The following is a 54,549-nucleotide window of genomic DNA, read 5'->3' as shown; positions in this document are numbered from 1 at the left end:
GTTGGCCAGGTTGATCACCGCATCGCCGAACGCCTGGTTGGAATTCGCACGCGCGGTATTGCCGCTGCTGCCGCCCGTCGGATTCTTGTAGTAGGTGAACCGGCCATCCGGCAGCACGCCGGTGGGTGCGCCGATATTGAGGTTCTGGTACCAGATCGCGTTGCGGTTCTTGATGTGCTCGTAATCCGCGGTGAACACCAGGCCCCACCACGGCAGCTCGCGATCGAAGCCGAGCGACATTTTCCAAACGCTCGGAAGCTGGAAGTTGTCGCTGACCGTGCTGACCGCCATCTGCGCGCCCTTGGCGCCGGGAACCGGCGCCGAGCCGCCATTCTGCCCGTTCGGGTTGGCGCTGAACGGCGGCAGGCCGGTCGCGGTATTGCACGCGCTCTGCGTCGGACCGCAGTTGTACTGCACCTGGGTCACGCCGGAGTTCTGGTAGATGTTGCCCAGCCACACGCTCGGCGGGTTGGAGATGAACAGGCCGGCACCGCCGCGCAGTTGGGTCAGGCGCTCGGTGTCGAAGGTGTAGTTGAACGACATCCGCGGCTGTACCTGGCGGTTGCCATTGATCGTGCTGGTATTGGTACGACCGAAACCACCCTTGGCCGAAACGCAGTTGGCCGCCACCACGGCTACCCCGGGAGCAGCCGCATAGCACGGGTTGTACAGCGGCCGGTCACTAGTCAGCGGAATATCGACGCGGAAACCGTACTGCACCGACAGGTTGTGGTTCACCTGCCAGGTGTCCTGCAGGAAGATGCCGTATTCCTTCAACTCGAAGTTGGCGGCGACGTCGCTCAGGCCGAGGCCTGCGGCCGGTGCGTTGTAACGGTACTGGTAATACTTGCCGGCATTGAAATCGGCCAGCGTGTTGAACTGGTAGCTGCCGAACGCGTTCTGCAGGAACAGGTTGTAGTACTGGCCGCGCTGGAAATCGAAACCACCCTTGACCGTGTGGTCGCCCAGATAGAGCGTGCCGGCCCACGCCGCATTCAGCGTCTTCACGTGCAGCACGTTGGCCTGGCTGGAGTATTCGGTACCGAACTCCACGCCCGGCGAGCTGCTGGAGCTGTAGCAACCGTTGACGCTGTTCAGGCACACCGAGACGTCCGGCTGGGCGACGCCGTTGTACGGGCCGCGGTTCTGCTGGAAGTCGGCGTAGGAAAGAGTGGTGTCGGTGGAGAAGACATCCGACCAGTCGTCATAGAAGTGCAGCGCGTAGCTCTTGTTGTCGACGTTGGTCTTGTACCAGCCGCTGGACAGCACCAGGATGTTGTTGTTGCCGGTGATGATCGGCTTGTTTTCCTTGGTCTGGCTGTAGGTGAAGCTGGCGCGGTGGTTGTTGGTGATGTTCCAGTCGATCTTGGCCAGGTAACGCTTGTCCTGCAGATCGGTGTTGCCGCCGCCGAGACCACCGACGTCAAAGCCCTTGGCCTTGGCTGCAGCGGTGATGGCGTCGACGTTCTGCTGGGTCAGGCCGCGGATCTCGGTGGTCGCGCCGGAGCCCTGCACGCCGTACTGGGAGGACGGGCCGATCTGCTTGCTCTTCTCGTACGAGGCAAAGAAGAACAGCTTGTCCTTGATGATCGGGCCGCCGACGGTGCCGCCGGCGGTCCAGGTGCGGCGGAAGCCGCCATACGGCTTGTCGTTATAGTCGGCGATCATCTTGTCGCGATTCTGGAACGCGTAGTACGCCGAACCATGGAAATCGTTGGTACCGCTCTTGGTCACTGCGTTGACGATCGCGCCGACGCCGCGACGCGTGGCCACGTCGTAGTTGGCGGTCGAGATGTTGTATTCCTGGATCGTGTCCTGCGAAATCGGCGTGCCCAGCGTCGGCAGGCCGTTCGCGTTCAGCCCGAACGGATCATTGGCGCTGACCGAATCCACCGTGATGTTGTTGTAGCGGCTGTTCTGGCCGATCGCGGAGATCTCGCCGCGGTCGCGGTCGGAGATCACGATGCGCGGATCGAGGCGCACGATATTCTGGATCGAGCGGCCCGGGGTCGGCGTCGCCTCGATTTCACGCTGCGAGATGTTGGTCGAGATGCCCTTGTTGTCCGGGGTAAAGGTTTGTGCCAATGCGTTGGCCGAGACGATGACTCCGGCAAGGTTCTGGACCTGCTTGGCCTGTCCCGCACCCATGGTCAGGTTGACCGGGGTTTCCTGGGCCAGCTGCAGGTACACCTGCCCATGCTCCGCCTGCGCCAGGCCGGCCTTGGATGCCGTGACGTCGAACGGACCGCCCACGCGCAGACCCTGTGCGGCATAACGGCCGCTGGCATCGGTGGTGGTGATCTTGGTGGTGCCCGACGGCTCGTGCACGATCTGCACGGTGGCGCCCGCCACCGGCTGGCCGCTCGCGTCCAGCACGCGGCCGCTGATCGAAGAGGAGGTGTCCTGCGCGATGGCAGGCACCGACGACGCCAGCAGCGAAGCGATGGCAAACGGCAGGAGTTTGGCGCGAATTCGGCTATTCATTCTGTCGACTCTCAGGCTCGAAACGAAAGTATTTGCGTCTCGGGATGCAAACGGTGCCTGGCCCGGAGCATGCCAAGCGCACTATTGACCCGTGTTTGTTTGATACCCTGGTATGGCAGGCCCCCGATGCACCAACAGAGTGGATTCGGGACGCTTCGGCCAGCAAGATTTTGCGTCGGCCGGTTGTTTAAGCGAACTTTAACGGCATTGTATGACACTTTTGTAACATTTACACGTCACCCGCCATACACGGCCAGATTGCACAAAACTTGTTTGTTACTTTTAAATCAAGCATATGCATCAATCGCAGTCATCATGTGACGCGGCGGCGGCGGCGGGGCAACATCGACTCAACCTGCCTTGCCGAGATAGCGCGCACGCTTGGCGGGTTTCAGGTTCGCCAGGTCGAGCATCACCAGGCCATCCACGCAGCCGGAGAAATCCGGATCCTCGCCGAAACCCAGGAACTGCACGCCGGCGGGCTCGACCAGGTCCACATACTGGCGGTACAGCACCGGAATGCTGACGCCCAGTGCATCCAGGTGGTGCTTGAGCTTGCCCAGCCCGGCGACGGCATCCAGGCCCTCCAGTGCCGCATGCACGCCCTGCACCACTTCGGGCGAGACCACGAACGGCTGCCGCGCCGCGGCCAGGCCCGGTGCACCGAAATAATATTGATGCGCGGCGGCGATCCATTCGCGCGCCTCGCGCGGCAGGCTCACCGACATGCTGACCGGTCCGAACAGGTAGCGCAGCTCGGGATGCCGCTGCAGGTACAGGCCGATGCCCTGCCACAGCTGGTCCAGCGCGCGCGAACGCCAGTAGGCCGGCGCGATGAAGCTGCGGCCCAGTTCCAGTCCCTGCGCCAGCCGCGATTCCAGCGCCGGTGAATAGGAGAACAGGCTGGAGGTGTACAGGCCGGCCATGCCGCGTTCGGCAAGCAACCGGCTGCCATGGCCGAAGCGGTAGGCGCCGACGATGCGCGATGCCTGCGGGTCCCACAGCACCAGATGCTCGTAGTGGGGGTCGTAGGCGTCCAGGTCGCATCGCGTACCGGTGCCTTCGCCCACCTTGCGGAAGGTCAGTTCGCGCAGCCGGCCGATCTCGCGCATCACCGCGCCGCCTGCAGCGCCCATGTACAACCAGGCCTGCTTGCCGTCGGCAAGATCGGCCAGTTTCTCACCGCGCGCCAGTTCCGCCGCCACCTGCGCCGCCGGTTCCGGCAACGCCAGCGGCGCCTGGCCACCGAAGATCAGGCCCCGATGCTGGCCGACCCGGTAGACGTGCCGACGCATCAGTTTCGCCACCCGCCCCGGTGAACCGCCGCTGCGCCGGGCAAGCTCCTCGGCATCGATCAGCGCGCCGATGCTGAAGCCGATCCTGCGCTTGCCGGGCGCCACCGCCTCGCGCGGCAGCATCGCCGTGCTCAACGGCTTGGCGAGCATCGACAGGCCGTAGAACATCGCCGAATTGCGCGCCGAAATGTGCACGGGCAACACCGGCACCTTGCTGCGCAGCGACAGCCGCGCGAACCCCTCCGACCAGCGGCCGTCGCGCACGCCGCCGGCGCGCACACGCGAGACCTCGCCGGCAGGGAACACGATCAGCGCCTCGCCCCGCTCCAGCGCGCGGTAGATACCACGCAAGCGGGAGGCAGCTCCTTTGCCGAACACGTCCACCGGCAGCAGCAGCTTGCCCAGTTGCGGCACGGTCGCCAGCCAGTCATTGCCCAGGATGCGCACGTCGCGGCGTACCGAACCGATCAGCTGCAGCATCGCCAGTGCGTCCTGCATGCCCAGCGGGTGATTGGCCACCACCAGGAGGGGGCCCTCGGCCGGAATGTTCTCGAGATCGCCGGGATTGACGTGATGGCTGGTGCCGAGCACCTCCAGCACGCGATCGACGAAATCGAAACCCTCGGCGCTGCCGGCCCGATCCAGCACGCGGTTGAAGCCGTCCTCGTCGGCCAGGCGTCCCAGCATGCCGGCCACGGGTCGGCGGAGGCGCGGGAACTGCGCCAGCCAAGGCAATCGTTCGGTCAGGGACTGTTCGATACTCAGCATGTCTGCGTCCTCGGATTCCCCCTCCATCCTGGCGCCCGATTATGACAGCAGCACGATGACCCGAAGCGATGCCTGCGACATGACGGCAAGCTCGCCGTTTCAAACGTTCATGTGCAGGAACGCCGCCACGCCGGCCATGAACATCTGTACCGACAACGCGATCAGCAGCATGCCCATCACGCGCTCCAACGCGGTCAGCACGCTCTCGCCCAGCCAGCGGAAAAGATAGGTGGCGCTGAGCAGGATCAGCGAGCTGGCCAGCCACGCCAGCAGCAGCGCGATCGTCCAGTCGGCGGTGCGGCCGGGCTGGGTATTGGTCAGCAGCAGCAACGCCGCCATCGCCGAGGGGCCGGCCACGCCGGGAATCGCCATCGGCACGATGAACGGCTCGCCGCCGCCGGACTTGCCGAAGATGCCGCCGCCGTCGGCTGGCGGGAATACCATGCGGATGCCGATCAGGAACAGCACGATGCCGCCGGCGATACTGATCGACTCCTGCTTCAGCTGCAGCAGCTTGAGGATGTGCTGGCCGCCGAACAGGAACACCAGCAGCACGCCCAGCGCGATCAGCAACTCGCGCACCATGACATGGCGCCGGCGCTTCGGCGGCACGTTCTTCAGCAGGCTCAGGAACAGCGGGATGTTGCCCAGCGGGTCCATGATCAGGAACAGCAGGATGCCCGCCGACAATGTGGTCATCTGCGTTTCCATCTCGACTCCATCCTCGTTGGGCGGCACGCCATCATGCCGCGGAGTGACAACCGGTCAGTCGTTCCGCAGGTCCAGCATCGTGCCGCGCGCTGCCGCGCCCTGCGCGCCAAGCAGATACACCGCCGCCGCGGCCGCGACATCCGGCAGCGGGCGTTGCAGGATGTCCTCGCCGAAATAGGCCAGCTGCCGCAATGCCGTGCGCATCGGCGCCGGCAGCATGGCATGGACGCGCAACGGGCCGCTGTCGTTTTCCTCGTGCAGGATCGCCACGAAGCGCTCCAGCGCCGCCTTCGACACGCCGTAGCCGCCCCAGTGCGCGCGCTGCAGCAGCTCGGGGTCGTCCAGCACGAACACTACGGCGCTGTCCTGGGCCTGCGTCAGCAGCGGCAGGCAGGCCTGGGTCAGTGCGAACGGGGCGTTGACGTTGACGTGCATCGCACGCAGCCAGGCATCCGGCTTGTGCATGGCGATCGGGGTAAGCCCGCCGAAGCTGGCGGCCGCATGCACGATGCCGTCGAGCCGGCCGAAGTCGCGCTCCAGGCCTTCGGCCAGGGCAGCGTATTCGCGCGGCGTGGCCACCTCCATGTCCAGCGGATGGATCACCGGCTCGGCCAGGCCCTCGGCCAGCATGGCGTCGTACAGTTGCTCCAGCTGTCGCTTGCGCCTGCCGGTGATCACCACCGTGGCCCCGGCGCGCGACGCTGCGCGCGCCACCGCGCCGCCGAGCCCGCCGTAGGCCCCGGTCACCAGCACCACGCGATCGGCCAGGGTGTCGGCGGCCGGTTGCCAGCCGGCCGGCAACCGGGCAACCGGCAGCGCCGTCAAGGCGCCACCCCGGCCACGTCGCTGGCCATGCGGGACAATTCGCCGGAGGACTTCAGGTCCTCGATGATGTCGCAGCCGCCGATCAGCTCGCCCTGGATGAACAGCTGCGGGAACGTGGGCCAGTTGGAAAAGTGCGGCAACGCCGCGCGGATCTGCGGATCGGCCAGCACGTTCACCGCGTGGAACGCGGCACCGGCGTCGGCCAGTGCTTGCGCGGCCCGGCTGGAGAACCCGCACATCGGGAACTCCGGCGTGCCCTTCATGAAAAGCACGATGGGATGCTCGGCCAGCGTCGCCCTGATTTGCTCGTTGATATCCATGGCTCGGTGTTTCATCTTTACAATGCAGGCAGACCGGTATTGTATCAGTCACCCGTCGGCTGCCGTCCGCTGCGCCGATCTTTTCTCCCCCAGCCACATCTCAAGGAGCCTCATCATGGCGATCGAACTTCCTCCGCTGCCGTACGAAAAGAACGCACTGGAGCCGCACATCTCCGCCGAAACGCTGGAATACCACTACGGCAAGCACCACCAGGCCTACGTGACCAACCTCAACAAGCTGATCGATGGCACCGAGTTCGCCAGCGCCCCGCTCGAGGAGATCATCCGGAAATCCTCCGGCGGCGTGTTCAACAACGCCGCGCAGATCTGGAACCACACGTTCTACTGGAATTCGATGAGCCCGAAGGGCGGCGGCGCCCCGACCGGCAAGCTGGGCGACGCGATCAACAAGGCGTTCGGCTCGTTCGACAAGTTCAAGGAGGAGTTCAGCAAGTCCGCCGCCGGCAACTTCGGCTCCGGCTGGACCTGGCTGGTGCAGCGCCCGGACGGTTCGCTCGGCATCGTCAACACCTCCAACGCCGCCACTCCGATCACCGGCAGCGACAAGCCGCTGTTCACCACCGACGTGTGGGAGCATGCGTACTACATCGACTACCGCAACGCCCGCCCGAAGTACGTGGAGGCGTTCTGGAACCTGGTGAACTGGGAATTCGCGGCCGGCAACCTGGCCTGATTCCCCGACACCCATGCGATAAAAAAACGGAGCCGGCGACGGCTCCGTTTTTTATCGGGCAACCCCATCCACGATGTAAAGCCCGTAGGAGCGCACCCTGTGCGCGATGCTCTGCTTCTGGCGTGGCTCGAGGCGAAGAGCATCGCGCACGACCGAAGGAAGTCCCTTGTGGACAGGGTGCGCTCCTACGGCCGATCCAGCACCTGCAGCACCGGCGCCACCTGTGCCTCGCGCCCGAGCGCCGCGGCAATCCCGCCCAGCCGCGCGGCCAGTTGCCCCGCATCCGGCGCGCACACCGTGGCATGGCCCACCTTGCGGCCGGGCCGGGCCTGCTTGCCGTAGTCGTGCCAGTGCGCGTCGACGACCCGCAGCACCGCGGACGCATCGGGCAGCTCGCCGATCCAGTTGAACATCGCCGACGGGCCGCGCGCGCCGGTGTCGCCCAGCGGCAGGCCGAGCACCGCACGCACGTGGTTCTCGAACTGGCTGGCGTGCGCGCCCTCGATGGTCCAGTGGCCGGAGTTGTGCACCCGCGGCGCCATCTCGTTGCCGAGCAGGTCGCCGTCCTTGACGAACAGTTCCAGCGCGAACACGCCTACGTAGTCCAGCCGCTCGGCCAGCGTCCGCGCCAGCGTGGTGGCGCGCTGCTGCAGCCGCTCGATGTCCGGCGCCGGCGCCAGGCTCATCGACAGCACGCCATCGACGTGCCAGTTGCGGGTCAGCGGCCAGGTGCGGAAGTCGCCGTCGCGGCCGCGCACGGCGACCACCGACAACTCGCGCTCGAACGGCACGAACGCCTCCAGGATCAGGCCATGCCGCGACGCCTGCGCGCCGAGCGCAGCCCATGCCGCATCGGCATCGGCCAGGTCGCGCAGCCGGAACTGGCCCTTGCCGTCATAGCCGAGCCGGCGCGTCTTCAGGATGGCCGGCGCACCGACCGCGGCCAGCGCCTGGTCCAGCTGTTCGCGGGTATCCACCGTCATGAAATCAGGCGTGGACAGGCCGCACTCGCGGAACAGCGTCTTCTCGGCCAGCCGGTCCTGCGCCACCGCCAGTGCCTGCGGCGCGGGGAAGACCGTCACCCGTTCGGCCAGCCAGCGAGCCGTCTCGGCCGGCACATTCTCGAAATCGAAAGTGACCACGTCGACCCCGCCCGCAAACGCCTCCAGGGCGGCGTAGTCGGTCCAGTCGGCCACCACCAGTGGCGCGACCTGGCCGGCGCAGGCGTCGGCCGCGCTGTCCACCACCAGGGTGTTCACGCCCAGCGGCGCCCCCGCCAGCGCCAGCATGCGCGCCAGCTGGCCGCCACCGAGTACGCCCAGTACGGGCTGCCGCCGTTCGCTCATTGACGCGGGTCCGGCTGCTCGATCACGGCCTGGGTCTGCCGCGCGCGCCAGTGATCCAGCGCCGTGGCCAATGCCGGATCGTGCAATGCCAGCACCGCCACGGCCAGCAGGCCGGCATTCACCGCACCGGCGCGGCCGATCGCCAGGGTACCGACCGGAATGCCGGCCGGCATCTGCGCGATCGACAGCAGCGAGTCCATCCCGTTCAGCGCCTTCGACTGCACCGGCACGCCGAACACCGGCAGGCGGGTCTTGGCCGCCAGCATGCCGGGCAGATGGGCAGCGCCGCCGGCGCCGGCGACGATCACCTGGATGCCGCGTGCATGGGCCTGTTCGGCGTAGCTGAACAGCAGGTCCGGCGTACGGTGCGCGGACACCACCCTCACCTCGTGAGCCACGCCCAGTTCGGTCAGCACGTTCGCCGCGTGCTGCATGGTTTCCCAATCCGACCGCGAACCCATCACGACGCCAACGCGCGGCAGTCTGCTTGTTCCTGTCATGGCCGGGCCATCCAAAAGCGGTTATTGTACGGGCTTTCACCAGCCCGGCACACCCAAGCGATCCACCATGGACAAGCGCCTGCTCGACATCCTGTGCTGCCCCGTCAGCAAAATGCCGTTGCGCCCGCTGGGCAAGCGCGAGCTCGATGCGCTGAACGACGCGATCGCCACCGGCAAGGTCGACACCGTCGCGGGCGCACCGGTGCGCGAGCGGGTCGGCGAGGCCCTGATCACCACCGATCGCAAGGTGATCTACCGGGTCGAGGACGGCATCCCGGTGATGCTGCCCGAGGAAGGCATCGGCACCCTCCAACTGAGCGGATTCCCCGCGGCGTAGCGTCGCGCCGACGGCCGCCGGGGAATGACACGCATACCCGCTTTGGCTTATCGTCGGTACCTGCCCAGCCCGTGCCGGATTCGGCTGTGCACCGCAATGTTTCAGGGGGTTGGCGATGAACGAAGCCAGTGATCCATCCAAAGTCATCAACTTGAGCCAGCGCCTGGACCCCGCCAGCGAACGCGTCGGCGAGTTGCTCAACGCCGTGCGCAACATCGCCGGCAAGCGGCTGCAGCAGTGGATCGGCAATGCCTTCGAGCACGTCGACGACGCACTGTTCGACCTGGCCGAGAAGGCCGAGAACAACGCCGCGCAGATGCACTACTTCGACGGCATGCGCGAAGTGCGCAAGCGTCGCTCCGCGGTGGAGCGCAGCTTCCTGGGCCGGGTCAACCGCGACCTCGGCGAGCTGGCGCATCCGCAACAGCGCCCGTTCGGCGCAGGCATGTCGACATCGTCGGGCACGGTCGAACTGACGCTGGTGGCCGACAACGAGCTGGAGGAATCGCTGGCGATCACCAGCATGACCAGCAAGCACGAGTCGCGGCTGTCGCGCGACCTGTTCGCGGTCAACCAGCGGCTATCGGTGATCTGCGGCGGCCACAAGATCGAGGATTCCGGCAACCCGGTGGCACCGGCGGGGCTGACCCAGGCTTTCCGCCACGCGCTGCACGAACTCAGCGCGGACATGCGGGTCAAGCTGATCATCTACAAACTGTTCGACCGTTACGTGCTGTCGTCGCTGGAAGACCTCTACCAGGACATCAACACCGAACTGGCGCGCGCCGGCGTGTTGCCGCAGCTGCGTCAGGAGGCCTCGCGCAGCAACGCAAAGGCCGCCGCCGGCACCGATCCGGCCCACGCCGCAGCCGGCGAAGAGGCCAACGAGATCCCCAGCGACCTGCTGCAGACCCTGCACGCGCTGTTCAGCGCGCGCCGCGGCCCCGCGGCCGCCGGCGTGCACTCGATACCGACCGGCCCGCTGCCCTCGGCAAACGAATTGCTCGGCGCCCTCAGCGTGCTGCAGAGCCAGATCGCCAGCGCCGGTCCGCTGCCCTACGCGGAACCCGGCGACGCTGCCGAGCTGAGCCGCGAGGTGATGCAGCTGAAGGGCCAACTGCTGGCCCAGATCGGCGCGCTGCGCGGCGAGAAGCCCGGCCACGTCGCCAGCATCGACGAGGACACCATCGACCTGGTCGGCATGCTGTTCGAGTTCATTCTGGAGGACCGCAACCTGCCCGTCGCCATGCAGGTCATGCTGGCGCGGCTGCAGATCCCCTACCTCAAGGCCGCGATCCTCGACCGCAAGCTGTTCGCGCACCGCCAGCACCCGGCCCGCCGGTTGCTGGACGGCCTGGCCGAGCAGGCCAAGGGCTGGTCCGAGGAGTCCGATCGCGACCGCCGCCTGCACGAGAAGGTCAAGTCGATCGTCGACCAGCTGCTGCACGAATTCGACGATGACATGGGCATCTTCGAGCGCCTGCTGGTCGACCTGCAGCAGTTCCAGGACCTCAACAAGCGCCGCTCCGAACTGGCCGAGCAGCGCGTCGCCGAATCCACCCGCGGCCGCGAGAAACTGGAACAGGCGCGCCGCCGGGCCGCCCGCGAGATCCTCGACCGCATCGGCGGGCACAAGCTGCCGCCACTGCTGCACGGCGTGCTGGCACGGGCCTGGGCCAACCACCTGGTGCTGACCCTGCTGCGCCAGGGCGAGGGCTCGCCCGAGTTCAGGGGCGCGCTGCGCTTCGTCGACGAATTCATCGCCAGCACCCGGCCTGCAACCACCCAGGAAAGCCGGCAGGCGCTGCGGCAGATGCTGCCCGGGATCGAGCGCGCGCTGCGCCACGGCCTGGCCAACGTAGCCTTCCAGGAACAGGACATCGAGCGCCTGCTCGGCCAGCTGCACGCGTACTACCGCCAGCAGCTCGGCGAGGCGCCGGCGACGATCGAGGCAACCTATGCCGAAGATGCCGGCGCCATGCTGTCCATCCCCGACAGCATCCAGCCGGTCATCAGCCAGGATGCCCCGGCGGACGACGCTATCGACGAGGAAGTCGTCGAGGTGCCGCTGGACAGCCCCGAGTGGCACCAGGTACAGGCGTTGCAACCGGGCTCCTGGCTGGAATTCTGCATGCCCGACGAGGCGATGACCCGGGCCAAGCTGTCGTGGATCAGCCCGATGAGCGGTCGCTACCTGTTCGTCAACCGGCGCGGCCTGAAGGTGGCCGACCACTCGCCGCGGGAACTGACCGTGCTGCTCACCGACGGCCGCGCCCGCGTACTCGCCGGCAATGCCCTGTTCGACCGGGCGATGACCGCGATCGTCGGCAAGCTGAGCCAGTCCGACGCGGCGGCGCCCGCAGGCGACGCCGCCGAATGAGCCATGCCCCGTCGTTCGCGCTGCCGGATGCCGCGCAGATCGCCGCCGATGTCGAGCGCGCGCTCACCGAGGATCTCGGCCGGGGCGACGCCACCGCCGGCCTGCTGCCGGCCGGCGCCCGCGCGCATGCCACACTGACCTGCCGCGACGCGGCGGTGATCGCCGGCACGGCCTGGTTCGACGCCTGCTTCCGCCGGCTCGATCCGGCCGTGCATCTCGACTGGCAGGTGCGCGACGGCGAACGCGCCGCGCCCGACTCGGTGATCTGCCGCCTGTCCGGCCATGCCCGCTCGCTGGTCACCGCGGAACGCTCGGCATTGAATTTCCTGCAGCTGCTGTCGGCCACCGCCACGGTGACCGCCGAGTACGTCGCCGCCGTCGCCGGCACCGCCGTACGCGTGCTGGATACCCGCAAGACCATTCCCGGCCTGCGCCTGGCGCAGAAGTACGCGGTGCGCTGCGGCGGCGGCCACAACCAGCGCATGGGCCTGTACGACGCGATCCTGGTCAAGGAAAACCACATCGCCGCCGCCGGCGGCATCGCCGCGGCGGTACAGGCCGCACGCCGGCTTCACCCGGAACTGCCGCTCGAGGTCGAGGTGGAGGACCTGGACGAATTGGAGCAGGCGCTGCAGGCCGGCGCGGACCGCATCATGCTGGACAATTTCGAGCTGGCGACGATGGTCGAGGCGGTGCGGCGCACGGCCGGACGCGTGCCGCTGGAGGCCTCCGGCAACGTCGACCTGCACACGATCGGCGAATTCGCCCGTACCGGCGTCGACTTCATTTCGGTCGGCGCACTGACCAAGCACGTGCGGGCGGTGGACTTGTCGCTGCGCCTGCAACTGGACTGAGCCGCGGCTTGCGCCCGGCCAACCGCGCCCGCACACTGCGGGCATGAGCGATCTCTCCAGTCTCCTGCTGTTGCTGGTGCTCGGTGCCGTCGTGGCACTGTGGCTGAGGCTCAGCGCCGCGCGCGAGCGGGCCGTGCAGGAAGCGCGGCGGCAGTGCCAGCAGCACGGCCTGCAACTGCTCGACGAGACCGTCGGCCTGCGCGGCCTGCGCCTGCGCCGGATCAACGGCCGACGCCGGGTCGAGCGATGCTACGGCTTCGAGGTCAGCATCGACGGCCACGACCGCGAGCCGGGGCGGTTGTGGATGGCCGACGACACGCTGAGCAGCCTCAGCCTGCCCACGATCGAACTGCTGCCGCACGAGGAGGCCGCGGTGCGCCCCCTCACGCCGGCCAGCAACGTGGTGCCGCTGCGCCCGCGTGCCCGCACGGACCACCGCCTGAACTGACCGCCATGCTGGCACGCCGTACCACCGGCGCGCGGGCGACGCCTACTTGACCACCCGCAGATGCGGCGCGCTGCGTTTCGGCTTGTCGCTGCCGGCGTCGTCGCCGGGCACCGGCGGAGTGTCGTCGGGCTCGGGGGCGGACGGCGGTGTATCGCCACCTTCCTCTTCGGCGGGAAACATCATGCCCTGGCCGTTCTCCTGCGCATACAGCGCCAGCACGGCGCGCACCGGGATCTGGATCGCCTGGCTGACGCCGGAAAAGCGCGCCTGGAAACTGATCCACTCGTTGCCGAGGTCGAGGTTGGCCACCGCGCGCGTGGCCAGGTTGAGCACCACCTGGCCGTTCTTGACCACCTGAGGCGGCACCCGCACGCCGGCGAAACCGGCGTCGACCAGCACGTACGGGGTCAGGTCGTTGTCGCTGATCCAGTCGTAGATCGCCCGCAGCAGGTACGGGCGGTTGGAACTCATCGGCGCAACTTCATTCTTGCTCATGGATCTGCCGCATCGCCTTTTCCTGGTCGGTCATGCTGCGCGCAAAACCCTGACTGTGGAACAAACGCTCGCCGTAATCGACGATCGGCTTGCCTTCGCGCCCCAGTTCCACGCCCAGCCAGGGCAGCCGCCAGATCACCGGGGCCACCAGGCAGTCGGCCAGGCTCATCTCGGGATTGAGGAAGAACCGGGCCGCCTTGAACAGCGGCACGGCGGACAGCAGGTGCTCGCGCAGGCGCTTGCGTGCGGCATCCGCCGGCCGGCCGCCGGCGCGGACGATGTCCACCTCGGTGAGCCAGTCCTTCTCGATGCGCACCGCCGCCACCCGCAGGCGCGCGCGCGATTGCGGGTCGATCGGCATCAGCGGCGGGTGCGGATAGCGTTCGTCGAGGTATTCGCAGACCACCGAGGTGTCGAACAGGGTCAGGTCGCGGTCCACCAGGGTCGGCGTGCTGGCGTAGGGGTTGAGGTCGACCAGATCCTCCGGCGGCCTGGCCGGATCCACCAGCACCCGTTCGTAACTGACCCCCTTGGCGGCCAGCACCAGCCGCGCGCGATGGCATTGCACATCGTCGGCCGTGGTGTAGAGCGTCAATACAGTACGCGAGCGAGCGCTTGGGACCATGCGCGATTCCCCATCGTTGATACGACCGCGGCGGCTCGTGGCCGCCGCGGTCGGTTGGTGCCATCCGTACTCAGTGGACGTCTTTCCAGTATTCCTTCTTCAGCAAGGCAGCCAGGAAGGTGAAGAACGCCAGGAACAGCAGCACCCAGATGCCGTAATGGTGGCGCTGCAGCGCGGCCGGTTCGGAAGCGTACTCCAGGAAAGTGGTCAGGTCGCGGGTGGCCTGCTGGAACTGCGCCGGGGTCAGCTTGCCCGGCTGCGACAGCACCAGCTTCTCCACCGCCGGATCTTCGCCCGCCTTGGCCGGCTTCATCTCCGCCGTCTGCAGGCCCTGCAGCTCCCACAGCGGGAACGGCATCGACGCGTTCGGGAACACCGTGTTGTTCCAGCCCACCGGGCGGCTCGGGTCCAGGTAGAACGAGTTGAGGTAGGCGTTGACCCAGTCGGCGCCCTTGGAGCGCACTTCCAGCGACAGGTCCGGCGGAGCCTTGCCGAACCACTTCGCGGCCGCATCCTCCGGCATGTGCGAGACCACGGTCTCGCCGAACTTGGCGCCGGTGAAGTTGAGGTTCTGCATCACCTCCTGCTCGGACAGGCCCAGGTCCGTGGCGATTCGCTCGTAACGCATGTACTTCAGCGAGTGGCAGCCGACGCAGTAGTTGAAGAACAGCTTGGCGCCGCGTTGCAGCGAAGCCTGGTCCTGCACGTTGGTGCCGGCACTGGGCAGGGCGCCGCCTTCCGACGCCTGCACCGGCACGCTGCCGACGACCAGGCCAAGCGCCAACGCCACCGGGAAGATGTATCGCTTCATTAGCAGCTGCCGCTTAGTCATGCGTCGTCACCCGTTCCGGAACCGGCTTGGTCTTTTCCCAGCCGAAGTATGTGTAGGCCCAAAGGAATGCGAAGAACCCGAAGTAGATCGCCGTCATCACGCGGCCGAACAGGTTCTCCCAGAACGTCACGTCGATATCACCGAACCACTCCGGAATCACCTCGGCGGTGATGCCCGCACCGACCGCACCGAGCATGAAGAACGACAGCACGAACAGGCCCAGCGCCACCTTGAAGCCGGTGCCGCGATAGCGGATCGACTTGACCTTGCCGCGATCCAGCCACGGCATCGCGAACAGCACGCCGATCGAGCCGAACATCGCGATCACACCCCATACGGCCGAGCCGAGGAACGACGGGATCATGCGCACGATCGCGTAGAACGGGGTGAAGTACCACACCGGCTTGATGTGCGACGGCGTCGCCAGGTTGTTCGCCGGGATGAAGTTGTCGTGCTCCAGGAACCAGCCGCCGAAGGTCGGCGCGAAGAAGATGATGAAGGCGGCGATCAGCAGGAAGAAGCCCACGCCGACCAGGTCCTTCACCGTGTAGTACGGGTGGAACGGGATGCCGTCGGTCGGCTTCAGCGCATCCCAGCGGTTGCCCTTGGGACCCTTCTTGATCTCCACGCCGTCGGGGTTGTTCGAACCCACTTCGTGCAGCGCGGCCAGGTGCAGCACCACCAGCAACAGCAGCACGATCGGCAACGCGACCACGTGCAACGCGAAGAAGCGGTTGAGCGTGGCGTCGGCCGGCAGGAAGTCGCCCATGATCCACTCGACCAGGTCGCCGCCGATGTAGGGGATGGTGCCGAACAGCGAGATGATCACCTTGGCGCCCCAGAACGACATGTTGCCCCACGGCAGCACGTAGCCCATGAACGCCTCGGCCATCAGCACCAGGAAGATCAGCATGCCGAGCAGCCACACCAGCTCGCGCGGCTTCTTGTACGAGCCGTACATGATGCCGCGGAACATGTGCAGGAACACCACCACGAAGAACAGCGAGGCGCCGGTGGAGTGCATGTAGCGGATCAGCCAGCCCCACTCCACGTCACGCATGATGTACTCGACCGAGGCGAAGGCTCCCGCCGCGCTCGGGTTGTAGTTCATGGTGAGGAAGATGCCGGTGACGATCTGGTTGACCAGCACCAGCAGCGCCAGCGAGCCGAAGTAGTACCAGAGGTTGAAGTTCTTCGGCGCGTAGTACTCGGTCATGTGCTTGCGGTACATCGGCATCATGCCGGGCGCGCGCTCGTTGACCCACTCGCCGATGCTCGTGAATACGTTGGCCATTAGCCAGCCTCCTTCGGATCCACGCCAATCTGGATGGTGCTGTCGTCGATGAAGTGGTACGGCGGCACCGGCAGGTTCTTCGGCGCCGGCACGCCGGCGAAGACGCGACCAGCCAGGTCGTAGCGCGACTTGTGGCAGGGGCAGTAGAAGCCACCCTTCCACTCCGGGTCGAACGGCTCGGGCTTGATCTCGGGCACGAAGTCGGGCACACAGCCCAGGTGCGTGCAGATGCCGATCACCACCAGCCATTCCGGCTTGATCGAGCGCCCCTCGTTCTGTGCGTATTTCGGCTGCTGGTCCGCGGAGACGCCGTTGGACTTGGGGTCCACCAGGCGCGAATCGACCTGCGGCAGCGTGGCCAGCTGCGCCGCCGTGCGGTTGAGCACGAACACCGGCAGGCTGCGCCACGAGACGATGAGCAATTGCCCCGCCTCGATCTTGGCCAGGGACTGGGTAACCGGAGCACCAGCGGCCTTGGCACGCGCGCTGGGTTCCCACGACTTGATGAAGGGCACGGCTGCCGACACGATTCCGATGCCACCAACCACTGCGGTGGTCGCTGTCAGGAAACGGCGGCGGCCGTGATCGACGACTTCGTTCGCCATCAGGCTCTCCGGATTACTTGCTTGCCATTGAGACACAGGCTTTTGGTGCCTGCAAAAATCGCGTTAGTGTAGCGTCAGCCCCTGCCCCGTACAATCAACCGCATCGCGACGGGCCCGGCCCGCCGCCACATTCGCCACGACCCGCCGGACCCCCATTCACGACATGAGACATGCCGCCGGCACCCTCCTCTTCATCGCCCGCTTCGCCATCCTCGGCCTGGCGATGGCGTTCGTGGTCGGCCTGTTCTGGCCCGGCAGCGGCGAGCGCCTGCGCGCGCGCTTCGGCCTGACGGCGCCGGCGCCGGCCAGCCAGCCCCATGCCGCCGCCGGCCCCGTATCCTACGCCGACGCCGTGGCGGCCGCGGCACCCTCGGTGGTCAACATCTACGCCAACAAGATCGTCACCGAGCAGGCCGTCCGGATGTACGACAACCCGGTGCTGCAGCAGCTGTTCGGCGGCCAGCCCACCACGTTCCAGCACCGCGAGCAGACCCTCGGCTCCGGTGTCATCGTCAGCGCCCGGGGCCAGGGCTACGTGCTGACCAACAACCACGTGATCGCGCACGCCGCCGACATCCAGGTGCTGCTGTACGACGGCCGCATCGCCAAGGCCAGCCTGGTCGGCGCGGACGAGGAATCCGACCTGGCGGTGCTGAAGATCGACGCCAGCAACCTGCCGGTGATCCGCATCGCCGGGCAGCCGCTGCGTCCCGGCGACGTGGTACTGGCGATCGGCAACCCGCTCGGCCTCAACCAGACCGTCACCATGGGCATCGTCAGCGCGATCGGCCGCCAGTTGAACGGCTCCAGCGCCGAGGACTTCATCCAGACCGACGCCGCCATCAACCTGGGCAATTCCGGCGGCGCGCTGGTCAACGCCGAGGGCGAACTGGTCGGCATCAACACCTTGCTGATCGGCAAGGCCGCCGGCGCCGAAGGCATCGGCTTCGCGATCCCGGTCACCACCGCCAAGAAGGTGCTGGACCAGATCATCGCCACCGGCCACGTGGTGCGCGGCTGGCTCGGCGCCGACTACGCGTTCGTGCCGGTGGCCGCCAACAGCGGCCTGCCCGCGGCGGCACGCGGCGCGCTGGTCACGGCGGTCTACCCCGGCAGCCCGGCGGCATTGGCCGGCATCCGGCCGCGCGACATCCTGCTGCGCCTCGGCATCGACGACATCCTCGACCCGGCCGACCTGCGCCGGCACGAGGCCGCGCTCAAGCCCGGCAGCAAGGTGGCGATCTCGGGGCTGCGCAACGGCAGTCCGTTCCACGTCGAAGCTACCCTGGCCCAGCGCCCGGCGATGAGTGCCGACGGCATGCCGGACGGCTGACGGATCAACCCGGCCCGCGCGCGGCCAGCGGCGGATGGATCACCGCGCCGTAGCGCTTGCGCAGGGTGTCCACCCGCTCCACGTAGACCCGGGTCTCGGCATAGGGCGGCACGCCCCGGTAGCGCTGCACCGCGCCGGCGCCGGCGTTGTAGGCGGCGGCGGCCAGCCGTTCGTTGCCGTCGAAATTGCGCAGCAACAGGCCCAGGTAGCGCGCACCGCCGCGGATGTTCTGCTCGCTGTTGAACGCATCCAGCACGCCCATGTCGCTGGCCGTGCCGGGCATCAGCTGCATCAGCCCCTGCGCGCCCTTGAGCGACAGCGCGCGCGGGTTGAACGCGCTCTCGGCGTGGATGATCGCGCGCAGGAACGCCTCGTCGACGCCGTACTCGATGCTGGCGGCGCGGATGGTATCGGCGTACGCGGTGAGGTTGAGCGGCACGCTGCCCCAGTGGATCGGCGAATGCAGGTTGCACGCGACGCAGGTGGCGATGTAGGTGAACAGCATGGTCACCGCGCGGCCCTTGCCGCCGGCCGGCGGCAGGTTGGTGTATTCCACGCTGCCGTCCGCGCGCACGATGCGGTAGACCGCGCCGCGCAGGACCCTGTCGGCCGCCGCGGTCGCCACCGGTGCCGCCGTCGCCGCAGCGGCCTGCGATTCGCGATAATTCCACTGGCCCGGCTTGCCGGCAGTCGCCGCGGGAAGCCTCGCGCCGGTCATGGCCAAGCCCTGTACGGCCGCCAGCGAGGTCTGCTCCGCCGGCACTCCGCCGATGCGCTGGGCGCTGGTTTCGACCGTCCCACGCACGCCGGTCAGCGAGGCCGCTCCGGTGCCATCCGCCGCAAGGCCGCGCGCCGTGGTCACGGCCGAACCGGCCACCTTGCCCAGCGATGCCCGCGGCGGCACCCGGCGGCGTGGCGCAGGCGCGGCGTAGCTGCTGATCGCCTTGCAGCCCTGGTAGCCGGCTTTGCTGCTGCTGAACACCGCCTCGCCGCTGGAGCCGGTGCACTGGTACAGCGTGGCCGCCCCCGCCGGCGACCACCACAGCAACGCGCAGCCGAACGCGACCCCGCAAAGGATCGAACGTAATGGGAAGCCCCCGGCAGGCCGATCGGCGCTTCCCCCATGGCTTGCGACGCCGAACATGGATGCAGTGTGCCGCCGGCGGGCGCCAGCGCCAAGTACGAACCGGCGATTCCGTGCGCCATGCGACGTTCCGGGCGGCCACCACCGGAATCGGCGCCGCGATCGCCCTGTCCCCGCAAGTGATTGATCCGCCATGCCGAATTACTGGCGACGCCGCGTGCACGGGGGTAAACTGCATGGTCCATCGGGTTGCGCGTCCGACTTCACGAACCACGGTACCCCACGCCAATGAGCGGCAAGCCAGCTCTCCATAAACTTTTCATCAAGACCCACGGCTGCCAGATGAACGAGTACGACTCGGCCAAGATGGCCGACGTGCTGAAGGCCTCGCATGGGCTGGAGCTGACTCAGGACGAGTCCGAGGCGGACGTGATCCTGATCAATACCTGCTCGATCCGCGAAAAGGCGCAGGAAAAGGTCTTCAGCCAGCTCGGCCGCTGGAAGCAGCACAAGCAGGGCGGCAAGCCGGTGCTGATCGGGGTCGGCGGCTGCGTGGCCTCGCAGGAAGGCGCGGCGATCGTCAAGCGCGCACCCTACGTGGACCTGGTGTTCGGCCCGCAGACCCTGCACCGCCTGCCCGAACTGATCGAGAAGCAGCGCGAGACCGGCAAGCCGCAGGTGGACATCTCCTTCCCCGAGATCGAGAAGTTCGACCGCCTGCCCGAGCCGCGCGCCGAGGGCCCCACCGCCTTCGTCTCGATCATGGAAGGCTGCTCCAAGTACTGCAGCTACTGCGTGGTGCCGTACACCCGCGGCGAGGAGATCAGCCGTCCGTTCGACGACGTGCTGGTGGAAGTGGCCCAACTCGCCGCGCAGGGCGTGCGCGAGGTGAACCTGCTCGGCCAGAACGTCAACGCGTACCGCGGCCCCACCCACGACGACGCCGACTCGCACCTCGGTGCGAGTCGTGACGGTGGTTATGCCGACCTCGCGGTGCTGATCCACGCGATCGCGCAGATCGACGGCATCGGCCGCATCCGCTTCACCACCTCGCACCCGCTGGAGTTCTCCGACTCGCTGATCGAGGCCTACGCCAACGTGCCGCAGCTGGCCAACTACCTGCACCTGCCGGTGCAGGCCGGCTCCGACCGCATCCTCGGCGCGATGAAGCGCGGCTACACCGCGCTGGAATTCAAGCAGAAGATCCGCAAGCTGCGCGCGGTGCGGCCGGACATCTGCGTCTCGTCCGACTTCATCGTGGGCTTCCCCGGCGAGACCGACGAGGATTTCGAGAAGACCATGAAGCTGATCGACGACGTCGGCTTCGACCAGAGTTTCTCCTTCATCTTCTCCGCGCGCCCCGGCACGCCGGCGGCCAACCTTGCCGACGACACGCCGATGGCGGTGAAGCACCAGCGCCTCGAACGCCTGCAGGCTGCGATCAACGCGAACGCGCGGAAGATCAACCAGGCGATGGTCGGCACCGTGCAGCGCGTGCTGGTGGAAAAACCCAGCGCGCGCAACCCGGACGAACTCAGCGGCCGCACCGAGAACATGCGCTACGTGAACTTCGCCGGCCACCCGCGCCTGATCGGCCGGTTCGTCGACGTGGTGATCACCGACGCGATGAGCAACTCGCTGCGCGGGCGGGTGCGGCTGGCGGCTGAAGACGCCACTTGACGGCGACGCGCTGCCCGGCTCTTTCGCGATCGTGAGCAACCCCCTCCCGACCTCCCCCTGCGAGCAGGGGGAGGAGCATGGCAATAGGAGGCTTTACTCCCTCCCCTGCTCGCAGGGGAGGGCTGGGGAGGGGTTGCTCCTCGCCATCAATCCAGCCGCTTGCGAAAGCGCAATATGGCCAGCGCCATCATCAGCACGGTGAATGCAGCCAATGCCAGCACCTCGCCCCACATCTCCCACAGGCCGGCGCCGCGCAGCATCACGCCGCGGATCAGGCGCAGGAAATGGGTCAGCGGCAGCACCTCGGCGAACCACTGCACCGGCTTCGGCATGCCGGCGAACGGGAACATGAAGCCGGACAGCAGGATCGACGGCAGGAACACGAAGAACGTCATCTGCATCGCCTGGAACTGCGACTGCGCACGGGTGGAGATCAGCAGGCCCAGGGTGAGGTTGGCGAGGATCAGCAGCCCCGATGCCAGATACACGTCGAGCAGGCTGCCGCGAATGGGCACGTCGAACAGCCAGACGCCCAGCGCGAGCACCACGCTGGTCTGCACCAGGCCGATCGCCACATAGGGCAGCACCTTGCCGACCATCAGCTCGGTGCTGCTCAGCGGCGTGGCGATCAGCAGCTCCATGTTGCCGCGCTCGCGCTCGCGCACGACCGCGATGGCGGTGAACAGCACCATGGTCATGGTCAGGATCACCCCGATCAGGCCGGGCACGATGTTGAGCGCCGAACGCCGCTGCGGATTGTAGAAACCGACCACGCTGATCCGCCCGCCCACCGGCGTGCTGGCCAGCGGCGCGCGCATGTCCGGCGCGGCGCTGTCCAGCGGGGTCTGCGCGAGCTGCGCGGCAGCGGCCTGCACCGCCGTGTCGCTGCCGTCGACCAGCACCTGGGCCACCTCGCGGCCGTCGATGCGGCGTCGCTCGAAATCCGGCGGCACCACGATGCCGATGCCAATCCGGCCGCGCTGGATCATCGCCATCAGTTCCTGCGGCGTATCCGCCCTCGCCACCGGCGCGACCACGCCGGTGGCCAGCATGTCCAGCACCAGCGCCCGCGAGCCGGCGGTGTTGGCCTGGTCGGCGATGCCGGCGTCGAGCCCGCGCAGGTTGGTGTTGATCGCGTAGCCGAACAGCACCAGCTGGATCGCCGGTATGCCCACCACCATGGCCAGCGTGACGCGGTCGCGGCGCAGCTGGCGCAGCTCCTTGACCACGATCGCCCATAGCCGGCGCCAGTTCATGCGGCGCGCTCGCGGTCGGCACCGCCCTTGCGCGTGGCGGCGACGAACACGTCCTCGAGGTTCGGCGACGCGGGGACGACCCTGGCCTGCTGCGCCGACGCGGCCAGCGCCTGCTCCATTCGCCGGGCGACAGCATCGCTGCCGTCGGCGGCCAGCACGCGCAGGGTATTGCCGACCTGGGCCACGCCGAGCACGCCTGGCACATCGACCAGCGCGCGCTGGGCCCACCGCGGATCGGCCGCCTCGACGGCGAAGGTGCGCCCTTCCAGCTGCGCGGTCAGCTCGAGCGGCGTGCCGTCCGCCACCAGCACGCCGCGGTCGAGGATGGCCAGCCGATGGCAGCGCTCGGCCTCGTCCATCAGGTGGGTGGAGACCAGCAGCGTGGTGCCGGCATCGGCCAGCTCGAACAGTTTCTCCCAGAAATCGCGGCGTGATTCCGGGTCGACCGCGCTGGTCGGCTCGTCGAGGAACAGCAGTTGCGGCTCGTGGATCACCGCACAGGCCAGCGCCAGGCGCTGCTTCTGGCCGCCGCTCATGGTGCCGGCCAGTTGCTGCTGGCGGTCGCCGAAATGGTATTGCGCGACCAGCTCGTCGATGCGGCGTTTCGTCCCCGCCTTCGGCACGCCCTGGATCGCGGCGAGGAACTCCAGGTTCTCGCGCACGCTGAGGTCCTCGAACAGCGAGAATTTCTGGGTCATGTAGCCGATGTGCGGGCGCAACGCGTCGGCCTGCGCCGGGATGCGCAGGCCGAGCACCTCGATCTCGCCGTCGCTTGGGGTGAGCAGCCCGCACAGCATGCGGATGGTGGTGGACTTGCCCGAGCCGTTCGGGCCGAGGAAGCCGTACACGCGCTTCATCGGCACCTCCAGGTCGACATGATCCACCGCCACCAGCTGGCCGAAGCGCCTGGTCAGCCCGCGCGCGCGGATCGCCACGCCGTCGGCGCCGGCGGTCACCTCGCGGCCCCGCGGAACTCGGCGTGCACCGGCAGGCCGGCGGGCAGTTCCGCCGCGTCCGCGCCCAGCGCGACTTCGGCGAGGTAGCTCAGCCGCGCCGCGTCGTCGCCGATCAGCGCGTAGTACGGAGTGAAGTCCGGCTCGCTGCGGATCATCCGCACCTTGCCGGCATACGGCGTTCCGCGGCCGGCCACGAACACCCGCACCGGATCGCCGACGCGCACGCCGGCGCGCTGCTGCACCGGCACGTAGATGCGCGCGTACGGCGCGTCGCCCGCCAGCAGGATCGCCAGCGGCGCGCCGACCGGCGCCTGGTCGCCGAGCTTGTACGGCAGGCTGTCGATGCGCCCGGCGCGCGGCGCCACGACGGCCAGCTTGCCCAGCAGCACCTGCTGCGCACCGACTTGTGCGTCGGCCGCCGCCAGCGCGGCCCGGGCCTGCGCGATCTGCTCCGGACGGGTGCCGTGCAGCAGTTCGTCCAGCGCGGCCTGTGCCGCCGCCGCCTGGCCATCGGCATTGCCGGCCGTGGCGCGGGCGCGGTCGAGGTCGGCGGCGGCCACGTAGCCGTTGCCCTTGAGCGGGGCCAGCCGCGCGTAGTAGGCCCGCGCCTCGCGCGCCTGCGCCTGCGCGGCCGCGAGGTTCGCGCGCGCCTTGTCGATGTCCTCGCGGCGCGGCCCGGTTTCGAGTTCGGCCAGCAGCTCGCGCTGCTGCCGCGCCTGTGCCTGCGCCGCGGCGAGTTCGGCGCGGGTGTGCGCGGGATCGAGCTGCAGCAGCGACTGGCCGATGGCGACCCGTTCGCCCTCGCGCACGTCGATCGCCACGACGCGCTCGGCCGCCGGGGCCGGCAGGGTGATGCGGTCGAACTCGAGCGTGCCCAGCGCCTGCGGCGGCGCCGGTCTGCAGGCGACGAGAACGAAAAGGACGGACAGCGCCGCCAGCGATCGGCGAAACATGCGTGCGGCATTCATGCATTTCCTCCCGGCCCCGCGGCGCCCACGCCGTGGGCAAGCAGCGCCAGCGTATGTCCAATCATCACTTCCGGCCCCAGCCCCTCGGCGCCGAACACGCGCCGCCAGATCGGCGCGCCGGCGGCGGGAAACAGGGTCAGCCCGACCAGCGAGACGACCAGCAGGCGCGGATCCAGCGCCGCGTTCAGCCGTCCATTCGCCTGCGCCGCGGCGAAGCGCCGAGCCAGCAGCTGCGGCACGCCCGGCACCGCCTGGGTGAACAGCACCTCGCGCAATGCGCCGCCTTCGCACAGCACCTCGCGCACCCACAGCGCCGGCAGCCAGGGGTGGCGTTGCACCGCCTCGCCGATGCCGCGGGCGAAGGTGCCGATCAGTTCGGACGGATCGTCGCCGGCGCGCTCCAGCCGGGCGCGCAGCGGCGCCAGCGTGGGCAGCAGGCGTTCGTCGACCAACGCCTGTACCAGCCGCTCCTTGTCGCCGAAGTAGTAATGCAGCAGCGCCGGCGTGACGCCTGCCGCGGTGGCGATCGCCCGCAACGAGGTCGCGCCGATCCCCACCCGGGCGAACTGCGCGATCGCGGCGTCCAGCAGGTGCTGGCGCAAGTCCCGGTCGTCGCCGCCGGGTCGCCCGGCGCGGCGGCCGGCCTTGGAGCGTTTGTTCGGAGTGGTCATGCCCATAAATTAATTCATCATTTAATTATTTGCAAACCGCTTGTCGGGCGGGCCTTCGCCATGGCCCTGTCGGCGCCGACGCGCTACTCTCGCGCCCCTATGAGCGAACTCAACCAGCGCGATTTCACCCTCGATCCCGAAGACAACGCACGCCTCGCCAACCTGTGCGGCCCGTTCGACGAGCACTTGCGCCAGGTCGAGCTGCGCCTTGGCGTGGAGATCAACCATCGCGGCGGCATCTTCCAGGTAATCGGCGAAGACGCTCCCGCGCGGGCCGCCGAAAAGGTGCTGCGCGCGCTGTACGCCGCCACCGGGGACGAGGCGCTGACCGGCGCGAGGATCAACCTGCAGCTCGCCGAATCCGGCATCGACGCGATCACCGAGGCGGCCGCCGAAGGCGCCCAGGAAGTGGTGATCAAGGTCAAGCGCGGCGTGATCAAGGGCCGCGGCCCCAACCAGGCGCGCTACCTGCACGCGATCGCCGGCCACGACATCAACTTCGGCGTGGGCCCGGCCGGCACCGGCAAGACCTACCTGGCGGTGGCCAGCGCGGTCGAGGCGCTGGAGGCGAACCGGGTGCAGCGGCTGATCCTGGTGCGTCCCGCGGTCGAGGCCGGCGAGAAGCTGGGCTTCCTGCCCGGCGATCTCAGCCAGAAGGTCGATCCCTACCTGCGCCCGCTGTACGACGCGCTGTACGAGATGCTCGGCTTCGAGAAGGTGGCCAAGCTGATCGAGCGCAACGTGATCGAGATCGCCCCGCTAGCCTACATGCGCGGGCGCACCTTGAACGATTCCTACGTGATCCTCGACGAGGCGCAGAACACCACGGTCGAGCAGATGAAGATGTTCCTCACCCGCATCGGCTTCGGCACGGTGGCGGTGATCACCGGCGACGTCACCCAGGTCGACCTGCCCCGCAATACGCGCTCGGGCCTGCGCCAGGCGATCGAGGTGCTGCGCGGCGTGGGCGGCATCAGCTTCACCTTCTTCACCTCGCGCGACGTGGTGCGCCACCCGCTGGTGGCGAAGATCGTGCGCGCCTACGAGGCGTTCGAGCAGAAGGACGAGGGCGGCGAATGAGTGCGGCGCTGACGCTCGCCGTGGGCTACGCCGTGCCGCGCGCCGGGGTGCCCGCGCCGGCCAGCTTCCGCCGCTGGGTCGAGGCGGCGCTGCGCGGGGCGAAGCGGCGCAAGCGCACCGAACTGGCGATCCGCATCGTCGATGCCGACGAAGGCCGCACGCTCAACCGCAACTACCGCGGCAGGGACTACGCCACCAACGTGCTGTCGTTCCCCGCCGAACTGCCGCCCGGGGTGGCGCTGCCGCTGATCGGCGACCTGGCGATCTGCGCCCCGGTGGTGGTGCGCGAAGCCGCCGAACAGGGCAAATCGCCGCGCGACCACTGGGCCCACCTCACCGTCCATGGCGTGCTGCACCTGCTCGGCCACGACCACATCGAGGAGGCCGAGGCCGAGGCGATGGAGGCGCTGGAAACCCGCATCCTCGCTGGCCTGGGCATCGCCGACCCGTACCGGTAAGGAGGCTTGTGCCCTGAACCGTCACGGGTTTTCCGCTAGAATCGGCCTTCCGCCCGGTTTCGGGCAGACACCCAACGAGTAATGAGCGACGACCCTGGCAGTACCAGCGGCCCGGCCCACCGAACCTGGTGGGATCGACTGGGCCACATGTTTTCCGGCGAGCCGCGCAACCGCGACGAACTGATCGAGGAATTGCGTTCCGCCCAGACCAACGGACTGCTGTCCGTGGACACCCTCACCATGGTCGAGGGGGCCATCAAGGTCACCGAACTGAGCGTGGACGACGTGATGGTCCCGCGCATGCAGATCGTGATGCTGGCCGCCGAGTCGCCGCTGCCCGACATCCTCGCCGCCGTGGTCGAATCCGGCCACTCGCGCTTCCCGGTGCACGGCGAGGACAAGGACGAGATCCTCGGCATCCTGCTGGCCAAGGACCTGCTGAAGTACTTCGGCGCCGCCGAGCATTTCGACATCCGCGCGATCCTGCGTCCGGCCGTGCTGATTCCCGAGTCGATGCGCCTGAACGTGCTGCTGGAGGAATTCCGCCTCAGCCGCAACCACATGGCGCTGGTGGTCAACGAGTACGGCGGCGTCGCCGGCCTGGTCACCATCGAGGACGTGCTCGAGCAGATCGTCGGCGAGATCGACGACGAGCACGACGACGAGGTGGAGCCCGAGCTGATGCACGAGCAGCCCGGCGGCGACTGGCTGGTCAGCGCGCTGACCCCGATCGAGGATTTCAACGAACAGACCGGCGCCGATTTCCCCGACGAGGAATACGACACCGTCGGCGGCATGGTCACCGCCGAGTTCGGCCACCTGCCCGAAGTCGGCGAAGAGGTCGGCATCGGCGACTACCTGTTCCACGTCACCGAAGCCGACGACCGCCGCGTGCAGGCATTCCGCGTGGTGAAGCGGTAGGAGCGCACCCTGTGCGCGATGCTTTTCCCTCACATGACTGAACAGCCATCGCGCACAGGGTGCGCTCCTACACCTACCTGCCGATGGGCCGCATGAACCTGATCAGCCGCAACCTCCTGCTGCTCGCGCTGTTGGCATTGGCCGCGCTCCCGCCCGCACGCGCCAGCGTCGCCAACGCACCCGGCGCCAACCTCGAGGTGTCGCTGGTCACCTACGGCCCCGGCGAAACCTACTGGGAGCGCTTCGGCCACGACGCGATCGAGCTGCGCGACACGGTCTCGGGCGAGGCGGCCAACTTCAACTACGGCGTGTTCGATTTCAGCGAGAAGAACTTCCTGCTGAACTTCGCCCGCGGCCGCATGCACTACCTGATGGATGCGGCGCCCAGCGATCTCGACGAGCGCTACTACGTCGAGGCCGGCCGCTCGATCACGCGCCAGCGGCTGGCACTGAACGCCGAGCAGGCTGCAGCGCTGCGCGACTTCCTGCTGTGGAACCTGCGCCCGGAAAACGCCGGCTACGACTACGACTACTACGTCGACAACTGCACCACCCGCGTGCGCGACGCGCTGGACAAGGCGCTCGGGGGCGCGCTGGAAACCCGGCTGAAGGCGCGCGCCGGCGGCATGACCTACCGCCAGCAGACCGTACGGCTGATGAGCGCGCAGCCCTGGCTGATGCTGGTGCTCGACCTTGGCCTGGGACCGTATGCCGACCAGCCGCTGAGCGGCTGGCAGGAAAGCTTCCTGCCCGAGGTGCTGCAGGCGCAGTTGCGCGAAGTGCATGTCGCCGACGGCCACGGCGTCCTGCGCCCGCTGGTGCAGGACGAACAGCTCGTCTCGCCGAACCGGCTGGACGTGCCGCCGCCGGCTGCACCCGACCTGCGCCTGCCGCTGGCCCTGGCCGGCCTGCTGCTGGCCGCGCTGCTCGTGCTCGCCCGCCGTGCGTGGCCCACCGGCTACGCCCTGCTCGGCACGCTGTACCTGCTCGCCGCCGGCGTCACCGGCCTGCTGCTGCTGGCCCTGTGGACGCTGACCACCCACCATTCGGCGTGGGCCAACGCGAACCTGCTGCTGTTCAATCCACTGGCCTTCCTGCTGCTGCCGACACTGTGGCGCTCGCGCCGCGGCCTCGCCGCCTCGCGCTTCATCGACGGCGTGATCGCGCTGCAGCTGTTCGCCTGCATGGCCGCCGTGCTGCTGCACCTGCTGCCCGGCACCGTGCAGCAGAACCAGCCGTGGCTGCTGTTCGCCCTGCCGTGCTGGCTGGCGCTGGCCTGGAGCCTGCGCCGGCACCGGTAGGTGCGGCCGCGCAAGGACCCCGCTGCCGCGCCGGCTCAATTGCCCCGCCTGCGGGCGCGGGGCATCATGCGCGCATGAACCTGATCACGCCGCCGACCGCGACACCGACCGCCGATCAGCCGATGGTGGTCAACTGCATCGCCTACAGGAACGACGGCACGCGGATCGGCGACGTCACCATCGACGCGATCAGCGATGTGCTGGCCGAACCGGATACCTTCGTCTGGGTCGGCCTGTACGAGCCGGACGAGGCGTTGCTGGAAAAGATCCAGGACGAGTTCGGCCTGCACGACCTGGCGATCGAGGACGCGCACGCCGCGCACCAGCGCACCAAGCTGGAGGCCTACGGCGACTCGCTGTTCCTGGTGGTGCAGACCGCGCAGCTGATCAACGGCGAACTGGCGTTCGGCGAAACGCACATCTTCTTCGGCCCGCGCTACCTGGTCACCGTGCGCCACGGCGCCTCGCAGTCCTACGCGCCGGCGCGGCGCACCTGCGAACACGCGCCGGAACTGCTGGCGAACGGCCCGAGCTATGCGCTGTACGGCGTACTCGATTTCATCGTCGACAACCTGCTGCCGATCGTGCGCGACTTTCGCGAGGAAGTGCAGCAGCTCGAACACGACATCTTCGGCGAGACGTTCAAGAGCAGTACGGTGCGCCGGCTGTACGACATGCAGCGCGACCTGATGACGCTGCGCCTGGCGGTGGCGCCGCTGCAGGACATCATCAACCAGCTGATCCGGCTGCACCCGAACCTGATCCCCGAGGTGCTGCACGCGTACTTCCGCGACGTCTACGACCATGCCTTCCGCGTCAACGAGGCGATCGGCGCCATGCGCGAGATGCTCACCGCCGCGATCAACGTCAACCTCTCGCTGGTGAGCCTGCGCCAGAACGAGGTGATGAAGAAACTCGCCGGCTGGGCCGCCATGCTCGCCGCACCGACCCTGCTCACCAGTTGGTACGGCATGAACTTCGCCAACATGCCCGAACTCCACCAGTCCTGGGCCTATCCCGCCATCATCGTGGTGGTGGCCGGCGTCGTCAGCGGCATCTACCTCGGCCTCAAGCGCGCCAGGTGGCTGTAGCCGGCGGCGGGCGGTTGTCGCTGCCATGCGGAACGTTCAAGATGTCCGCCGGCCTTCTCCCGCACGCGACCACCGATGAACGATTCCGCAAGCCGCATCCCCGCCGACGCCAACGCCCCGGTGGAAACCCTGCATGAAGGCCGCTGGCTGAGCCTGCGCAAGCGTGGCCGCTGGGAGTACGCCGAGCGCAACAACCCCGGCGGCGCGGCGATCATCCTGGCGGTGACGCCCGAGGACAGGGTGCTGTTCGTCGAGCAGTACCGCGTGTCGATCCTGCAGAACACCATCGAGATGCCGGCCGGACTGGTCGGCGACGAACGGGGGCGCGAGGGCGAGGACGCGCTGCTCGCCGCCCGGCGCGAGCTGGAGGAGGAAACCGGCTACCGCTGCCAGCGGGTGGAGTTCATCCATCGCGGGCCGTCCTCGTCCGGCATGAGCACCGAGATGATCACCTTCGTGCGCGCCTGGGACCTGGAAAAAGTCGGCCCGGGCGGCGGCGACGAAACCGAGAACATCGTGGTGCACGAGGTACCGCGCCGCGAAGCCGGCAGCTGGCTGTTCGCCCGCGCCGCCGAAGGCTATTCGATCGACCCGAAACTGTTCGCCGGGCTGTGGTTCATCGAGCACGGCCGGCGCTGACGCCTGGGCGCAGGGGCACCGGCACGCCATGAGAAAAGGCTCTCCGCGGAGCCTTTTCCCGGGTGGCCCCGCGCCTTTACCAGGCGCGCACGTCGACGATGCTGGCGGTGTAGCTGCTCATGCTGGACTCGTAGCGGAACAGGCGGCCCAGGTCGAAATTCACCGTGCCGCCGGGGGCGATGTTGGAGGTGCCGGCCGGCCAGCCCTGCTTGCTCTGCAGTACCTTGCCGTCGGCATCCTTGATCTCGATGCGGACCTGCGCGGCCGAGGGGGCGGCACAGTTGTTGACCAGCTCGCCGCGCAGGCTGAGGCGCGAAGCGGCGACACCGGGCCTGAAATCCTTGATGGCGAAATCGGTGGGCGAGCAGGCCGCGTGGGCGGCCAGCGGAGCGAGCAGCAACACGGCGGAAGCGGCGAATGCTTTCATGGGAACTCCATTGGCAGTGGGGAGTGAGGGAAACCGGGAAGCGCGAATGATCGGCCCCTCCATGTCGGCGCACGCGCGGGAATCTTTAGCCCGGCGCGGGGCGCCCCGGGCGTCGCGAGCAGGCTCTAAAGGTTCCGCCCGTGGTGCCGATGATCCCGGTGTCCGCGCTGAAAGCGTTTACCGGGATGGCCGATACCCATGAAAACACTCATCGTCTCCGCCGTATTGCTGCTCGCTCCGCTGGCCGCCCACGCCGACTGCAACCCCAGGGATTTCGCCATCAAGGATTTCCACCCGGGGTTCAACAGCATGGGCTCCACCATGCGGATCAGCCTGCGCGGCGAGCTGGTCAACAACTGTGCCGCCCCCTCGGCCGCGCAGGTCCGCGTCGACGTCAAGGATGCCGACGGCAAGGTACTGCAGAGCAAGCAGGGTTGGCCGGCCGGCACCTCCAACATCGCCCCCGGCAGCGCGGTGAATTTCGACCTGGGCCGCCTGTTCCACTACGAGTCCGGCATGAGCAGCTTCACCGTCAGCATCGTCGACGTGCGCACCTGGTAACCGGCGATCGTCGACCGCAGATGGCAAGAAGGCTCCGCAGGGAGCCTTTTGCCGCTTGTCCTTCGGTTCCGTCAGTGCAGCACGAACAGCTTGTCGAAACCGGCCACGCGCAGGGTGCTGCGCAGTTCGCCGGCAGCGTTGACGATGCGGATATCGGCACGATCGGCGCCGGCGTGCTCGCGCAGCAGCAGCAGCATGCCGAGCGCCGAGCTGTCCATGCGGGTAACTTCGCCGAGGTCGACGACATAGCTGCGCGCGGCCCTGCCGCTGCCCAGGCAGGCGTCGTGGAAGTCGCGATGGATGCTGAAATCGAAACGCTCGCCCAGCTGCAGGGTGAGGCAATCGTGTTCGCTGTCGTGGTGGACAATCATGGTGCCATCCTCAGAAGAGTTCGATCTCGCCGGCGTCCATCGAGTTCTGCAGGGCCGGGCCGCGCGAACGCAGGCGTGCCTTCTCGCGCTGGATCGCCAGCCGGCTGCGCACCCGCTGCGCGCGTTCGTCCAGTGCCCCGGCCTCCAGCGGCGCGCAGGCCAGCTCCTCGATGTCGCGGGTACACTCGGTGGTGACTTCCTGCAGCTCGGTCAGGCGGGTGCGGGTCTGGCTGATCAGCTGGCTGAGGATGTCCTCGAACTGCAGCGAGCGGATCGTGGTGGAGACGTCGCTGCCGAGTCCGCGGTTGATCTCGACCACCTGGTCGGCCACCGCGCTGGTACGCGCGTCGCTCTCGGTGACGTGGGCCATCATCGCGTCGATGCCGCCCTTGGCCGAGAGCGCCACGTTCAGGTCCTGCGACGCCATCGCGCCGATCAGGCCGCGCAACTGCTCCATCGCGGCGCGGGCGCGTTCGACATGGCTGCCGATCTGCTCGTTGAGCTGGTTGGAATTGCTGGCCAGGTTGCGGATTTCGCCGGCCACCACCGCGAAGCCGCGGCCGGATTCGCCGGCGCGCGCCGCCTCGATCGCGGCGTTCAACGCCAGCAGGTTGGTCTCCTCGGCGATGGTGTTGACGTTCCTCAGCAGGCCGAACACCGCATCCATCTCCTTCGCCATGCCGTCGATGCGGTAGACGATGCGCAGGCTCTCGCGCGACATCTGCACGATCATGCCGACGAAGTGTTCCAGCAGGTCGCCGGTGCGGGCGGCGAAATCCTGCACGCTGACGCCGCCGTCCTGCACGTCGATGATCTGCTTGAGCAGCGACTGCTGCAGCGCGGTCTTGCTGGACAGCCCGTCGAAACCCCCGCCCAGCTCGGACACCGCGTCGCGCAGCAGGTCCAGGCCCTGGTGCAGTTCGCGGGTGGCATGGCCGAGTTCGTCGACCAGCGCACCGCGCACATCCTCCAGCGCCTCGCGCACCGGTCCGCTGTTGGTGGTCGCGGCTGCCGGTGCCGCCAGCTCTCCCCGGGGACGCGCTTCGGCGGTCCACACCGCGGCCAGGGCGATCACCAGCACCGGCGCCAGCCATGCCGGGTGCCATGCCAGCGCCAGCAGCAGGGCCGCTGCGCTGGCCATCCAGCCATAGACCGGACGCTGGGCAAAAAGGGCGGGGGTGAATGACATGATCCGGGATCCGCAGGTCAGGCGCTGATGGCGCCGGTATGGGTTTGACGCGCCAGCGCAAGCAGGCGCGCCGCGATGTGGTCCAGCGGCAGCATCTCGCGCGCCGCGTCGAGCTTCCAGGCGGCGCCGGGCATGCCCCACACCACCGAACTGGCCTCGTCCTGCACCAGGGTGGCGGCGCCGGCCTGGCGCAGTTCGAGCAGGCCGCGCGCGCCGTCGTCGCCCATGCCGGTGAGCAGCGTGGCGATGGTGGCGGCGCCGGCGCTGGCCGCCAGCGAGCGGAACAGCACGTCGACGCTGGGCCGGTGCCGGTTCACCGGCGGCCCGTCGTGCAGCCGGCACACGTACTTCGCGCCGTCCCACATCACCAGCAGATGGTGGCTGCCCGGCGCGATATAGGCATGCCCCGACTGGATCGGCTGGCCGTCGTGCGCCTCGCACACGCGCATCGCCGAACAGCGGTCCATGCGCGCGGCGAACGGGCCGCTGAAGGCGGCGGGAATGTGCTGGGTCACCAGGATCGGCGGCGCATCCGGCGGCATCGCCTCGAGTACCACGCGCACCGCCTCGGTGCCGCCCGTGGAGGCACCGATCGCGATGATCGGACTGCCGCCGCGGCTGCCCGCTGACTGCGCCCGCGGCAGCACCGCATCGGCCGACAGGCGCGGCGCCACGTCCAGCTTGCGCACCGTGGTGCGCGCGCGCGGCTTCGCCTTCGCGGCCAGCTTCACCTTGGCGCAGATCTCCTGCGCGCTCGCACCGAAGCTGTTGGCCAGGTCGCTGCCGGGCTTGGCCAGGAAATCCACCGCGCCCAGTTCCAGCGCACGCAGCGTGACCTCGGCGCCCTGCGTGGTCAGCGACGAGACCATCACCACCGGCATCGGCCGCAGCCGCATCAGGTTTTCCAGGAAGGTCAGGCCGTCCATCCGCGGCATCTCGACGTCCAGGGTCAGCACGTCCGGGGCGAGTTGCTTGATTTTCTCGCGGGCGATCAAGGGATCCGCCGCCGTACCCACCACCTCGATCTCCGGATCGCAGGCAAGCATCGCCGACATCAGCTTGCGCACCAATGCGGAATCGTCGACGACCAGAACACGCACTCTTTCCATTGCCTACCCTGCCATGCAGCCGCGGCCCCGTCGCCAGCGACGGCGGCCCGGTCGATCGTCACGCCGGACATCCCGACGCTAGAACAGCTCGACCTCACCCTTTATCGGATCGTTTGCCAAACGCTTGAGGTAACCGCGCTCTTCGGCCACCAGCGCCACGTCGTCGCTACGGCGCAGCAGGCGCACGCGGACCCGGCCGCTGTGCGGGAAGAACTGCACCTGCCGGGGATAGACGTCGCCCAGATCCGCCGCCACCAGCTGCAGCTTCTCGGTCTCGATGTAGCGATGCACGAAATCGATGTTGCGCTGGCCCACGTCGCTGAGCCGGGCCAGCACGCGGCCACCGCCGAACACCTTGACCCTCAGGTCGGCGCGCCGGCCGCCCGCCTTCAGGATCGCGTTGATCAGCTGCTCCATCGCATCGCTGCCGTAGCGCGCGGCACGCCCGACGGTCGACGACCAGTCGTCGCGCTCGCCCATCGGCTCGGGCAGCATGAAGTGGTTCATGCCGCCGATGCCGCGGCCCGCATCGTGGATGCAGGCCGCCACGCAGGAGCCGAGCACGGTGCTGACCGTCTCTTCCTGCGCGCTCACGTAGAACTCGCCCGGCAGTACCTTCACGGTCATGCAGCCCTGCGCCGGATCCCAGAACCGCCGCAGGTGCTCGAAGCCCGGCGGTGCCGCGGAAAGCGCCGGCGCCACCCGACGGTCGGCCTTCAGTACCGGCATCAGCCGCGCTTCCGGTAGACGGTGCGGCCGATCAGTTCGAAGTCGTCGTTGACGCCGTGCAGCGATTCGGAATGGCCAAGGAACAGATGGCCGCCCGCCGGCAGCAGCCCGGCGTAGCGGCGAAACAGGCGCTGCTTGGTCGGCTGGTCGAAATAGATCACCACGTTGCGGCAGAAGATCGCGTCGAACGGCCCGCGCATCGGCCATTCGTGCAGCAGGTTCAGCGGCTGCACGGCCACCAGCTCGCGCAGCCGCGGGTGCACGCAGGCGAAGCCTTCGTACTCGCCCGAACCGCGCAGCATCCAGCGGCGCCGGCGCCCGTCGCTGATGCCCGTCAACCGCTCCAGCGGGTACACGCCGTTGCGCGCGGTTTCCAGCGCCTGCGGCGAAAGGTCGGTGGCGAGGATCTTCGCATCCAGGCCCGCGGCATCGTGACGCTCCAGCGCCTCGGCCAGCACCATCGCCAGCGCGTAGGGTTCCTCACCGGTGGCACAGCCGGCCGACCAGATCCGCAGCCGGTCGCCGCTGCGGCGCTTCTGCTGCAGCCAGCGAGGCAGCAGTTCGTCGGCCAGCAGGTCGTAGTGGTGCGCCTCGCGGAAGAACGCGGTCACGTTCGTGCTGATCGCGCTGGCCAGATCGCCCAGCTCGCTTTGCGGATCGTGCCGCAGCAGGTCGCAGTAGGCGCCGAAATGGCGCAGCCTGAGCGCCCGCAGGCGCCGTGCCAGCCGGCCCTGCACCAGCTGGCGCTTGTGGTCGCCCAGCGAGATGCCGCAATGCTCGCGCACGAAATCGCGCAGGAACCTGAACTCGGTATCCCCGAGCAAGGGGGCACCGCCGTCCGCCATGGCGACGGCGCCATCGATCGCGCCGGCGAGCGCCTTCATGCTCAGAACTCCTTCCAGGCCCCGACGGCAGCAGCGTCCGCCTCGGCGACGGCGCGCCCCGGCGGCGCCTTGCGCACCGCGGCGAACACCGCCTCGGTGGCCACGGCCACGTTCTTCGCGCGCGACGGCGACGGAACCGGTTCCACAGGCGCCGCGTCGTCGGCCAGATGGAAGAAGCCCACCTGGCTGGTGAGATCGCCGGCCTGTTCCTGCATGGCGCGGGCGGCGGCCGAGGCTTCCTCGACCAGCGCCGCGTTCTGCTGGGTCATCTCGTCCATCTGCATCACGGCGTTGTTGACCTGGTCGATGCCGGCCGACTGCTCCTGGCTGGCCGCGGCGATCTCGGCCACGATGTCGGTGACTTTCTTCACGCTGTCCACGATTTCGGCCAGCGCCTTGCCGGACTGGTTGACCAGCTCCGAACCGCTGCGCACCTTCTCCTCGCTGTCGGCGATCAGGCCCTTGATCTCCTTAGCCGCGCCGGCGCTGCGCTGGGCCAGGCTGCGCACCTCGGTGGCCACCACGGCGAAGCCGCGGCCCTGCTCGCCGGCACGCGCCGCCTCCACCGCCGCGTTCAGCGCCAGCAGGTTGGTCTGGAAGGCGATTTCCTGGATCAGGCCCACGATGTCGCCGATCTTGCGGCTGGAGGCGTCGATCTCGGCCATCGCTGCGATCGCCTTGCCCGCCACTTCGCCGCCGCGCTCGGCCTGCTCGCGGGCGCCGCGCGCCAGCTGGTTGGCGTGGCTGGCGTTCTCCGCGTTCTGCTTCACGGTGGAGGTCATCTCCTCCATCGAGGAAGCGGTCTCTTCCAGGCTGGATGCCTGCTCCTGGGTGCGCTGGCTGAGGTCGTCGTTGCCGCGCGCGATCTGCTGCGCCGCGCTGCTGACCGCATCGGAGCCGTGGCGCACTTCGCTGACGATCGCGCCGAGGCGCTCGTCCATCGTGCGGAAGGCGTCGAGCAGGCGGCCCAGCTCGTCCATGCGGCCCACCTCGATATGGTGGCCGAGCTTGCCGCCGGCGATGTCGTGGGCCACCTGCACGGCATGGTTGAGCGTGCGCACGATCTTGCGGATCACCAGCGTGGCGATCAGCAGCGCGAAGACCGCGCCCAGCAGCAGGGCGATGATGCTGACCGCGCGGATCAGCCGGAAGCGGCTGCTCTGCGCCTGGAACAGCGCCAGCGCGTCGGCGTCCTGCGCCGCAACCAGGTCGGCCATGCGCGCCTGGCGGTCCATCAGCAGCGGACGCACCTGCAGCTCGAGCAGGTCGCTGGCACCGGCGTCGCCCTGCTTGAGGGCATCGGCCATGTCCTTCAGCGCGCCCGCGTAGTCATCGTCGGTGGCGTGGTAGGCCTTGATCTTCTCGGCCACCTTGGCGCTGCGTGGGATCGCGTTCAGCTGCTTGCTGATCGCCGCGATCTCCTGCTGGTACTTGTCCACCTGGGCCAGCTTCTGCTTGACCTGGTCGGCCTTGCCGACGTTCGCGGCCGCCTCGCCCAGTTCCACGAACGCCATCAGCGAGCGCACGCGGATCGTGTTGGCCAGGTCGCTGGGCACCATCGCCTCGTCGTACATGTGGCGCATGCCCTCGTTCTGCAGCTGCATCGAACCCAGGCCGATGACGGCGCCGCCGATCAGCATGAACACGAGCATTCCGAGTACGAGGCGCAGGCGGCCGCGAACGGTGAGGGCGGGGATCTTGAACTTGAACGAGGGCATCTTCATGGGTGGTTCCTGTCAGGCCACGGCTTGTACGTCGGCGGCCGCGGGCAAGGCGGCTTCCAGCATCTGCGCGTCCTGCGGCTGCAACAATCTGTCCACGTCAAGGAGCAGCACCATCCGCTCGGCGACCGAGGTCAGCCCCTTGAGATATTCGGTGTCCACGGCCGTGCCCATGTCGGGCACCGGCCGCACGTCGCCGGCGGCCACGTCGAGCACGTCGGAGACGGCGTCCACCACCACGCCGAAATGGCGCCCGGCGACGGTGACGATCACGGTCACGGTGTTGGCGTCGTAGTCCTTGCGCACCAGGCCGAAGCGCAGGCGCAGATCGAGCACCGGCACGATCGCGCCGCGCAGGTTGAGCACGCCGAGCACGTAGTGCGGCGCCTGCGGGATGCGCGTCACCGGCGTCCAGCCGCGGATCTCGCGTACCGCGAGGATGTCGATCCCGTACTCCTCGTGCGCGAGGCTCACCGTGAGGTATTGCATCGGCACCGCCGTCTCGGCGGCGGATGCGGCTGCAGTGTTGGCTGACTGGCTCATGTGCGTTCCGCGGGGACACGCTGTCCCCCTTGCCCTGGAATGGCTATCGGCCGCCGTGCGGGTTTCTTGAATGCCGATGCCGTGTTGCCGCGCGCGGATGACACGCGTGCGGTGCGGCTCAGGCCACCTTGCGGCGGCTCTGCATGCGGACCATGCCGGCGACGTCGACGATCAGCGCCACCGAGCCGTCGGCCAGGATGGTGGCGCCGGAAACGCCACTGACGCGCCGGTAGTTCGCCTCCAGCGACTTCACCACCGCCTGCTGCTGGCCGATCAGGCCGTCGACGAACAGGCCCACGCGGGCACCCTCGCCTTCCACCACGATCAGCAGGCCTTCGTCGATCGCCCGCACCGCGTCCGGGCAGCCGAACAGTTCGTGCAGGCGGATCACCGGCAGGTAGTCGCCGCGGAAGCGGAACAGCTCGCCGCCGCCGACGACGGTCCTGATCGCCTCGCGCTGCAACTGGATCGACTCGACGATCGACACCAGCGGCACGATGTAGCGCTCCTCGCCCACCGCGGCGGTGAGGCCGTCGATGATGGCCAGCGTGAGCGGCAGGGTGATGGTGAACACGCTGCCCTTGCCCGATGTGCTGCGGATGGTCACCGAGCCGCCGAGGTCGGCCACGTTGCGGCGTACCACGTCCATGCCGACGCCGCGGCCGGACAGGTCGGTGGTGACCGCGGCGGTGGAGAAGCCCGGCTGGAAGATCAGGTCGGCCACCGCCTCGTCGCCGAGTCCCTCGCCGCTGGCGATCAGGCCGCGCTGCACCGCCTTCGCCACGATCGCCTCGCGGTTGAGGCCGGCGCCGTCGTCGCTCACCTCGACCACGATGTTGCCGCCGCGGTGCGAGGCTTCCAGCCGCAGCGTGCCGGTGTCGCCCTTGCCCGCGGCACGGCGCTGCGCGGGCAGCTCCAGGCCGTGGTCGATGGCGTTGCGCACCAGGTGCACCAGCGGATCGCCGATCTTCTCCAGCACCGTCTTGTCCAGCTCGGTGTGCTCGCCGACCAGCTCCAGCCGCACCTGCTTGCCGAGTTTCTGGCTGATGTCGCGCACCATCCGCGGGAAGCGGTTGAACACCGAGGCGATCGGCAGCATGCGGATGCCCATCACGCTTTCCTGCAGCTCGCGCGTGTGCCGCGCCAGCTGCGCCAGCCCCTGTTCGAGCAGGGCCAGCCGCGAGGCGTCGACGCCGTCGCGGAAGGTGTCGAGCATGGACTGGGTGATCACCAGCTCGCCGACCAGGTTGATCAGGCCGTCGATCTTGTCGATCGCCACGCGCACCGTGCTGGATTCGGCGCTGGTCTCGCGCTGCGCGCGGGCGGCGGCGACGTCGGCCACCGGCGCCGCGGGTGCGGCGGGTGCCGTAGCAGCGGGTGCCACCACGTGCTTCGGCTCGATCGCCAGCTCGCATTCGCCTTCGACCCAGTCGAACACCGCGGCGATGTCCGCACGCTTCGCCGGCCCGGCCAGTTCGATGGTCCAGCCAAGATGGCACTCGGCCGGATCGAGCCGGTCCAGCGCCGGCAGGCGGTCCAGCTCGGCCGTCACCGCCAGTTCGCCCAGTCCGGCCAGCTCGCGGATCAGCCGCAGCGGATCGTTGCCGCCGGCCAGCATGCCCGGGTGCGGGCGGAAGCGGATCGTCCAGGCGTCGGCCTGGTCCACTTCGCGCCGCGCCTGCACACCGCCCGCCGCCGCGCCGCGACCCATCGCCGCGGCCAGCTCGCCGCGCAGGCCTTCGGCCACCGCGTCGTTGAGCGGCTCGCCGGCCCGCGCCCGGGCGAACATCCCGCGCAGGCAGTCCACCGTGCGCAGCAGCAGTTCGACGATGCCGCCGTCGATGGCGCGCTTGCCGCCGCGCACCTCGTCCAGCAGCGACTCCGCCTCGTGGGTGAACGAGGACATCTCCGGAAAGCCGAAGGTGGCCGCACCGCCCTTGATCGAATGCGCCGCGCGGAAGATGGTGTGCACCAGCTCCGCGTCGCCGCCGTCGTCCAGCGCGAGCAGCGACGACTCCATCGTGTCGAGCCCTTCCAGGCTCTCCTCGATGAACACCTGTTGGAACTGCGCCAGCGCGGCGTTGACCATGATCCTGCTCTCCGCGCTCAGCCCAGCACGCGCTTGACGGTGGCCAGCAGCTGCTCCGGGTCGAACGGCTTGACCAGCCAGCCGGTGGCGCCGGCCGCCTTGCCTTCCATTTTCTTGTCGGTGTGCGACTCGGTGGTCAGCATCAGGATCGGCACGCCCTTGTAGCTGTCCATCGCGCGCATCTCGCGCACCATCGCGATGCCGTCCAGTACCGGCATGTTGACGTCGGCCAGCACCAGGTCGAACGAACCGCCGCGCGCCACGTCCAGCGCCAGCTGGCCGTTCTCGGCTTCGGTCACCTCGTGGCCGGCGCCGCGCAGGGTGAATGCCACCATGCCGCGCATCGAGGCCGAATCGTCCACCGCAAGAATCTTTGCCATGCTGCCACCTCGTTCAGGCCGGCCTCGCGGCCGGCAGTTCCAGTATCCGGGCCAGCCCGAGCAGACCGGCCGCTTCGTTCAATGCTTCGCTCGCGCCGCGCCACGCCAGGGTGCCGCCGCGTTCGCCCAGTTCGCGCCGCAGCAGCACCAGCAACTGCAGGGCGGCGGTGTCGACACGCTCCACCTGCTGTCCGTCGAGCACGATGGCGCCGCGCTCCAGCACGCCCATCAGCTGCGCCTTCAGCGCCGCCTGGGCCGCGATGCGGCAATCCGGCGGCAGCGCCACCACGGCCGCGCCGGCATCCGCCTGTGCCGCGGCCTTCGCACCCGCCTGGGGTTCCCCGGTATCCTTCGCCGCCCGCTTGCCGGCCATGTCGCCACTCCGCTCGCGCCATCTGCGCTGACGGTGTGTTTATCGACCGCGGGCACGATCGCTTTAGCGCCAGCGCGGGCTCCTCAAGTTTGCCCGCACGCGGCCGATGCCCTCCGGGACGATCCCATCCGCGCAGCTGCGCTTTCGTGCAGGAACCCTCTTGATCATCCAGCCGACCAGCCTTGCCGCCCTGACCTGGGCCGGTGCCGCCTCCGGCAGCGCGGCGCAGAGCTGGCGCATCGGCAGCGTGCTGTCGGCGCGGCCGCTGGGCGTGAGTGCGCTCGGCCTGCAGGTGCTGCAGATCGGGGCGCTGACGGTGGAGGCGGACGTATCCGGCGGCCAGTTGCCCGCGCAGTTCCAGGTGCGCGTGCTCAGCCTAGGGGCGCAACCGCAGCTCGAAATGCTCGCGCACCCGGCCGACCCGGCCCTCCAGCGCGCCCTGCGCGAACGCCTGCCGCAGCAGAACGGCTATGCGCCGCTGCTGTCGACGCTCGACGCGCTGGCCCAGCGGCCGGTGCTGCGCCAGTTGCCGCCGGACCTGCGCGCGGCGCTGGCGCTGCTCGAACAGTCCCTGCGCACGCCGGCGGAGATCACCCGCGGCGAGGGGCTGCGCGAGGCGATCAACCGCAGCGGCCTGTTTTTCGAATCCCGGCTGGCGCTTCCCCACGGCAACCTGGCGGCCCTGGCCGCGGACGACTGGAAAGGCGCGCTGCTGCGCCTGGCCGGCCTGCTCGACCGGCGCGCCGCCACGCCGCCAGCGCCCGGCCGCGGCGATGCGGCGCCGCCGCTGCTGCAGCGCGGCCTGCAGGCCCAGCCGCGAGCGCCGTTGCCGCCGCTGCTCGCCGGCGAGGACGTGGAGCAGTTGCTGGACCGCCTGCACGGCGACGTGAAGGCCGCACTCGCACGGGTGGAAGTGGCCCAGCTGGAGGCCGGCGCCAGCCCGCTGCCGGCGTGGATGATCGAGATCCCGCTGCAGGGCGACGGCGGCCGCGACGTGCTGCAGTTGCACCTGGAATTCGTCGCCGACGCCGCCGACGGCGGCCGCGGCTGGACGCTGGGCTTTGCGCTGGATCTGCCGACGCTGGGTCCGCTGCAGGGCGAATTGCATCTGCGCGAACCGCGCTTGTCGGTGCGGTTGTGGGCGGCGCAGGCGGAAACCGCGCAGCGGCTGGAGCGCCAGTTCACCGCGCTGCGGCAGCGGCTGGCCGCGTGCGGCGTGCTGCTCGACCAGCTGAGCTGCCAGGTCGGCCTGCCGCAGCCGCCGGGCCGGCACAGCGCCGTGCTGCTGCAGGCCACCGCATGAACACGCCGCCGGTTCCTCGCCGGGTCGGCCTGCGGCTGGCCAGCGGCGACGGCGAGATGAAGGCGATGCCGCCCGAATCGCTGGAGGCCCTGCGCGCACGCGCGCAGTCGCTGGGCCTGCCGTTGCACCACGATCCGCAGATCGCCGCCCTGCTGGCGGCATTGCGGTTGCGCGACGACGTGCCGGCGTTGCTCTACGCCGCCGCCGCGTCGGTGCTGGCCGCCGTCTACGACGCGGCGGAAGAGTAGCCGCCGGGCCGGACCGCGCGGGCGTGCCTCGTCACGGGCCGGACGGCCGGACCTGCAGGATCAGCCTCGCCTCGTCGCGCGACAGGCCGCAGCGGGCGACCAGCTGTTCGGCATCGGCGCCTTCGCGCGCCAGCTGCTGGGCCAGTTCCCAGGATTGCCGGGCCGGCGGCGGTTGCTGGCCGATCAGGCCGACCTGCCGTTCCAGCCGTCCCAGTGCCGCCACCAGCATGGAGGTCGGCACATCGGCCGCGGCACGGGCCGCGTCGCCCCACAGCGCATCGACGCGTTGCTGCAGCCGGCGCGACTGGCGCCACAGGCGGAACAGCAGGAACGATTGCGCCAGCGCCAGCAGCAGCAATATGGCCACGCCCGCTTCAAGCCACATGGCCATCCTCCCCGTCCAGCCGGCACAGCCGGCGCACGTCGAGCAGGGCCACGAACCCGCCCTGCCAGGCCAGCACGCCGCTCACCGGATCGTCGCGGCGGTCGGCCCGCCCCGGCGGCGGCGGGGCGATCTCCCGGCCGTCGCTGCCGAGCAGCTCGCCGACCGCATCCACCCGTAGGCCGACCTGCTGGCCGGCATGCGCCAGCATCACGATGCGCACCGTCAGCGGATCCGCCGGCGGCGACGGCGACAGGCCAAGCCGGCGGCGTCCGTCCATCACCGGCACGATGCGTCCGCGCAGGTGGCGCACGCCGAGCAGGTCGCCGGCGGCGCCGGGCACGGGGGTCAGGTCGCCGTCGCGGATGACCTCGCTGACGTCGGCCAACGGCGCGGCGTACAGCTGCGCGCCGATGCGGAACGACAGCCAGTGCTGCTCGTGCGACGCGGACGTGGGGACGGTGGCGTTCATGCGATTGCTCCGCGAGCCGGCGGCCCGCTCATCGAACCGACGGCTGGGTCGACCTGGCGCGGCGGGCCAGGTCGGGGATGTCCTGGCCGCCGGCCTTCGCCGCGCGTCCGGTGCCGGCGGAAACCTCGGCGGTCGGGGCGGCCGGCCGGTCGCCTTCGCGCGCCGGCGGCGCCTCGGGCGAGCCGAACACGCGCACGGTGGGCAGCACGTCGGGAACCGGCGCGGGCACCAGCCCGGAAACCTGGCCGACATGCCCGGCGTCGCTCTGCCCGCGTTGCGCGGCCTGGCCATTGCCCATCACTACCACCAGCACCCGGCGGTTCTGGTTGCGTCCCTCCGCGGTGGCGTTGTCGGCGATCGGGCGCACTTCGCCCCAGCCGATGATGCCGAGCCGGTCCGGGGCGATCCCGTTGGTGGCGAACAGGCGCGCCACGCTGGCCGCCCGCGCCGCGGAGAGTTCCCAGTTCGACGGGTACAGCGAGGTGTTGATCGGCACGTCGTCGGTGAAGCCCTCGACCCGCAGCTGGTTGGCGAAGCGCGCCAGGATCGCGGCGAGGTCGCGCAGCACCGCGTTGGCCGGGTCCGACAGCTGCGCCACGCCGCTGGGGAACAGGATGTCGGTGCGGATCTCCACTTCCAGCCAGTCCGGCTTGTGCCGCACCACCACCAGCTTGCGGTCGATCAGCGGCTGCAGCGCCTTGCGCACCTGGTCCTCGATGCGGCCCAGCTCTTCCTGCGGCCTGGACCGGTGGGCCGCCTCGCGCCCGCTGCCGCCGCTCGCCGGCACCGGATGCGGCGGGATCGGCACCGCGATCGGCACGATCGACGAGCCCGACTGGCCGGCCGGGGCGGCGATCGCCGGCGCCACGTTGTGCGGGCGGATACGGGTCGGCGGCAGCGGCGCGATCGCGTGGCTGGAGCCGTTGAACGCCTCGATCAGCGATTCGGACATCACCCGGAACTTGCCTTCGTTGACCACCGAGACCGCGTACATCACCACGAAAAACGCCAGCAGCAGGGTCATCAGGTCGGCATACGGAATCGCCCATGCCTCGTGGTTCTGGTGTTCCTCGTGCCGGTGCCTCCTCATGGGACATAACCCTGCAGGCGCGCCTCGATCTGCCGCGGGTTGTCGCCCTGGGCGATCGACACCAGGCCCTCGATCAGGATCTCGCGCATCTGCGTCTGCTTGCTGATCAGGCCCTTCAGCCGCGCCGCCATCGGTAGCATGAACAGGTTGGCCAGCGCCACGCCGTAGATGGTGGCCACGAAGGCCGCGGCGATGCCGTGGCCGAGCTTGCTCGGGTCGGCCAGGTTCTGCATCACCGCCATCAGGCCCATCACCGCGCCGATGATGCCCAGCGTGGGCGAGTAGATGCCCGCCATCTCGTATACCTTGGCGCCGGCCAGGTCGATCGCCTCGCGCGTTTCCAGGTCCACCTCCAGCACGCTGCGGATCGCCTCCGGCTCGCCGCCGTCGACCAGCAGCTGCAGCCCCTTGCTGACGAACGGGTCGGGCTCCGCCTCGATCTGCGGCTCCAGCCCGAGCAGGCCCTGCCGGCGCGAGATCTCGCTCCAGCCGACGATGCGGCTGATCAGGTCGTCCGGCCGGTGCAGCGGCGGCCGGTAGACCATCGCCATCATCTTGAGCGCGTGCCTGAGCACCTTGCCCTGGGTCTGCACCAGCAGCGCGGACAGCGTGCCGAGGAAGACGATCACGAACGCCGCGGCGTTCCACAACGCGCCGATGTTGGAGCCCTTGAGAACGGTACCGACGATGATGACCAGGAAGGCCAGGATCGTGCCGACGATGCTTACCAGATCCATGGAGGTCAGCCGGTCGCTTGCAGTAGGGGGGAAGATTGCCCGGCGCCGTCGGCCAGGCCGGCCAGGTCCATCACCAGCGCCAGCCGGCCGTCGCCGGTCACGGTGGCGCCGGCAACGCCCGGCACGCCGTCGAACAGGTGCCCGAGCGGCTTGACGATGACATCCTCGCGGCCGAGCACCTCGTGCACCAGGCAGCCCAGCCGCTGGTGGCCGATGTGCAGCACCGCCACGTGCCGGCCCGCGGCCGACGCCGTACCGGCCCACTCGACCAGGTCGGCCAGCGGCAGGGCACGGCCGCGATGGCGGGCCACCAGCCGGCCGTCGAGCAGGCAGTCCTGGCCGTCGGCAAGCTCGAACACCTCCTCCACGTTGCCCAGCGGCAACGCCAGCAGGCGGGCCCCGACGCGCACCATCAGCACACGCAGCACCGCCAGGGTAAGCGGCACGGCCAGTTCCAGTTCGCTGCCGTGGCCGAGCTTCGAGCGTACCTGCAGGGTACCGCCGAGTTCGGCCACGCGCGTCTTCACCACGTCCATGCCGACGCCGCGGCCGGAGATGTCCGAGACCGTCGCGGCGGTGCTGAAGCCCGGGCGGAAAATCAGTTCGTAGCACTCGCCCTCGGTGAGTCGCGCGGCCTGCAAGGCATCGATCACGCCCTTCTCCACCGCCTTGCGGCGCAGGATTTCCGGATCCATGCCGCGGCCGTCGTCGCTCACCGCGATCACGATGCGTTCGCCGCGCTGGCTGGCCGACAGGCACACCCGGCCCTTGCGCGGCTTGCCGTTTTGCACGCGCAGGTCCGGCATCTCCACGCCGTGGTCGAGCGCATTGCGCAGCAGATGGATCAGCGGGTCGGCGAGTGCCTCGACCAGGCTGCGGTCGAGGTCGGTGCCCTCGCCTTCCAGCACCAGCTCCACCTCCTTGCCGAGCTGGCGGGCCAGGTCGCGCACGATCCGCGGGAAGCGCTGGAACAGGCGCCCCACCGGCTGCATGCGCATGCCCATCACGGCGGCCTGCAACTCGTCGGTGATCCGGTCCAGTTCGCCGGCGGCGGCGGCCAGCGCCTCGTCGCCGTGGCGCGCGGCCAGGCTGAGCAGGCGGTTGCGCGCCAGCACCAGTTCGCCGGCGTGGTTGACCAGCACGTCGAGGCGGCTGGTGTCGACCCGCACGGTGTTCTCCGCCGGCGCCGCATGGCGCGCGGCCGCCGGCGCGGCCGCCGGCGCGGGCGCGACGACGGGCGCAACGGCGGCTGCCGACATGGCTGCCGCGGCTGCCGCGGCAGGTTGGCCCTGCTGGCCGTGCAGCGCGTCCAGCAGGGCCTCGAATTCGTCATCGTCGATCGTCGCGGCCAGCCTGGGCGCAGCCGGCGGCACGGCCGGCACGACGGTACCGGGCGCAGCGCTGCCGTACATGCTGTCGAGCAGGGCCTCGAACTCGCTGTCGTCGATCGCGCCGCCCGCGCCTGCCGGCGCTGCGGCGGCCGGCGGCGCGGCAACGGGTACGGCGTGCGGCAACAGGGATTGCAGCAACGCCGGCGGCGGCATCGCCAGCGGTGCGGCGGCGCCCACTGCCGCCATCATGTCGTTGAGCAGGTCGAGCGTCTCCAGCAGCGCGTCCATGTGCCCGGCGCCGAGCACCACGCTGCCGTTGCGGGCCTCGTTGAGCAGGTCCTCGGCGTGGTGGCACAGCAGCACCATCGGCTCCAGCGCCAGGAACCCGGCGCCGCCCTTGACCGTGTGGAAGGCGCGGAACACGGCGTTCAGCAGTTCGCTGTCGCCGGGCGCCGCTTCCAGCCCGACCAGCTGCTCGCCCAGGCGCTGCAGCAGTTCGCCGGCCTCGACCAGGAAATCCTGGCGCAGCTCGTTGTCGAAGTCCGCGTTCATGGCGCCAGAGCCTGCTTGTGATCCCCAGGCGCCCCGCGCCAAGAGCTGTTTGCGCGCAGGCCGGGGAAGAACGAAGGTACGCGGGGAGGCGCCATGGATGGCGCCGGCTTTGAGGAGCGAGGAGTGGACGTCCGTCCACGGCCGAGAGATGACGCAGGCATGCGGGCAGACAGACCCGGCCCCGGAGTTGCCAGGTGTCGGGGTTGCCATCGAGTGGCCGCCATGCGGCAGCGCTCGGCTTTGACCCCCGCTTTCGCAAGGGCAGGCTCTGACGGCCGGTCAGGCGCTGCGCCACGCACTGCCGCATGGCGGCCACTCGATGGCAACGCGGTGGGCTTGGGGATCATAAGCAGGCTCTCTTCAGAACCCGAATTCGCTGAGCAGGCGATCGGCGTCTTCCTGGCTGGATACCTTGACCGCGTCGGCCGGCGCCTCGCTGCCGGCCAGCGCGCCGGTGAGGCGCACCAGTTCCAGCAGCGACGATTCGACCGTGCCGATGAAGCTGGCGACCTTCTTGATGCGCTGCCCGGTCAGGTCCTGCCACGACTGCGCCAGCACCATGTCGGCCAGTCCGTCGCGGCAGCTGCCGGCGAAGGCCACCGCCTCGCGCGCCAGCACGGCGGCGGCGTCGTTGCCGCTGGTCCACTTGAGGACCTCGCCGGCGTTGTGCCCCAGCGACTCCGCCTGCGGCCGCATGCGTTCGGCGAAATCGAGGCTGCGGTGCGCGGCGTTCGCGCTCATCTCCAGGACGTCCTGCAGGTGCTGGCGCGCGTCGGCGACGATGCCGGGCACGCCTTCCTGGGCCAGCTCGCCGCCGAGCCGGCGCACCGCATCGTGCAGGTCGCGGGCCAGCTGACCGAGCGCGCGGAACAGGCGCTGCTCGCGCTGGCGCACCATCGCATCCAGCGCCTGCTCGAAGGCGGGACCCTCGGGACTGTTCAGCAGTTCGCGCAATTCGGCCGGCAGCGTCTCGTCGGCGGCGAGGGGCGGAATGATGTTCATGTTCATGCGCTGACTCCGCTGGCGGCGATCCGTTCGAAGATCTTGGTGAGCTTCTCCTGGAGCGTGATCGCGGTGAACGGCTTGACGATGTAACCGTTCACGCCCGCCTGCGCCGCCGCGATGATCTGGTCGCGGTTGTTCTCCGCGGTCACCATCAGCACCGGCAGGCCCTTCAGCGAGGCCTCGGCGCGGATCGCGCGCAGCAGGTCGATGCCGGTCATGTTCGGCATGTTCCAGTCGGTCACCACCAGGTCGAACGGCTGGCTGCGCAGCATCGCGATCGCGCCCTCGCCGTCGTCGGCTTCCTGGATCAGCGGGTTGCTGAAACCCAGCTCGACCAGCAGGTTGCGGACGATCCGCCGCATGGTGGAGAAATCGTCCACCACCAGGATTTTCATGTTCTTGTCCAAACGTCTTCTCCGCGTGCGATGCGGGCCGGCGTGCGGCCCCGGGGATTGATGGGGTGTGGCCTGCTCATCCGCGCCAGCCGGCGAGCCTCGCGCGGAGCCGGATCACGGCCTGCCCGTGGATCTGGCAGACCCGCGACTCGCTCACGCCGAGCACCGCGCCGATCTCCTTCAGGTTCAGCTCCTGCTCGTAATACAGCGACATGACCAGTTGCTCGCGCTCGGGGAGTTCGCCGATGGCCTCGACCAGCGCCTCGCGCATGCCATCGTTCTCGATGCTCTCGGGCGGGCCAAGGCCGTTCTCGTCGGCTACGTCCAGCACGCCGCTCTCCTCGCCGTCGTCGGAGGCGGTCAGGCTGAGCAGGCGCGAGCAGGCCGCATCGGCGAGCACCTGGTGGTACTCCTCCGCGCTGATCCCGAGCCGGCGGATCACCTCGGCGTCGTCCGCCTCGGCGCCGGTCTCGGTTTCGATCTGGCGGATCGTCTCGGCCACCTCGCGGGTCTTGCGGTGCACCGAACGCGGCGTCCAGTCGGTGCGGCGCAGTTCGTCCAGCATTGCGCCGCGGATGCGGATGCCCGCATACGTCTCGAAGCTGGCCCCGCGATCGAGGGCAAAGTGGCGTGCCGCCTCCAGCAAGCCGATCATTCCCGCCTGGATCAGGTCGCCCACGTCGACGCTGGCCGGCAACCGCCCCATCAGGTGATAGGCGATCCGCCTGACCAGCGGCGCGTGCCGACGTACCAGTTCGTCGGCACTCTCGCGGGAAAGTTGCAGATATTCCGAAGCCACGCTCATCTCGGCATCTCCCGCGCCGGTGTCTCCCGGCCACCAAAGAAGGCAATCCGGTCGAGGCCCGTACGTTCGGGTTCCGCCCACTTATCGACCGCACCGGCCAGTTTCTTGAATGCCAGCGCCGACTGGCTGGAAGGCCACAGGTCGACCACCGCGGATTGCCGCCGGATGGCCTGCCGCAGGCGTTCGTCGTGCGGCACCCATCCGCTGAAATCGATCACCACGTCGAGGAAGCGGTCGCTGACCCGCGCCAGCTTGTGGTGCAGCGCTCGCGCGTCGCCCTCGTTGCGCACCATGTTGGCGACCATGCGCAGGCGGCGCACGCCGAAATCGCGGCTGAGCACCTTGGCCAGCCCGTAGGCATCGGTCAGCGACGCGGGCTCGTCGCACACCACCAGGACCACCTCGGCGGCGGCGGCGGCGAACATGGTCACGTTGTCGGAGAGCCCCGCGGCGGTGTCCACCAGCAGGTACTCGGGCGGCCGCGCCAGCTCGTCGAACGCGCGGATGATCGCGGCGTGCTCGCCGTTGTCCAGCTGCGCCAGCCGGCGCGCGCCGGAACCGGCCGGCACCACCTGCAGGCCGCGCGGCGCGGGCAGCAGCAATTCCTCCAGCGTGCACTCGCCGTCGAGCAGGTGGCCGACGTGGCGCGACGGGGTGAGGCCCAGCATCACGTCGACGTTCGCCAGCCCCATGTCGGCGTCCAGCAGGATCACCTCGTGGCCGGCGGCCGACAGCGCCACGCCCAGGTTCACCGCCACCGTGCTCTTGCCGACGCCGCCCTTGCCGCCGGCCACCGCGATCGCGCGGCACGCGCGGCGGGCCGCCGGCGCCGCGGTCAGCAGGCCACCGGCCTGGTGGCTGCCGGCCGCTTCCGGCGCAGGCCGGCCGGCCATGGCCGACAGCATCCGCTGCAGCCCCGAAGCCTGGTCCATTGCAAGTACTCCGCTCATGCTTCGGCCACCGCGAGGCCGAAGCGCTCGGCCATCACGCCGTCGTCGGGCGCCTCGCCCCTGAGCGACTGCGCGGCGCGGCACACCAGCACGCGCGCATCCGCCGTGGCGATATCCTCGGGCACGCGCTGGCCGTCGGTGGTGTAGTCCAGCGACAGCCGGTGCCGGATCAGCACCGACAGCGCGCCGCCCAGGTTCGGCGCCTCGTCCAGCTTGGTCAGGATGCAGGCATGCGGCCGCAGCGGCAGGTAGGCGCGCACCGCGTCGTCCAGCGCCTGCGACTGCGCGTTGGCCGCCAGCACCAGGCAGGCGCGCAGCTCGCCGGCGTCGGCGAGGATCTCCAGTTGCTGCGCGAGCCGCGGATCGCTGCCGGCCACGCCCGCGGTATCGATCAGCACGGTGTGGCGGTCGCGCAGCATCTCCAGCACCTTGCGCAGGCTGGCCGCGTCGTAGGCCGGATAAACCCGCACGCCGAGCAGCCGGCCGTAATGCTCCAGCTGCGCGGCGGCACCGATGCGGTAGTGGTCGGTGCTGACCAGCGCCACCTGGTCGGCACCGTGCTGCATCACTGCGCGCGCGGCGAGCTTGGCGATGGTGGTGGTCTTGCCCACCCCGGTGGGCCCCACCAGCGCGGTGACGCCGCGCCGGTCGCCGCACAGGCTGCGTCCGCTCACCGCGAGGCTGCGGCTGAGCATGCCCAGCGGCAGGTAGCGTGCCTGCTCGGCGCTGATCTTCTCGGGCAGCTCGGCCACCAGTGCGCGCGCGACATCGGATTCGATGCCCAGCCGCGTCATCTCGCGCAGCACGCGGGCGCGCAGCGGCTGGCGCCGTTCCATGTCGTTCCAGGCCAGGCTCGACAGCTGCACCTCCAGCATCGCGCGCAGGTCGCCCAGTTCGTTGCGCAGCTGCGCCGTGTCCTGCGCGGCACGTTCCATCAGCGGATGCATCGCCTGCGGGTTCTTCGCCGCGCGTGCGGCGACGGCCGGCCGCACCGTCGATGGACGCGGCAAGGACTCGGGCTCCGCTTCGTCCGGGGTGGCATGCGACGTCGGCGCCGCCACGACATCGGCCGCCGCCGGCGACGGCGCGGTGGACGGCGCGCCGTGCCTGGCCGCCTCGCGTACCAGCGCCTCGTCGTAGTCGATCGCGGCGATCACCTCGATGCCCTCCTCGAACCGGCGGGTGGACAGGATCACCGCTTCCGGGCCCTGCTCCTCGCGCACCTCGCGCATCGCCTGGCGCATGTCCGGCGCCACGAACCGTTTGATCTTCATTGCCTGCTCCGCAAACGGGATTCGAGATTCGGGATTGGGGATTCGTCAAAAGCGAAAACGCCGCAAGCTCGCCGCGCCGCCTGCTTTTTCGAATCCCCAATCCCGAATCCCGTCATCCCGGTTCTCATCGTCCCAGCGCCTGTACCAATCGCACCCGACGGTTGTCGGGCACTTCGTTGTAAGCCAGTACGTGCAGGTTTTGTGCCACGTGGCGGGTGAAGCGCGCGAGCCACGGCCGCAGCAGCGGCGCGACCAGCAGCACCGCCGGTTCCCCGCTCAATTCCTGGCGCCGCGCGGCGTCGGCCACGCTCTGCTGCAAACGGTCGGCCAGGCCCGGTTCCACCGCGGCGCCGGCCACGCCACCGCCGCCGGAGAGCGAGCCCAGCAGGATCTGCTCGAGCTCCGGCGCCAGCGTGATCACCGGCACTTCGGTGCCCAGCCCGGTGATCTCCTGCACGATCTGCCGGCCCAGCGCGACGCGCACGGCGGCGGTCAGTACGCCGGGATCCTGACTTTGCCCGGCGTGCTCCGCCAAGGATTCGACGATGCTGCGCATGTTGCGGATCGGCACCCGCTCGGCGAGCAGGTTCTGCAGCACCTTCACCACCACGCCGAGTGCCAGGCGCTTGGGCACCAGGTCCTCGACCAGCTTCGGTGCGGTGGCGGCGAGCCGGTCCAGCAGCTGCTGCACGTCCTGGTGGCTGAGCAGCTCGTGCGCGTGGCCCTGCAGGATGTGCGACAGGTGCGTGGCGATCACCGTGGCCGGATCGACCACGGTATAGCCGTAGCTCTGCGCCAGCTCGCGCTGGCCGCTTTCGATCCACACCGCCTCCAGCCCGAACGCCGGGTCCTGCGTGGCGATGCCCTGCAACGTGCCGTGCACCTGGCCCGGGTTGATCGCCATCAGGCGCTCGTTGTGCACCTCGGCCTCGCCCATCGGCACGCCCATCAGGGTGATCCGGTAGGTGTTGGGACCTAAGTCGAGGTTGTCGCGGATGTGCACCGCCGGCACCAGGAAGCCCAGCTCCTGCGACAGCTTGCGGCGCACCGACTTGATCCGCCCCATCAGCTCGCCGCCCTGGTGCACGTCGACCAGCGGGATCAGCCGGTAGCCCACTTCCAGGCCCAGCGGATCGACGCTGGCCACATCTTCCCAGCCCAGCTCCACCCGCTCGGGCGGAACGGCGGCGGCCGGCTTCTCGGCGATCGACTCGGCCAGCTTGGCGCGGGTATCGCGCTCGCGCTTCAGCAGCAGCCACGCCGCGCCGCCGCAGCTGGCGCCGAGCAGCAGGAATGCCACGTTCGGCATGCCGGGAATCAGCCCCATCACGGTCAGCACCGCCGCCGCCACGCCGAGCGCGCGCGGCTGGCCGAACACCTGGCCGATCACCTGCTTGCCCATGTCCTGCGACTTCGACACGCGGGTGACGATGATCGCCGCCGCCACCGACAGCATCAGCGCCGGCACCTGCGCCACCAGGCCGTCGCCGATGGTCAGCAGGGTGTAGGTCCGGGCTGCTTCGCCGGCGGACAGGCCATGCTGCATCACGCCGACGAAGAAGCCGCCGACGATGTTGATGATGAGGATCAGGATGCCGGCGGTGGCATCGCCGCGCACGAACTTGGAGGCGCCGTCCATGGAGCCGTAGAAGTCCGCCTCCTCGCGCACTTCCTGGCGCCGCTCACGCGCCTGCTCCTGGGTCAGCAGGCCGGCGTTGAGATCGGCGTCGATCGCCATCTGCTTGCCGGGCATCGCATCCAGGGTGAACCGCGCAGTCACTTCCGACACACGGGTGGCGCCCTTGGTGACCACCACGAAGTTGATGATGGTGATGATCGCGAACACCACCAGGCCGACCGCGAAGTTGCCGCCGATCACGAATTCGCCGAACGCCTCGATCACCTTGCCGGCGGCGCCGGGGCCGTCATGCCCGTGCAGCAGCACCACGCGGGTGGAAGCGATGTTCAACGCCAGCCGCAGCAGGGTCGCCATCAGCACCACGGTGGGAAACGCGGCGAACTCCAGCGGACGCATCACGTAGACCACCGCCAGCAGGATCACCAGCGACAGCGCGATGTTGAAGCTGAACAGCATGTCGAGCAGGAACGGCGGCAGCGGCAACATCAGCATCGCCAGCATCACCAGCATCATCACCGGAGCGCCGGCGCCACGTCGCGCCAGGTGTTTGAAGTTGCCCAGTACGTCTGCACCCGTCATGGATTTGACTCGTCGTTATTCGCGGTAGGGCCCCATGAGGTCGGGATCGACCTCGGGGGTGGGTGCCGGCGGCGGCGCTTCGCCCTGCGCCGCGGCCTGCTTCAGCTGGTAGACGTAGGCGAGGACCTGGGCCACCGCCACGTACAGCGCGGCGGGAATTTCCCGGCCCAGTTCAGTCGTGGCATACAAGGCGCGTGCCAACGGCGGCGCCTCGACCAGCGGGATGCGATGGGAGCCCGCCACCAGGCGGATCTGCTGGGCCAGCACGTCGACGCCCTTGGCAATCACCCGCGGCGCGCCCAGGCGGCCATCGTCGTAGCGCAGCGCCACCGCGAAGTGGGTCGGGTTGACCACCACCACGTCGGCCCTGGGCAGTTCCTCCATCATCCGCCGGCGCGCCTGCGCCTGCTGCACCTGGCGGATGCGCCCCTTCATCTCGGGGTTGCCCTCGCTCTCCTTCATCTCGTCGCGGATTTCCTGCCGGGTCATGCGCAGGTTTTTCGCGTGGTCGAATTTCTGGTAGAGGGCATCGATGCCGCCGATCAGCGCCAGCATCGAGCCGAACCACAGCGCGGCGCGGCCGAGCAGACCGATCGATTGCGCGATGCCGGCCATCACCGGGCCGCGCCCGGTGGCCTGCAGCTCGCCCTGCCAGTGCCGCAGCAGCAGGGCCAGCACCGCACCGATGAACAGCAGCTTCAGCAGTGCCTTGCCCAGCTCGACCAGGCCGCGCATCGCGAAGATCCGGCCCAGCCCCTTGATCGGGTCGAGCCGGTCGAACTTCGGCTGCAACGCCTGCGCGCTGAAATTCAGCCCGCCCAGCAGCAGCGGCGCGGCGACGGCGGCCAGCAGCGTGGCCAGCGCCACCGGCGCGAACAGGCCCAGCGCCTCGCTCACCGCCGCGTGCAGCGCGCGGCCGGGCAAGGCGTCGGAGAGCAGCGCCTCGCGCGAGTAGCCGAGGCCCAGCGCGAAGATCCTCCGGGCATGCAGCAACGCACTGTCGCCGCCGCTGATCAGCGCCGCCACGCCGGCCAGCACCACCACCGCGCCGGAGAGGTCGCGCGAGCGCGGGACCTCGCCCTTCTCGCGCGATTCGCGCAGCCGTTTTTCGGTAGGTTGTTCGGTTTTTTCCTGGTCGCTGTCGTCCGCCATCGCGGTCA

Annotated in this window: 57 protein-coding genes (2 of these 57 cut by a window edge); 16 read left to right on the top strand and 41 right to left on the bottom strand. The window is 69.2% G+C overall.

Annotation, left to right across the window (positions count from 1 at the left end):
• The 5 genes from AC3WRN_RS08220 to grxD form a co-directional block, all read right to left on the bottom strand.
• Positions 1–2,484: the 5' portion of a TonB-dependent receptor gene (locus tag AC3WRN_RS08220; RefSeq protein WP_492622598.1), read on the bottom strand. It extends 831 nt beyond the left edge of the window; 2,484 of the gene's 3,315 nt are visible here — the first part of the coding sequence; the start codon lies at positions 2,482–2,484; its stop codon lies beyond the left edge, outside the window.
• A 350-nt stretch (positions 2,485–2,834) separates the two neighbouring features.
• The gene (gene olsF / locus AC3WRN_RS08215) at positions 2,835–4,547 is read right to left on the bottom strand and encodes a bifunctional ornithine lipid synthase OlsF (RefSeq protein ID WP_492622597.1); all 1,713 of its coding nucleotides are present in this window, start codon (positions 4,545–4,547) and stop codon (positions 2,835–2,837) included.
• A gap of 99 nt (positions 4,548–4,646) precedes the next feature.
• On the bottom strand, positions 4,647–5,246 hold the full coding sequence (locus AC3WRN_RS08210) for a YhgN family NAAT transporter (RefSeq protein ID WP_068096154.1): 600 nt from the start codon (positions 5,244–5,246) through the stop codon (positions 4,647–4,649).
• 66 nt (positions 5,247–5,312) lie between these two features.
• On the bottom strand, positions 5,313–6,083 hold the full coding sequence (locus tag AC3WRN_RS08205) for an SDR family NAD(P)-dependent oxidoreductase (RefSeq protein ID WP_068096139.1): 771 nt from the start codon (positions 6,081–6,083) through the stop codon (positions 5,313–5,315).
• A complete protein-coding gene (gene grxD / locus AC3WRN_RS08200) occupies positions 6,080–6,403 on the bottom strand; it encodes a Grx4 family monothiol glutaredoxin (protein ID WP_068096141.1) in 324 nt (107 codons plus the stop codon). The genes AC3WRN_RS08205 and grxD overlap by 4 nt, the downstream gene beginning before the upstream one ends.
• A 115-nt stretch (positions 6,404–6,518) precedes the next feature.
• Here grxD and AC3WRN_RS08195 point away from each other — a divergent pair, with 115 nt between their 5' ends.
• Entirely contained in the window at positions 6,519–7,097 is a 579-nt protein-coding gene (locus AC3WRN_RS08195) for a superoxide dismutase (RefSeq protein ID WP_068096143.1), read from the top strand.
• Between the two features lie 185 nt (positions 7,098–7,282).
• Here the strand turns inward: AC3WRN_RS08195 and AC3WRN_RS08190 are convergent, their stop codons facing one another.
• On the bottom strand, positions 7,283–8,443 hold the full coding sequence (locus AC3WRN_RS08190; RefSeq protein ID WP_492622596.1) for a 5-(carboxyamino)imidazole ribonucleotide synthase: 1,161 nt from the start codon (positions 8,441–8,443) through the stop codon (positions 7,283–7,285).
• Positions 8,440–8,943 carry a 5-(carboxyamino)imidazole ribonucleotide mutase gene (gene purE, locus AC3WRN_RS08185; RefSeq protein ID WP_492622595.1) on the bottom strand — a complete coding sequence of 168 codons (504 nt, stop codon included), beginning with the start codon at positions 8,941–8,943 and terminating at the stop codon, positions 8,440–8,442. Before purE ends, AC3WRN_RS08190 begins: the two co-directional genes overlap by 4 nt.
• A gap of 67 nt (positions 8,944–9,010) precedes the next feature.
• Here purE and AC3WRN_RS08180 point away from each other — a divergent pair, with 67 nt between their 5' ends.
• The 4 genes from AC3WRN_RS08180 (at position 9,011) to AC3WRN_RS08165 (ending at position 12,962) form a co-directional block, all read left to right on the top strand.
• The gene (locus AC3WRN_RS08180) at positions 9,011–9,280 is read left to right on the top strand and encodes a Trm112 family protein (protein WP_068096149.1); all 270 of its coding nucleotides are present in this window, start codon (positions 9,011–9,013) and stop codon (positions 9,278–9,280) included.
• Positions 9,281–9,395: 115 nt separating this feature from the next.
• Positions 9,396–11,660: a DUF1631 domain-containing protein gene (locus tag AC3WRN_RS08175; protein ID WP_492622594.1), complete on the top strand. Its 2,265-nt coding sequence runs from the start codon at positions 9,396–9,398 to the stop codon at positions 11,658–11,660.
• Positions 11,657–12,514, top strand: coding sequence for a carboxylating nicotinate-nucleotide diphosphorylase (gene nadC, locus AC3WRN_RS08170; protein WP_492622593.1), 858 nt, complete (start codon positions 11,657–11,659; stop codon positions 12,512–12,514). The genes AC3WRN_RS08175 and nadC overlap by 4 nt, the downstream gene beginning before the upstream one ends.
• Before the next feature lie 43 nt (positions 12,515–12,557).
• A complete protein-coding gene (locus AC3WRN_RS08165) occupies positions 12,558–12,962 on the top strand; it encodes a DUF3301 domain-containing protein (RefSeq protein ID WP_068095014.1) in 405 nt (134 codons plus the stop codon).
• A gap of 42 nt (positions 12,963–13,004) precedes the next feature.
• Here the strand turns inward: AC3WRN_RS08165 and AC3WRN_RS08160 are convergent, their stop codons facing one another.
• From AC3WRN_RS08160 to petA, 5 genes are all read right to left on the bottom strand, one after another.
• Entirely contained in the window at positions 13,005–13,433 is a 429-nt protein-coding gene (locus AC3WRN_RS08160; RefSeq protein ID WP_492622616.1) for a ClpXP protease specificity-enhancing factor, read from the bottom strand.
• A gap of 10 nt (positions 13,434–13,443) precedes the next feature.
• Positions 13,444–14,082, bottom strand: a complete 639-nt coding sequence (locus AC3WRN_RS08155) for a glutathione S-transferase N-terminal domain-containing protein (protein WP_068095019.1) — start codon at positions 14,080–14,082, stop codon at positions 13,444–13,446.
• A gap of 70 nt (positions 14,083–14,152) precedes the next feature.
• Positions 14,153–14,893, bottom strand: a complete 741-nt coding sequence (locus tag AC3WRN_RS08150) for a cytochrome c1 (protein ID WP_492622592.1) — start codon at positions 14,891–14,893, stop codon at positions 14,153–14,155.
• 13 nt (positions 14,894–14,906) lie between these two features.
• Positions 14,907–16,208, bottom strand: a complete 1,302-nt coding sequence (locus AC3WRN_RS08145; protein WP_492622591.1) for a cytochrome b — start codon at positions 16,206–16,208, stop codon at positions 14,907–14,909.
• Positions 16,208–16,813: a ubiquinol-cytochrome c reductase iron-sulfur subunit gene (gene petA, locus AC3WRN_RS08140; RefSeq protein WP_492622590.1), complete on the bottom strand. Its 606-nt coding sequence runs from the start codon at positions 16,811–16,813 to the stop codon at positions 16,208–16,210. Before petA ends, AC3WRN_RS08145 begins: the two co-directional genes overlap by 1 nt.
• 163 nt (positions 16,814–16,976) lie before the next feature.
• On the opposite strand from petA, the gene AC3WRN_RS08135 reads away from it, so the two are divergent.
• On the top strand, positions 16,977–18,146 hold the full coding sequence (locus AC3WRN_RS08135) for a S1C family serine protease (RefSeq protein WP_492622589.1): 1,170 nt from the start codon (positions 16,977–16,979) through the stop codon (positions 18,144–18,146).
• Positions 18,147–18,150: 4 nt separating this feature from the next.
• Here the strand turns inward: AC3WRN_RS08135 and AC3WRN_RS08130 are convergent, their stop codons facing one another.
• Entirely contained in the window at positions 18,151–19,194 is a 1,044-nt protein-coding gene (locus AC3WRN_RS08130; protein ID WP_235604448.1) for a lytic transglycosylase domain-containing protein, read from the bottom strand.
• Between the two features lie 324 nt (positions 19,195–19,518).
• Here AC3WRN_RS08130 and miaB point away from each other — a divergent pair, with 324 nt between their 5' ends.
• On the top strand, positions 19,519–20,910 hold the full coding sequence (gene miaB, locus AC3WRN_RS08125; protein WP_068095034.1) for a tRNA (N6-isopentenyl adenosine(37)-C2)-methylthiotransferase MiaB: 1,392 nt from the start codon (positions 19,519–19,521) through the stop codon (positions 20,908–20,910).
• A 146-nt stretch (positions 20,911–21,056) separates the two neighbouring features.
• On the opposite strand, the gene AC3WRN_RS08120 is transcribed toward miaB, so the two are convergent.
• The 4 genes from AC3WRN_RS08120 to AC3WRN_RS08105 are packed head-to-tail and all read right to left on the bottom strand — an operon-like array spanning position 21,057 to position 24,767.
• The gene (locus AC3WRN_RS08120; RefSeq protein ID WP_068095037.1) at positions 21,057–22,166 is read right to left on the bottom strand and encodes an ABC transporter permease; all 1,110 of its coding nucleotides are present in this window, start codon (positions 22,164–22,166) and stop codon (positions 21,057–21,059) included.
• The gene (locus AC3WRN_RS08115) at positions 22,163–23,095 is read right to left on the bottom strand and encodes an ABC transporter ATP-binding protein (protein WP_492622615.1); all 933 of its coding nucleotides are present in this window, start codon (positions 23,093–23,095) and stop codon (positions 22,163–22,165) included. The genes AC3WRN_RS08120 and AC3WRN_RS08115 overlap by 4 nt, the downstream gene beginning before the upstream one ends.
• A 23-nt stretch (positions 23,096–23,118) precedes the next feature.
• Entirely contained in the window at positions 23,119–24,090 is a 972-nt protein-coding gene (locus AC3WRN_RS08110; protein ID WP_068095040.1) for an HlyD family secretion protein, read from the bottom strand.
• On the bottom strand, positions 24,087–24,767 hold the full coding sequence (locus tag AC3WRN_RS08105) for a TetR/AcrR family transcriptional regulator (RefSeq protein WP_235604449.1): 681 nt from the start codon (positions 24,765–24,767) through the stop codon (positions 24,087–24,089). Before AC3WRN_RS08105 ends, AC3WRN_RS08110 begins: the two co-directional genes overlap by 4 nt.
• Before the next feature lie 93 nt (positions 24,768–24,860).
• Between AC3WRN_RS08105 and AC3WRN_RS08100 the strand changes: the two genes are divergently transcribed.
• The 6 genes from AC3WRN_RS08100 (at position 24,861) to AC3WRN_RS08075 (ending at position 30,251) form a co-directional block, all read left to right on the top strand.
• The gene (locus tag AC3WRN_RS08100; protein ID WP_068095043.1) at positions 24,861–25,841 is read left to right on the top strand and encodes a PhoH family protein; all 981 of its coding nucleotides are present in this window, start codon (positions 24,861–24,863) and stop codon (positions 25,839–25,841) included.
• Positions 25,838–26,299 carry an rRNA maturation RNase YbeY gene (gene ybeY, locus AC3WRN_RS08095; RefSeq protein ID WP_068095045.1) on the top strand — a complete coding sequence of 154 codons (462 nt, stop codon included), beginning with the start codon at positions 25,838–25,840 and terminating at the stop codon, positions 26,297–26,299. Before AC3WRN_RS08100 ends, ybeY begins: the two co-directional genes overlap by 4 nt.
• Before the next feature lie 81 nt (positions 26,300–26,380).
• Positions 26,381–27,220: a CorC family transporter gene (locus tag AC3WRN_RS08090; RefSeq protein WP_068098996.1), complete on the top strand. Its 840-nt coding sequence runs from the start codon at positions 26,381–26,383 to the stop codon at positions 27,218–27,220.
• Between the two features lie 83 nt (positions 27,221–27,303).
• Complete coding sequence (locus AC3WRN_RS08085) at positions 27,304–28,521, top strand: lipoprotein N-acyltransferase Lnb domain-containing protein (protein WP_492622614.1); 1,218 nt, start codon at positions 27,304–27,306, stop codon at positions 28,519–28,521.
• A 74-nt stretch (positions 28,522–28,595) separates the two neighbouring features.
• The gene (locus tag AC3WRN_RS08080; protein WP_492622588.1) at positions 28,596–29,612 is read left to right on the top strand and encodes a magnesium and cobalt transport protein CorA; all 1,017 of its coding nucleotides are present in this window, start codon (positions 28,596–28,598) and stop codon (positions 29,610–29,612) included.
• Positions 29,613–29,687: 75 nt separating this feature from the next.
• Complete coding sequence (locus AC3WRN_RS08075) at positions 29,688–30,251, top strand: NUDIX hydrolase (RefSeq protein ID WP_068095712.1); 564 nt, start codon at positions 29,688–29,690, stop codon at positions 30,249–30,251.
• 76 nt (positions 30,252–30,327) lie between these two features.
• On the opposite strand, the gene AC3WRN_RS08070 is transcribed toward AC3WRN_RS08075, so the two are convergent.
• Positions 30,328–30,678 carry a hypothetical protein gene (locus AC3WRN_RS08070; RefSeq protein ID WP_492622587.1) on the bottom strand — a complete coding sequence of 117 codons (351 nt, stop codon included), beginning with the start codon at positions 30,676–30,678 and terminating at the stop codon, positions 30,328–30,330.
• A 198-nt stretch (positions 30,679–30,876) separates the two neighbouring features.
• On the opposite strand from AC3WRN_RS08070, the gene AC3WRN_RS08065 reads away from it, so the two are divergent.
• Positions 30,877–31,239 carry a hypothetical protein gene (locus tag AC3WRN_RS08065; protein ID WP_492622586.1) on the top strand — a complete coding sequence of 121 codons (363 nt, stop codon included), beginning with the start codon at positions 30,877–30,879 and terminating at the stop codon, positions 31,237–31,239.
• A 71-nt stretch (positions 31,240–31,310) separates the two neighbouring features.
• On the opposite strand, the gene AC3WRN_RS08060 is transcribed toward AC3WRN_RS08065, so the two are convergent.
• The 10 genes from AC3WRN_RS08060 to AC3WRN_RS08015 form a co-directional block, all read right to left on the bottom strand.
• Complete coding sequence (locus tag AC3WRN_RS08060) at positions 31,311–31,610, bottom strand: STAS domain-containing protein (RefSeq protein ID WP_068095709.1); 300 nt, start codon at positions 31,608–31,610, stop codon at positions 31,311–31,313.
• Between the two features lie 10 nt (positions 31,611–31,620).
• Positions 31,621–32,799, bottom strand: coding sequence for a methyl-accepting chemotaxis protein (locus AC3WRN_RS08055; RefSeq protein WP_068095707.1), 1,179 nt, complete (start codon positions 32,797–32,799; stop codon positions 31,621–31,623).
• 17 nt (positions 32,800–32,816) lie between these two features.
• Entirely contained in the window at positions 32,817–33,908 is a 1,092-nt protein-coding gene (locus AC3WRN_RS08050) for a protein-glutamate methylesterase/protein-glutamine glutaminase (protein WP_068095706.1), read from the bottom strand.
• A gap of 78 nt (positions 33,909–33,986) precedes the next feature.
• Positions 33,987–34,637 (bottom strand): chemoreceptor glutamine deamidase CheD, encoded by a 651-nt coding sequence (gene cheD, locus AC3WRN_RS08045; protein ID WP_068095705.1) that lies wholly within the window; start codon positions 34,635–34,637, stop codon positions 33,987–33,989.
• Positions 34,637–35,521: a CheR family methyltransferase gene (locus AC3WRN_RS08040; RefSeq protein WP_492622585.1), complete on the bottom strand. Its 885-nt coding sequence runs from the start codon at positions 35,519–35,521 to the stop codon at positions 34,637–34,639. Before AC3WRN_RS08040 ends, cheD begins: the two co-directional genes overlap by 1 nt.
• 2 nt (positions 35,522–35,523) lie before the next feature.
• Positions 35,524–37,245: a methyl-accepting chemotaxis protein gene (locus AC3WRN_RS08035; RefSeq protein ID WP_492622584.1), complete on the bottom strand. Its 1,722-nt coding sequence runs from the start codon at positions 37,243–37,245 to the stop codon at positions 35,524–35,526.
• Between the two features lie 12 nt (positions 37,246–37,257).
• Positions 37,258–37,785 carry a chemotaxis protein CheW gene (locus tag AC3WRN_RS08030; protein WP_068095703.1) on the bottom strand — a complete coding sequence of 176 codons (528 nt, stop codon included), beginning with the start codon at positions 37,783–37,785 and terminating at the stop codon, positions 37,258–37,260.
• 118 nt (positions 37,786–37,903) lie between these two features.
• Positions 37,904–39,874, bottom strand: a complete 1,971-nt coding sequence (locus AC3WRN_RS08025) for a chemotaxis protein CheA (RefSeq protein ID WP_492622583.1) — start codon at positions 39,872–39,874, stop codon at positions 37,904–37,906.
• A 17-nt stretch (positions 39,875–39,891) separates the two neighbouring features.
• A complete protein-coding gene (locus AC3WRN_RS08020) occupies positions 39,892–40,254 on the bottom strand; it encodes a response regulator (RefSeq protein ID WP_068095700.1) in 363 nt (120 codons plus the stop codon).
• A gap of 13 nt (positions 40,255–40,267) precedes the next feature.
• Positions 40,268–40,627, bottom strand: coding sequence for an STAS domain-containing protein (locus AC3WRN_RS08015; protein WP_492622582.1), 360 nt, complete (start codon positions 40,625–40,627; stop codon positions 40,268–40,270).
• 160 nt (positions 40,628–40,787) lie between these two features.
• On the opposite strand from AC3WRN_RS08015, the gene fliK reads away from it, so the two are divergent.
• Positions 40,788–41,930 (top strand): flagellar hook-length control protein FliK, encoded by a 1,143-nt coding sequence (gene fliK, locus AC3WRN_RS08010; protein WP_492622581.1) that lies wholly within the window; start codon positions 40,788–40,790, stop codon positions 41,928–41,930.
• Positions 41,927–42,178 carry a flagellar biosynthesis protein gene (locus AC3WRN_RS08005; protein WP_068095696.1) on the top strand — a complete coding sequence of 84 codons (252 nt, stop codon included), beginning with the start codon at positions 41,927–41,929 and terminating at the stop codon, positions 42,176–42,178. Before fliK ends, AC3WRN_RS08005 begins: the two co-directional genes overlap by 4 nt.
• 31 nt (positions 42,179–42,209) lie before the next feature.
• Here AC3WRN_RS08005 and AC3WRN_RS08000 read toward each other — a convergent pair whose 3' ends face one another.
• The 13 genes from AC3WRN_RS08000 to fliR all read right to left on the bottom strand — a co-directional run.
• Positions 42,210–42,563, bottom strand: a complete 354-nt coding sequence (locus AC3WRN_RS08000; protein ID WP_068095694.1) for a DUF2802 domain-containing protein — start codon at positions 42,561–42,563, stop codon at positions 42,210–42,212.
• Positions 42,553–43,032, bottom strand: coding sequence for a chemotaxis protein CheW (locus AC3WRN_RS07995; protein WP_068095693.1), 480 nt, complete (start codon positions 43,030–43,032; stop codon positions 42,553–42,555). The genes AC3WRN_RS08000 and AC3WRN_RS07995 overlap by 11 nt, the downstream gene beginning before the upstream one ends.
• 28 nt (positions 43,033–43,060) lie before the next feature.
• Positions 43,061–44,122, bottom strand: coding sequence for a flagellar motor protein MotD (gene motD, locus AC3WRN_RS07990; RefSeq protein WP_492622580.1), 1,062 nt, complete (start codon positions 44,120–44,122; stop codon positions 43,061–43,063).
• Positions 44,119–44,859: a flagellar motor protein gene (locus AC3WRN_RS07985; RefSeq protein WP_068095692.1), complete on the bottom strand. Its 741-nt coding sequence runs from the start codon at positions 44,857–44,859 to the stop codon at positions 44,119–44,121. Before AC3WRN_RS07985 ends, motD begins: the two co-directional genes overlap by 4 nt.
• Positions 44,860–44,864: 5 nt before the next feature.
• On the bottom strand, positions 44,865–46,742 hold the full coding sequence (locus AC3WRN_RS07980) for a chemotaxis protein CheA (protein WP_492622579.1): 1,878 nt from the start codon (positions 46,740–46,742) through the stop codon (positions 44,865–44,867).
• Between the two features lie 360 nt (positions 46,743–47,102).
• Positions 47,103–47,750, bottom strand: coding sequence for a protein phosphatase CheZ (locus AC3WRN_RS07975; RefSeq protein ID WP_235604450.1), 648 nt, complete (start codon positions 47,748–47,750; stop codon positions 47,103–47,105).
• Positions 47,747–48,154, bottom strand: coding sequence for a chemotaxis response regulator CheY (locus tag AC3WRN_RS07970; protein WP_068095690.1), 408 nt, complete (start codon positions 48,152–48,154; stop codon positions 47,747–47,749). Before AC3WRN_RS07970 ends, AC3WRN_RS07975 begins: the two co-directional genes overlap by 4 nt.
• A gap of 64 nt (positions 48,155–48,218) precedes the next feature.
• On the bottom strand, positions 48,219–48,947 hold the full coding sequence (locus tag AC3WRN_RS07965; RefSeq protein ID WP_068095688.1) for an RNA polymerase sigma factor FliA: 729 nt from the start codon (positions 48,945–48,947) through the stop codon (positions 48,219–48,221).
• Positions 48,944–49,879 carry a P-loop NTPase gene (locus AC3WRN_RS07960; protein ID WP_492622613.1) on the bottom strand — a complete coding sequence of 312 codons (936 nt, stop codon included), beginning with the start codon at positions 49,877–49,879 and terminating at the stop codon, positions 48,944–48,946. Before AC3WRN_RS07960 ends, AC3WRN_RS07965 begins: the two co-directional genes overlap by 4 nt.
• Before the next feature lie 14 nt (positions 49,880–49,893).
• Entirely contained in the window at positions 49,894–51,171 is a 1,278-nt protein-coding gene (gene flhF / locus AC3WRN_RS07955) for a flagellar biosynthesis GTPase FlhF (RefSeq protein ID WP_492622578.1), read from the bottom strand.
• 124 nt (positions 51,172–51,295) lie between these two features.
• Positions 51,296–53,389, bottom strand: coding sequence for a flagellar biosynthesis protein FlhA (gene flhA / locus AC3WRN_RS07950; RefSeq protein ID WP_492622577.1), 2,094 nt, complete (start codon positions 53,387–53,389; stop codon positions 51,296–51,298).
• A gap of 15 nt (positions 53,390–53,404) precedes the next feature.
• Positions 53,405–54,541, bottom strand: a complete 1,137-nt coding sequence (flhB, locus tag AC3WRN_RS07945; protein ID WP_492622576.1) for a flagellar biosynthesis protein FlhB — start codon at positions 54,539–54,541, stop codon at positions 53,405–53,407.
• Between the two features lie 5 nt (positions 54,542–54,546).
• Positions 54,547–54,549, bottom strand: partial view of a flagellar biosynthetic protein FliR gene (gene fliR / locus AC3WRN_RS07940; protein WP_492622575.1) — the 3' portion only. It continues 768 nt past the right edge of the window; only the last 3 of its 771 coding nucleotides appear in the window; its start codon lies beyond the right edge, outside the window; its stop codon occupies positions 54,547–54,549.

The organism is Rhodanobacter sp. FW101-FHT13A11, assembly GCF_058790335.1.
Note: the sequence above shows the minus strand (reverse complement) of the source record. Positions and strands in the feature narration are given on the sequence as shown.

Excerpts from the sequence above, each read along its gene's own strand:
- AC3WRN_RS08090 (WP_068098996.1), top strand. The coding sequence starts at position 26,381 with ATGAGCGACGACCCTGGCAGTACCAGCGGCCCGGCCCACCGAACCTGG.
- AC3WRN_RS07975 (WP_235604450.1), bottom strand. The coding sequence starts at position 47,750 with ATGAACATGAACATCATTCCGCCCCTCGCCGCCGACGAGACGCTGCCG.
- AC3WRN_RS07960 (WP_492622613.1), bottom strand. The coding sequence starts at position 49,879 with ATGGACCAGGCTTCGGGGCTGCAGCGGATGCTGTCGGCCATGGCCGGC.
- purE (WP_492622595.1), bottom strand. The coding sequence starts at position 8,943 with ATGACAGGAACAAGCAGACTGCCGCGCGTTGGCGTCGTGATGGGTTCG.
- olsF (WP_492622597.1), bottom strand. The coding sequence starts at position 4,547 with ATGCTGAGTATCGAACAGTCCCTGACCGAACGATTGCCTTGGCTGGCG.
- AC3WRN_RS08000 (WP_068095694.1), bottom strand. The coding sequence starts at position 42,563 with ATGTGGCTTGAAGCGGGCGTGGCCATATTGCTGCTGCTGGCGCTGGCG.
- AC3WRN_RS08195 (WP_068096143.1), top strand. The coding sequence starts at position 6,519 with ATGGCGATCGAACTTCCTCCGCTGCCGTACGAAAAGAACGCACTGGAG.
- flhF (WP_492622578.1), bottom strand. The coding sequence starts at position 51,171 with ATGAAGATCAAACGGTTCGTGGCGCCGGACATGCGCCAGGCGATGCGC.
- AC3WRN_RS08190 (WP_492622596.1), bottom strand. The coding sequence starts at position 8,443 with ATGAGCGAACGGCGGCAGCCCGTACTGGGCGTACTCGGTGGCGGCCAG.
- AC3WRN_RS08075 (WP_068095712.1), top strand. The coding sequence starts at position 29,688 with ATGAACGATTCCGCAAGCCGCATCCCCGCCGACGCCAACGCCCCGGTG.
- AC3WRN_RS08080 (WP_492622588.1), top strand. The coding sequence starts at position 28,596 with ATGAACCTGATCACGCCGCCGACCGCGACACCGACCGCCGATCAGCCG.
- AC3WRN_RS08070 (WP_492622587.1), bottom strand. The coding sequence starts at position 30,678 with ATGAAAGCATTCGCCGCTTCCGCCGTGTTGCTGCTCGCTCCGCTGGCC.
- AC3WRN_RS08160 (WP_492622616.1), bottom strand. The coding sequence starts at position 13,433 with ATGAGTTCCAACCGCCCGTACCTGCTGCGGGCGATCTACGACTGGATC.
- AC3WRN_RS08030 (WP_068095703.1), bottom strand. The coding sequence starts at position 37,785 with ATGAGCCAGTCAGCCAACACTGCAGCCGCATCCGCCGCCGAGACGGCG.
- AC3WRN_RS08015 (WP_492622582.1), bottom strand. The coding sequence starts at position 40,627 with ATGGCCGGCAAGCGGGCGGCGAAGGATACCGGGGAACCCCAGGCGGGT.
- AC3WRN_RS07965 (WP_068095688.1), bottom strand. The coding sequence starts at position 48,947 with ATGAGCGTGGCTTCGGAATATCTGCAACTTTCCCGCGAGAGTGCCGAC.
- AC3WRN_RS08135 (WP_492622589.1), top strand. The coding sequence starts at position 16,977 with ATGAGACATGCCGCCGGCACCCTCCTCTTCATCGCCCGCTTCGCCATC.
- AC3WRN_RS07995 (WP_068095693.1), bottom strand. The coding sequence starts at position 43,032 with ATGAACGCCACCGTCCCCACGTCCGCGTCGCACGAGCAGCACTGGCTG.
- nadC (WP_492622593.1), top strand. The coding sequence starts at position 11,657 with ATGAGCCATGCCCCGTCGTTCGCGCTGCCGGATGCCGCGCAGATCGCC.
- AC3WRN_RS08020 (WP_068095700.1), bottom strand. The coding sequence starts at position 40,254 with ATGGCAAAGATTCTTGCGGTGGACGATTCGGCCTCGATGCGCGGCATG.
- AC3WRN_RS08035 (WP_492622584.1), bottom strand. The coding sequence starts at position 37,245 with ATGAAGATGCCCTCGTTCAAGTTCAAGATCCCCGCCCTCACCGTTCGC.
- AC3WRN_RS08105 (WP_235604449.1), bottom strand. The coding sequence starts at position 24,767 with ATGGGCATGACCACTCCGAACAAACGCTCCAAGGCCGGCCGCCGCGCC.
- AC3WRN_RS08110 (WP_068095040.1), bottom strand. The coding sequence starts at position 24,090 with ATGAATGCCGCACGCATGTTTCGCCGATCGCTGGCGGCGCTGTCCGTC.
- AC3WRN_RS08175 (WP_492622594.1), top strand. The coding sequence starts at position 9,396 with ATGAACGAAGCCAGTGATCCATCCAAAGTCATCAACTTGAGCCAGCGC.
- grxD (WP_068096141.1), bottom strand. The coding sequence starts at position 6,403 with ATGGATATCAACGAGCAAATCAGGGCGACGCTGGCCGAGCATCCCATC.
- AC3WRN_RS08180 (WP_068096149.1), top strand. The coding sequence starts at position 9,011 with ATGGACAAGCGCCTGCTCGACATCCTGTGCTGCCCCGTCAGCAAAATG.
- AC3WRN_RS08155 (WP_068095019.1), bottom strand. The coding sequence starts at position 14,082 with ATGGTCCCAAGCGCTCGCTCGCGTACTGTATTGACGCTCTACACCACG.
- AC3WRN_RS08060 (WP_068095709.1), bottom strand. The coding sequence starts at position 31,610 with ATGATTGTCCACCACGACAGCGAACACGATTGCCTCACCCTGCAGCTG.
- AC3WRN_RS07985 (WP_068095692.1), bottom strand. The coding sequence starts at position 44,859 with ATGGATCTGGTAAGCATCGTCGGCACGATCCTGGCCTTCCTGGTCATC.
- ybeY (WP_068095045.1), top strand. The coding sequence starts at position 25,838 with ATGAGTGCGGCGCTGACGCTCGCCGTGGGCTACGCCGTGCCGCGCGCC.
- miaB (WP_068095034.1), top strand. The coding sequence starts at position 19,519 with ATGAGCGGCAAGCCAGCTCTCCATAAACTTTTCATCAAGACCCACGGC.
- cheD (WP_068095705.1), bottom strand. The coding sequence starts at position 34,637 with ATGCCGGTACTGAAGGCCGACCGTCGGGTGGCGCCGGCGCTTTCCGCG.
- AC3WRN_RS08055 (WP_068095707.1), bottom strand. The coding sequence starts at position 32,799 with ATGTCATTCACCCCCGCCCTTTTTGCCCAGCGTCCGGTCTATGGCTGG.
- AC3WRN_RS08145 (WP_492622591.1), bottom strand. The coding sequence starts at position 16,208 with ATGGCCAACGTATTCACGAGCATCGGCGAGTGGGTCAACGAGCGCGCG.
- AC3WRN_RS08005 (WP_068095696.1), top strand. The coding sequence starts at position 41,927 with ATGAACACGCCGCCGGTTCCTCGCCGGGTCGGCCTGCGGCTGGCCAGC.
- AC3WRN_RS08165 (WP_068095014.1), top strand. The coding sequence starts at position 12,558 with ATGAGCGATCTCTCCAGTCTCCTGCTGTTGCTGGTGCTCGGTGCCGTC.
- AC3WRN_RS08040 (WP_492622585.1), bottom strand. The coding sequence starts at position 35,521 with ATGAAGGCGCTCGCCGGCGCGATCGATGGCGCCGTCGCCATGGCGGAC.
- flhB (WP_492622576.1), bottom strand. The coding sequence starts at position 54,541 with ATGGCGGACGACAGCGACCAGGAAAAAACCGAACAACCTACCGAAAAA.
- AC3WRN_RS08120 (WP_068095037.1), bottom strand. The coding sequence starts at position 22,166 with ATGAACTGGCGCCGGCTATGGGCGATCGTGGTCAAGGAGCTGCGCCAG.
- AC3WRN_RS08065 (WP_492622586.1), top strand. The coding sequence starts at position 30,877 with ATGAAAACACTCATCGTCTCCGCCGTATTGCTGCTCGCTCCGCTGGCC.
- petA (WP_492622590.1), bottom strand. The coding sequence starts at position 16,813 with ATGGCGAACGAAGTCGTCGATCACGGCCGCCGCCGTTTCCTGACAGCG.
- AC3WRN_RS08150 (WP_492622592.1), bottom strand. The coding sequence starts at position 14,893 with ATGAAGCGATACATCTTCCCGGTGGCGTTGGCGCTTGGCCTGGTCGTC.
- AC3WRN_RS08025 (WP_492622583.1), bottom strand. The coding sequence starts at position 39,874 with ATGGTCAACGCCGCGCTGGCGCAGTTCCAACAGGTGTTCATCGAGGAG.
- motD (WP_492622580.1), bottom strand. The coding sequence starts at position 44,122 with ATGAGGAGGCACCGGCACGAGGAACACCAGAACCACGAGGCATGGGCG.
- AC3WRN_RS08100 (WP_068095043.1), top strand. The coding sequence starts at position 24,861 with ATGAGCGAACTCAACCAGCGCGATTTCACCCTCGATCCCGAAGACAAC.
- AC3WRN_RS07980 (WP_492622579.1), bottom strand. The coding sequence starts at position 46,742 with ATGAACGCGGACTTCGACAACGAGCTGCGCCAGGATTTCCTGGTCGAG.
- AC3WRN_RS08210 (WP_068096154.1), bottom strand. The coding sequence starts at position 5,246 with ATGACCACATTGTCGGCGGGCATCCTGCTGTTCCTGATCATGGACCCG.
- AC3WRN_RS08085 (WP_492622614.1), top strand. The coding sequence starts at position 27,304 with ATGGGCCGCATGAACCTGATCAGCCGCAACCTCCTGCTGCTCGCGCTG.
- AC3WRN_RS08050 (WP_068095706.1), bottom strand. The coding sequence starts at position 33,908 with ATGGAAAGAGTGCGTGTTCTGGTCGTCGACGATTCCGCATTGGTGCGC.
- flhA (WP_492622577.1), bottom strand. The coding sequence starts at position 53,389 with ATGACGGGTGCAGACGTACTGGGCAACTTCAAACACCTGGCGCGACGT.